At 59.0% G+C, this 43811-nt stretch carries 39 protein-coding genes; 19 read left to right on the top strand and 20 right to left on the bottom strand.

The features are described 5' to 3' along the window. From WCA10_RS13235 to WCA10_RS13205, 7 genes are all read left to right on the top strand, one after another. The coding region (locus tag WCA10_RS13235) for a TIGR03435 family protein (protein ID WP_472823000.1) at window positions 1-1085 on the top strand (1085 nt) is incomplete at its 5' end. Window positions 1086-1163: 78 nt separating this feature from the next. Beyond that, window positions 1164-1547: a BlaI/MecI/CopY family transcriptional regulator gene (locus WCA10_RS13230; protein WP_472822999.1), complete on the top strand. Its 384-nt coding sequence runs from the start codon at window positions 1164-1166 to the stop codon at window positions 1545-1547. Next, entirely contained in the window at window positions 1544-3442 is a 1899-nt protein-coding gene (locus tag WCA10_RS13225; protein ID WP_472822998.1) for a M56 and DUF3738 domain-containing protein, read from the top strand. The genes WCA10_RS13230 and WCA10_RS13225 overlap by 4 nt, the downstream gene beginning before the upstream one ends. 21 nt (window positions 3443-3463) lie before the next feature. Next, a complete protein-coding gene (locus WCA10_RS13220) occupies window positions 3464-6469 on the top strand; it encodes an outer membrane beta-barrel protein (RefSeq protein ID WP_472822997.1) in 3006 nt (1001 codons plus the stop codon). Window positions 6470-6471: 2 nt separating this feature from the next. Then, on the top strand, window positions 6472-8631 hold the full coding sequence (locus tag WCA10_RS13215) for a VWA domain-containing protein (protein ID WP_472822996.1): 2160 nt from the start codon (window positions 6472-6474) through the stop codon (window positions 8629-8631). Window positions 8632-8720: 89 nt separating this feature from the next. Next, a complete protein-coding gene (locus tag WCA10_RS13210; RefSeq protein ID WP_472822995.1) occupies window positions 8721-9815 on the top strand; it encodes a 4Fe-4S binding protein in 1095 nt (364 codons plus the stop codon). Between the two features lie 62 nt (window positions 9816-9877). Continuing rightward, window positions 9878-10537 (top strand): HNH endonuclease, encoded by a 660-nt coding sequence (locus WCA10_RS13205; protein ID WP_472822994.1) that lies wholly within the window; start codon window positions 9878-9880, stop codon window positions 10535-10537. Between the two features lie 18 nt (window positions 10538-10555). Here the strand turns inward: WCA10_RS13205 and WCA10_RS13200 are convergent, their stop codons facing one another. From WCA10_RS13200 to WCA10_RS13175, 6 genes are all read right to left on the bottom strand, one after another. Then, complete coding sequence (locus WCA10_RS13200; RefSeq protein WP_472822993.1) at window positions 10556-10999, bottom strand: acyl-CoA thioesterase; 444 nt, start codon at window positions 10997-10999, stop codon at window positions 10556-10558. 83 nt (window positions 11000-11082) lie between these two features. Beyond that, on the bottom strand, window positions 11083-12522 hold the full coding sequence (gene rseP, locus WCA10_RS13195; protein WP_472822992.1) for an RIP metalloprotease RseP: 1440 nt from the start codon (window positions 12520-12522) through the stop codon (window positions 11083-11085). Between the two features lie 57 nt (window positions 12523-12579). After that, the gene (dxr, locus tag WCA10_RS13190) at window positions 12580-13734 is read right to left on the bottom strand and encodes a 1-deoxy-D-xylulose-5-phosphate reductoisomerase (protein WP_472822991.1); all 1155 of its coding nucleotides are present in this window, start codon (window positions 13732-13734) and stop codon (window positions 12580-12582) included. 50 nt (window positions 13735-13784) lie between these two features. Then, window positions 13785-14633, bottom strand: a complete 849-nt coding sequence (locus tag WCA10_RS13185) for a phosphatidate cytidylyltransferase (RefSeq protein WP_472822990.1) — start codon at window positions 14631-14633, stop codon at window positions 13785-13787. Between the two features lie 53 nt (window positions 14634-14686). Next, the gene (locus WCA10_RS13180) at window positions 14687-15862 is read right to left on the bottom strand and encodes an AAA family ATPase (protein WP_472822989.1); all 1176 of its coding nucleotides are present in this window, start codon (window positions 15860-15862) and stop codon (window positions 14687-14689) included. A 92-nt stretch (window positions 15863-15954) separates the two neighbouring features. After that, complete coding sequence (locus WCA10_RS13175) at window positions 15955-16131, bottom strand: hypothetical protein (protein ID WP_472822988.1); 177 nt, start codon at window positions 16129-16131, stop codon at window positions 15955-15957. A gap of 320 nt (window positions 16132-16451) precedes the next feature. Here WCA10_RS13175 and WCA10_RS13170 point away from each other — a divergent pair, with 320 nt between their 5' ends. After that, window positions 16452-16877 (top strand): type II toxin-antitoxin system VapC family toxin, encoded by a 426-nt coding sequence (locus WCA10_RS13170; RefSeq protein ID WP_472822987.1) that lies wholly within the window; start codon window positions 16452-16454, stop codon window positions 16875-16877. A 10-nt stretch (window positions 16878-16887) separates the two neighbouring features. Here WCA10_RS13170 and WCA10_RS13165 read toward each other — a convergent pair whose 3' ends face one another. Both WCA10_RS13165 and WCA10_RS13160 read right to left on the bottom strand, forming a co-directional pair. Further along, window positions 16888-17706: an isoprenyl transferase gene (locus tag WCA10_RS13165; RefSeq protein ID WP_472823001.1), complete on the bottom strand. Its 819-nt coding sequence runs from the start codon at window positions 17704-17706 to the stop codon at window positions 16888-16890. Window positions 17707-18052: 346 nt separating this feature from the next. Next, the gene (locus WCA10_RS13160; protein WP_472822986.1) at window positions 18053-18433 is read right to left on the bottom strand and encodes a helix-turn-helix domain-containing protein; all 381 of its coding nucleotides are present in this window, start codon (window positions 18431-18433) and stop codon (window positions 18053-18055) included. A gap of 343 nt (window positions 18434-18776) precedes the next feature. On the opposite strand from WCA10_RS13160, the gene WCA10_RS13155 reads away from it, so the two are divergent. Beyond that, window positions 18777-19391 (top strand): HAD family hydrolase, encoded by a 615-nt coding sequence (locus WCA10_RS13155; RefSeq protein WP_472822985.1) that lies wholly within the window; start codon window positions 18777-18779, stop codon window positions 19389-19391. 82 nt (window positions 19392-19473) lie between these two features. Here WCA10_RS13155 and WCA10_RS13150 read toward each other — a convergent pair whose 3' ends face one another. Then, a complete protein-coding gene (locus WCA10_RS13150) occupies window positions 19474-20712 on the bottom strand; it encodes a hypothetical protein (RefSeq protein WP_472822984.1) in 1239 nt (412 codons plus the stop codon). A gap of 134 nt (window positions 20713-20846) precedes the next feature. Further along, on the bottom strand, window positions 20847-21836 hold the full coding sequence (locus WCA10_RS13145) for a DHH family phosphoesterase (RefSeq protein WP_472822983.1): 990 nt from the start codon (window positions 21834-21836) through the stop codon (window positions 20847-20849). Between the two features lie 209 nt (window positions 21837-22045). On the opposite strand from WCA10_RS13145, the gene WCA10_RS13140 reads away from it, so the two are divergent. From WCA10_RS13140 to WCA10_RS13110, 7 genes are all read left to right on the top strand, one after another. Next, window positions 22046-23179, top strand: coding sequence for a lysostaphin resistance A-like protein (locus WCA10_RS13140; protein WP_472822982.1), 1134 nt, complete (start codon window positions 22046-22048; stop codon window positions 23177-23179). Between the two features lie 10 nt (window positions 23180-23189). Then, complete coding sequence (locus WCA10_RS13135) at window positions 23190-24116, top strand: GntR family transcriptional regulator (RefSeq protein WP_472822981.1); 927 nt, start codon at window positions 23190-23192, stop codon at window positions 24114-24116. A 130-nt stretch (window positions 24117-24246) separates the two neighbouring features. Next, window positions 24247-25026: a hypothetical protein gene (locus WCA10_RS13130; RefSeq protein WP_472822980.1), complete on the top strand. Its 780-nt coding sequence runs from the start codon at window positions 24247-24249 to the stop codon at window positions 25024-25026. Between the two features lie 48 nt (window positions 25027-25074). Continuing rightward, the gene (locus WCA10_RS13125) at window positions 25075-27627 is read left to right on the top strand and encodes a penicillin acylase family protein (protein WP_472822979.1); all 2553 of its coding nucleotides are present in this window, start codon (window positions 25075-25077) and stop codon (window positions 27625-27627) included. 65 nt (window positions 27628-27692) lie between these two features. After that, window positions 27693-29513, top strand: coding sequence for a hypothetical protein (locus WCA10_RS13120; RefSeq protein WP_472822978.1), 1821 nt, complete (start codon window positions 27693-27695; stop codon window positions 29511-29513). 2 nt (window positions 29514-29515) lie between these two features. Then, on the top strand, window positions 29516-30406 hold the full coding sequence (locus WCA10_RS13115) for a polyprenyl synthetase family protein (RefSeq protein ID WP_472822977.1): 891 nt from the start codon (window positions 29516-29518) through the stop codon (window positions 30404-30406). A gap of 93 nt (window positions 30407-30499) precedes the next feature. Next, the gene (locus WCA10_RS13110; protein ID WP_472822976.1) at window positions 30500-30826 is read left to right on the top strand and encodes a metal-sulfur cluster assembly factor; all 327 of its coding nucleotides are present in this window, start codon (window positions 30500-30502) and stop codon (window positions 30824-30826) included. A gap of 4 nt (window positions 30827-30830) precedes the next feature. Here the strand turns inward: WCA10_RS13110 and WCA10_RS13105 are convergent, their stop codons facing one another. Then, window positions 30831-31187, bottom strand: coding sequence for a hypothetical protein (locus tag WCA10_RS13105; protein ID WP_472822975.1), 357 nt, complete (start codon window positions 31185-31187; stop codon window positions 30831-30833). 105 nt (window positions 31188-31292) lie between these two features. Further along, window positions 31293-31604: a hypothetical protein gene (locus tag WCA10_RS13100; protein WP_472822974.1), complete on the bottom strand. Its 312-nt coding sequence runs from the start codon at window positions 31602-31604 to the stop codon at window positions 31293-31295. Window positions 31605-31794: 190 nt separating this feature from the next. Here WCA10_RS13100 and WCA10_RS13095 point away from each other — a divergent pair, with 190 nt between their 5' ends. Then, window positions 31795-32859, top strand: a complete 1065-nt coding sequence (locus tag WCA10_RS13095) for a hypothetical protein (protein WP_472822973.1) — start codon at window positions 31795-31797, stop codon at window positions 32857-32859. A gap of 48 nt (window positions 32860-32907) precedes the next feature. On the opposite strand, the gene WCA10_RS13090 is transcribed toward WCA10_RS13095, so the two are convergent. Further along, a complete protein-coding gene (locus WCA10_RS13090) occupies window positions 32908-34434 on the bottom strand; it encodes a DUF1593 domain-containing protein (protein ID WP_472822972.1) in 1527 nt (508 codons plus the stop codon). Between the two features lie 177 nt (window positions 34435-34611). On the opposite strand from WCA10_RS13090, the gene WCA10_RS13085 reads away from it, so the two are divergent. After that, a complete protein-coding gene (locus WCA10_RS13085; protein ID WP_472822971.1) occupies window positions 34612-35613 on the top strand; it encodes a hypothetical protein in 1002 nt (333 codons plus the stop codon). A 111-nt stretch (window positions 35614-35724) separates the two neighbouring features. Then, window positions 35725-36255 carry a hypothetical protein gene (locus tag WCA10_RS13080; protein WP_472822970.1) on the top strand — a complete coding sequence of 177 codons (531 nt, stop codon included), beginning with the start codon at window positions 35725-35727 and terminating at the stop codon, window positions 36253-36255. A gap of 154 nt (window positions 36256-36409) precedes the next feature. Here the strand turns inward: WCA10_RS13080 and atpC are convergent, their stop codons facing one another. From atpC to WCA10_RS13045, 7 genes are all read right to left on the bottom strand, one after another. After that, the gene (gene atpC, locus WCA10_RS13075) at window positions 36410-36847 is read right to left on the bottom strand and encodes an ATP synthase F1 subunit epsilon (RefSeq protein ID WP_472822969.1); all 438 of its coding nucleotides are present in this window, start codon (window positions 36845-36847) and stop codon (window positions 36410-36412) included. Window positions 36848-36952: 105 nt separating this feature from the next. Continuing rightward, a complete protein-coding gene (atpD, locus tag WCA10_RS13070) occupies window positions 36953-38395 on the bottom strand; it encodes a F0F1 ATP synthase subunit beta (RefSeq protein WP_472822968.1) in 1443 nt (480 codons plus the stop codon). Between the two features lie 74 nt (window positions 38396-38469). Further along, a complete protein-coding gene (locus WCA10_RS13065; RefSeq protein WP_472822967.1) occupies window positions 38470-39543 on the bottom strand; it encodes a F0F1 ATP synthase subunit gamma in 1074 nt (357 codons plus the stop codon). A gap of 109 nt (window positions 39544-39652) precedes the next feature. Further along, the gene (atpA, locus tag WCA10_RS13060) at window positions 39653-41185 is read right to left on the bottom strand and encodes a F0F1 ATP synthase subunit alpha (RefSeq protein WP_472822966.1); all 1533 of its coding nucleotides are present in this window, start codon (window positions 41183-41185) and stop codon (window positions 39653-39655) included. A gap of 189 nt (window positions 41186-41374) precedes the next feature. Further along, window positions 41375-41917, bottom strand: a complete 543-nt coding sequence (gene atpH, locus WCA10_RS13055) for an ATP synthase F1 subunit delta (RefSeq protein WP_472822965.1) — start codon at window positions 41915-41917, stop codon at window positions 41375-41377. Further along, window positions 41917-42669 carry a F0F1 ATP synthase subunit B family protein gene (locus WCA10_RS13050; protein WP_472822964.1) on the bottom strand — a complete coding sequence of 251 codons (753 nt, stop codon included), beginning with the start codon at window positions 42667-42669 and terminating at the stop codon, window positions 41917-41919. The genes atpH and WCA10_RS13050 overlap by 1 nt, the downstream gene beginning before the upstream one ends. 8 nt (window positions 42670-42677) lie before the next feature. After that, window positions 42678-43136, bottom strand: coding sequence for a F0F1 ATP synthase subunit B family protein (locus tag WCA10_RS13045; RefSeq protein ID WP_472822963.1), 459 nt, complete (start codon window positions 43134-43136; stop codon window positions 42678-42680). Between the last annotated feature and the right edge of the window lie 675 nt (window positions 43137-43811).

The raw sequence follows: 43811 nt of genomic DNA, 5'->3' as shown, positions 1-43811 counted from the left end.
ACACATGGCAAGGCACACTGCACGCCGGTCAGGATTTGCGCACCATCGTCAAAATCACAAAGGATAACAAAGGCGATTACAAAGGAACTTTCTATAGCATTGATCAGGGTGCTCAAGGGTTCAATCTCGATTCCGTGGTGCTCAACGGTCAGGACGTGAAATTCAGCCTCAAGCTTTTCAATCTGACCTATACAGGCAAGCTGAGCGCAGACGGAAAGACGATCGATGGCGCCTCTAGCCAGGGAGGTAGCTCCCTTCCCCTCGTGCTCACGCGCGCCACGCCGGAAACCGCATGGGAAATCCCCAAGCCGCAACCTCCGCCCAAGCCCATGGCCGCCGATGCCGATCCAAACTTTGAAGTCGCCACCATCAAGCCCAATAACACCGGCGCAACAAGCATGCAGGGTCTGGTCATACGCGGCCGGAAATTCATCACGCGTGCTTCATCTCTGGGCGACTTAATCTCATTTGCCTATGAGGTACAAGCGAAGCAGATCGTAAACGCGCCCGACTGGCTCGATAGAGACCGCTACGACATTGAGGCCGTGCCAGAGCAGGAAGGCGTTCCAAATCCTGAACAGATCAGGGTCATGATTCGCAAGCTGCTGGCCGACCGCTTCGCTCTCAAGTTCCATCACGATCAGCGCGAAATGTCGGCATACGTTCTAACCGTGGGCAAGGATGGTCAGAAGCTCAAACCCACCCAGATCCACGGCAACTTGCCGGGTATCGGAATTAGACCAAGCACAGGTGGAATCACGCTGAACATGGTCAATGCCACAATCTCTGATTTCACCGGCTTCCTGCAGATCCTCGTTCTCGACCGGCCGGTGGTCGACAAGACGGGAATCCAGGGGCGCTTCGACTATCAGTGCACATTTACGCCCGACGATTCGCAGTTTGGCGGACACCCGCCGCCGATGCCCAACCAGGGCAACAACAACGGCTCGACCGACACGGCCACCGCTGCGGCCCCCAGCCTCTATGACGCAGTGCAGCAAGAGCTTGGTCTGAAGCTTTCGGCGGAGAAGACAGCCGTCGATGTCATTGCCATCGATCACGTGGACAAGCCCACAGCGAATTAAGTGAGCGGCGCACAGATCGCTCCCACTTGACCAATACAAACACTCGTGGTATTTGTTACTACACGTGTAGGAGATCAAGTGCCACAACCGAAATTGTCGAAGCTCGAATTCAAAATTATGGAGACGCTCTGGGCAGGAAACGAGTGCTCCATACGCGACATTCAGGAGTCTTTCCCGGAAAAGAAACGACCTGCGTACACAACCATCCAGACGACTGTCTACCGGATGGAGGCAAAAGGTATAGTGCACAGGTTGAAAAAGGTCGGAAACTTTCATGTATTTAGGCCGGCAATCTCCCGAGATGCCGCGCAGCGGCGTCTCATGGACGACCTTCTGGCTCTGTTCGGCGGACATGCACAACCTGTAATGACGCATCTGGTTGAATCGGGCAAGCTATCTCTGGAGGATGTCAAAGAGGCAGAGCGGCTGTTGCGGAGTCTCAACAAGGAGCGGGAATCATGACCACACTTGGATTCTTTACCCCTGCATGGTGCCCAGTCTGGACGGCTGCTTTGATCAACCATCTGTGGCAGTCGACCGCCGTGGTTCTGATCGCCTGGCTGCTCACGCTGCTTTTACGAGCCAATCCGGCTCGCGTGCGTTACGCGATCTGGATGATTGCTTCGATCAAGTTTCTGGTTCCGTTTGCATTCTTAAGCGGCCTCGGCGCGCATTGGGCCACGCGGAATCCGTCACCCCAAGCTGGTCCTTCGGTCTATGTCATCGTCGAGGAGTTTGGCCAGCCATTCCACGAGGCGCGGACTCCCGACCCAGTTGCTGCTGTGGCTAATTTGCCGGGGCACTCGATTCAGCTCACGTCCATCCTGTTTGCCGCAGTGTGGCTCTCCGGATTTCTCGTCATGCTGATTATGTGGATTGCGCGGTGGCGCCGGGCCGCGGGAATGACGCGAAACGCTACGCCCGTCACAGGTGGCCGCGAATGCGACGCACTTCGCCTCGTCGAGAGAAACGTTGGGATGAGCAAGCCGATCCTTCTGGCTCACACGCCAAGTGAAACCGAGCCGGGAGTCTTTGGAGTGATCAAGCCAGTACTTCTCTGGCCGGTCGGCCTCTCTAAACGGCTCAACGATGCTCAGATCGAAGCGATCATGTGTCATGAGGTTGAGCACGTGCGCCGCCGCGATAACCTGAGCGCAGCATTCCATGCGCTGATAGAGGCGATCTTCTGGTTCCACCCCCTGGTGCGATGGATGAGCACGAAGCTGAACGAGGAGCGCGAGCGAGCCTGCGATGAAAGCGTAATTGAGCGAAATGCCCGACCGGAAACATATGCCGAGAGCATTCTTAAGGTGTGTGCGTTCTGCGTTGAACCAGCCACGCCATGCATCTCCGGAGTTTCAGGCGGCAACCTGAAAGTGCGCATATTGCATATCATGGCGAGACGCCCCGGAACCGCACTGAGTTTCGGGCGAAAGGCGTTGCTCGTCTCTGCGGCTCTATTAGTTTTGGCAGCGCCCGTTGGAATCGGGATGCTGCATGGACAAAGCACTTCGAGCGCGGCGGCGGAGTCCGAGCAAAGTTCTGCTAGTCCCGCGGACCTGCCCAAATACGACGTGTCCAGTATCAAGCCATACAAGGCCGACGACGGGCGAGTCAGGATGATGATCACGCCAGATGGAGTGTCCTTTCACGGCGCGCCAATGCGATTGCTGCTGCCGCAGGCATTTGGCGTTGAGGAGGACCGCATTCTGGGCGAACCTGCCTGGGTCAAGTCAAACCGTTATGACATTGAAGCCAAGGTTGAGCCGGAAAATGCATCTAAGCTCAAAGATCTTAAAGTCGACCAGCGCAACGCGATGATGCTGCAACTTCTCGTAGACCGCTTCCACTTGAAGTATCACCGCGAAAAGCGGGAACTGCCAATGTACGCCCTGGTGGTAGCCAAAGATGGATTAAAGATGAAGCCTACCAAAACAGATCAGGATCCACCAGAGACAGGAGCGCCGCAGCAAGGGGATACGCCAAGGTCAGGCAATGCCGGGCCGCCACGGATGCGCAAAGGCATGATGATGATGAACCCGGGCCACCTCGAATCCACCGGTACATCGATCGACATTTTGGCGCATATTCTTTCGCGCCAGTTGGGCCGCACGGTAGTCGATAAGACAGGACTAACCGGCGAATACGATTTCACTCTGGATTACACGCCGGATAACATGCCGATGCCTCCGCCTGGCGCGTCGGAAGGTGGGCCAAAGCCACAAATGCAAGTCGATCAGACCGGGCCATCACTCTTTACCGCCGTAGAAGAGCAGCTTGGGTTGAAGCTTCAGGCCACAAAAGGCATGGTGGATGTAATCGTGATCGATCACATCGATCTGCCGACGGAGAATTAAGGTCGAGTTGGGAGCATGCTCTTGAGGCAATGGCTCACGAAAACCACGCTGTGGTGCGTACTATTGCTCGGATGCGCTTGCGAGGCCGCAGGCGCATCCGAGTACTACGGCCAGATCACCTTCGGCGGTCTCCCCGTTCCCGGCGCAACCATCACTGCAACCCAGGATGGAAAAACACTCAGCGTCACCTCCGACGAAGGCGGAGTCTTTCACTTCGACGATCTTGCCGACGGTCAGTGGAAAATCGAAGTCACGATGCCATGCTTCGAGACTGTCGCCGCCGACGTGACGATCGCGCCAAAACTGCCCGCCGCAAAATATGAACTAAAACTTTTGCCCACCGATCAATTGCAGGCGCTCGCCAAGGCCCCTCCTCCTCAGCCCGCGACTCCGAAGCCCGCCCTGCAAGCCGCGAATCAGAAGAAGCCGGAAAACGGTGCCGCTCAACAGACACCTGCGGAGATGCCCAAACCTCCCGACGACACAAACCAGCAAAGCTCAGACGGCTTCCTTGTCAACGGCAGCGTCAACAATGCCGCGACTTCGCAGTTCTCGCTGAACCAGGCGTTTGGCAATCGACGATTCAACACCAGGAGTCTCTACAACGGAGGCTTCGGTCTTATCCTCGATAATTCGGCGCTCGATGCGCGGCAATACTCGCTCAGCGGATTTTCAACACCGAAGCCTGTCTACGATCGCATCACCGCCGGATTCACGATTGGCGGTCCAATTAGAATTCCCCGTCTTCTGCCGCGCGGTCCAAACTTCTTTGTCGGTTACCAGTGGACCCGCAACCACACTGCGCAAACCGATTCCGCGCTCGTTCCCACGCTCGACAAACGTCTGGGCATCGTGGATGGCGCCACTTTTCCAGTGAGTCCCCAGGCGGCGGCACTTTTGCAGCTTTATCCTCTGCCCAACATCTCAGGCAATCCGTCATACAACTTCCAGATTCCCGTACTCAACAGCAGCCACGAAGACAGCCTGCAAACGCGACTCGATAAGACGCTGGGTCGAAGAGATAGCATTTGGGGCAACTTCAACTTCCAGAGCACGCGCGCCGATGGTGTCAACCTCTTCAGCTTTGTCGACACCACCGACACGCTCGGCCTCAACACCAACACGAATTGGTCGCACCGGCTTAACCAACATCTCTTCCTCAACCTCGGGTACCATTTCAGCCGCCTGCGCATGCTTGTACGGCCTGAATTTGAAAACAAGCAAAACATTTCAGCAGCAGCTGGCATCACGGGCAATGATCAGGCCCCCGCGAATTGGGGTCCGCCCGCACTTAGCTTCTCCAGCGGAATCGCCGCTCTTTCTGATGCGCAAAGCGCATTCAATCGCAATCGAACCGACGGCTACTCGGCGTCCATCAATTTCTTCCGCGGCCACCACAACATCACCGTCGGCGGCGATCTGCGCAAGCAGGAATTCAACGACTACTTCCAGCAGGATCCACGCGGCAGTTTCACGTTCACGGGTGCGTCAACTGGATCCGATTTTGGCGACTTTCTTACTGGCGTTCCGGATGCCAGCTCGATCGCGTTTGGCAACGCCGACAAATATTTCCGCCAGACCGTCTACGACGCATACGCTACCGATGACTGGCGCGTGATGCCAATCCTCACGATCAACGCCGGCATGCGCTGGGAGTACGGGGCGCCGATGACGGAGTTGAAAGACCGCCTCGTGAATCTCGACGTGGCCCCGGGCTTTGCGCAGGCCGCGCCGGTAGTCGCCTCAAATCCAGTCGGAACCGTGACTGGCGCAAAATATCCGAATTCGCTGTTGCGACCCGACCGGCTCGGCATTGAACCGCGTGTCGGTATTTCGTGGCGGCCTATCCCCGCTTCCACCATCGTCATTCGCGCCGGTTACGGCATCTATGACGACACGTCGGTCTATCTCTCGCCCATGCTGCAGCTCGCACAACAAGCGCCGCTCTCGAAAAGCGTGAAAGAGCAGAATTCCCCGGCTTGCCCGCTCACTCTTGCCAACGGTTTCACACAGTGTGCCACCACCACATCCAATACCTTCGCCATCGACCCCAACTTCCGCGTAGGCTACGCACAAACCTGGCAGGTCTCGATACAGCGCGACATGCCATGGGCTCTGCAAATGACGGCAACCTACCTCGGCGTAAAAGGCACGCACGGAGTGCAGGAATTCCTGCCCAATAGCTATCCACTGGGGGCAGCAAATCCTTGCCCGGATTGCCCGTTAGGATTCGTCTACGAAACCTCCGGTGGAAATTCCACGCGGCAATCGGGACAGATCCAACTGCGTCGCAGGCTTCGCGCCGGGTTTGCAGCATCGCTGCTCTATACCTATTCAAAATCGATTGACGACGACGCCATGCTCGGCGGGCAGGGGCATCAGTCCAGTGCTTCGCAGACTGACTTCTCATCCGGCTCAGCTGCGTCATCCTCTGCACGCGCCCAGATCGCGCAGGACTGGCTCGACCTGAAAGCCGAGCGAGCCTTGTCCTCTTTCGATCAGCGTCATCTCCTCAGCCTGCAGGCGCAATACACTACCGGTCAAGGTCTCGAAGGCGGAACATTGTTTGGTGGCTGGCGCGGCCGGGCTCTGAAGGAGTGGACCTTACTAACGCAATTGAATGTCGGTACGGGCATGCCTGAAACGCCCGTGATTCCCGTGGCAGTTCCTGGTACCGGCTGGATCGGTCCGCTGCGGCCGAGTCTTACCGGCGCCCCGATTTATGGCGGGCAGAACGGAGCGCACATCAACCCAGCAGCCTTCGCTGCGCCTGCCGCCGGCGCCTGGGGCTCGGCGGGCAGAAATTCCATCACCGGACCGGGCCAGTTCAGCCTCGACGGCGCCATGCAGCGCACATTTCGCCCCAGCAAGCACTTTTACCTTGATGCCCGCATCGATGCAACAAACCTGATGAATCATGCTGTTTTCGGCAGCTGGATAACCACGCTTGAAAGCGCACAGTTTGGCCTGCCGCAAGCGGTCAATCCGATGCGCAGCCTGCAAGCCACCATGCGAGTGAGGTTCTGACGATGCGCAAACTCGCCACGTTGCTTCTGGCTTCTATCTTTGCCGCCTCGTCCACCGCGCAGCAGATCGGCCAGAATCGTTCTGCGGACGGACAAGACAACTACACCATGTCAGTGAAGGTGCAGCTTGTAGTTGAGGCCGTCGTCGTCAAAGACAAGCAGGGAAATCCCGTTCGCGGCCTGACGGCGAAAGATTTCTCTGTGACCGAAGACAACGTCCCCCAGACCATCAAGTTCTGCGAGCACCAGGACCTGGCTGAGACTGCAAAACCTCTGCCCCCTTCGAAGCGCAGCGAAGAGGATCTTAAGATATACAAGCGCCTGGCGCGCGAGAGAATTGCCCCCGAGTTCACCAATAACGAACGCTACAAAAATCGCCGCCTGTTGGCCCTCTACTTCGATATGTCCGCGATGCGGCCTGCCGACCAGTTGCGCGCCCTTCAGGCTGCCGAACAGTTCATCCGCACGCAGATGACCTCCGTCGACTTCGTCGCGATCATGCGATACAACACCGGTTCCGTCGACATTCTGCAGGACTTTACCCAGGATCGCGATCGGCTGCTCAGCATTCTCGAGACCATGATCGTCGGCGAGGGCCAGGATTCAGCTGAAGATGTGGATGATGCAAGCGCCTCCGATACGGGCGCCGCTTTTGGCCAGGACGATAGCGAGTTCAACATCTTCAACACCGACCGCCAGCTCTCCGCGCTGCAGACGGCTGCTCACATGCTGGGCCAGCTCAATGAGAAAAAGTCGCTCATCTATTTTGCAGGCGGCCTCCGCCTCAACGGGGTCGATAACCAGGCCCAGATGCACGCCACGGTCGATGCCGCCATCAAGGCCGGCGTCACCTTTTGGCCCATCGATGCACGCGGTCTCGTCGCACAGGCTCCGTTAGGCGACGCGACCCAGGGATCGCAGGGAAATTCCAGCATTTATACCGGCGCCGCCGCCAACGCCGTGACCGCCAGCTTCCAGTATTCGCAGGACACGCTCTATTCCCTCGCCGCCGACACCGGTGGAAAAGCGCTGCTCGATACCAACGACCTCGACAGTGGAATTGTTCACGCGCAGGATGCCATCTCCGACTACTACATCATCGGCTACTACACCACCAACCCCGCAAAGAACGGCCGATTCCGTCGCGTAAAGATCAGCCTCAACCAGAACCTCGAAGCGAAGCTCGATTACCGCCAGGGCTACTACGCCGACAAGGAATTCAGTAAATTCACCGCCGTCGACAAGGAGCGCCAATTGGAAGACGCGCTCATGCTTGAAGATCCCGTCACCGAACTTTCAATCGCCATGGAGATCGACCACTTCCAGCTCAATCGCGCCGAATACTTTGTGCCCATCATCGTCAAAATTCCCGGTCGCGAACTGGCTTTGGCGAAGCGCGGAGGCGCCGAGCACACGCTGATCGACTTCGTCGGCGAAATCAAGGACATGGTCGGCGGAACCACGGTGTCGAACGTGCGCGACTTCGTGAACGTCAAGCTCTCCGATGCAACGGCCGCCGAACTCGCGCATCGGCCCATCGAATACGACACCGGATTCACGCTTCTGCCCGGCAAATACATGATCAAGTTTCTTGCGCGCGACGACGAGACGGGCCGCATCGGAACCTTTCAGACCACCTTCGTGATTCCGAACCTGAACAAGGAAGACAAGCGTGTGCCGATCAGCTCAGTAGTCTTGAGCAGCCAGCGCGTTGTGTTGAAAGATGCGATCTACGACGCCGCAAAAGCCAAGGATCGCGCCAAGGACGACGCCGTGAATCCGCTGGTGCAGGATGGCAAAAAGCTTGTGCCCAGCGTAACCCGAGTCTTCAGCCAGAGTCGCGACATCTTCGTATACCTGCAGGCATACAAACCGTCTGCGTTCGCATCAGCTTCTTCCAATGCGCCGGCCCCTACATCGAAAGGCCCACCACAACCCTTGATGGCCTTCGTGACGCTTTACAACAATGGCGCCGAAGCTCTGAAGACACAACCTATCGCCGTCGCTCCGAACTCAGCAACCAGGCTGGGTGTCGCGCCACTGAATTTCGACGTGAGCGCTGCCAATCTCAAGCCAGGCCAATACGAGTGCCAGGTCACAGTGCTCGACCCTTCAACCGGAAAAGCCGCATTCTGGCGTGCGCCGGTCGTCATTGCGCAATGATCTGCGCAAACTGCGCTCCAGCTTCCTGTGACCTAAGTCGCTGCCCGTCTCGCAATTTGCAGGTAAGGTGTGCTTAAGAGAGCCACCTTATGGCCACGCAACCCGCCCAACCGCTGCAATTTCAGAAGCCTAAGAAATCCTTTATCCGCCGCTTTGCGCCGGATCATTCCCAGCGTGCGCGTCACATCGTTCAGGGACTGTTCCTGCTCCTGAATGGTTGGCTCGGCCTCCAGTTCTACCTCTGGACTCGCTACTTTGAACGCGGCGGCACCGGCTTCCTCGTTTCGCGTCCGGCAGGCGTGGAAGGCTGGCTTCCCATCGCAGGCCTGATGAATACGAAGTACCTTCTGCTTACCGGCCATGTACTGCAGATCCATCCAGCCGCCATGTTTCTCTTCATCGGCTTCATGCTGATGAGCCTGCTGATGAAGAAGGCATTCTGCTCCTGGCTCTGCCCTGTTGGCACATTCTCTGAGTTTCTGTGGAAGTTTGGCCGCCGGATTTTCGGTCGTAATCTGCGCCTCCCGCGTTGGTTCGACATTCCATTGCGCGGTTTGAAATACGTGCTGCTCGGCCTCTTCGTCGCCGTCATCGGTGTCATGTCCGCGGCGGCGCTCGAGGACTTCATGGCGACGCCGTACGGTCTCGTCGCCGATGTCAAGATGCTGAACTTTTTCCGCGACATTGGGCTCACAGCCGCCATCGTCATCGGTTTGCTGATGTTGCTCTCCGCGCTTGTACAGAACTTCTGGTGCCGCTATCTCTGCCCTTACGGCGCGCTCATGGGGATCGCGTCGTTGTTGAGTCCCGTGAAGATCCGACGCGACAAAGACGCCTGCATCGACTGCGGCAAGTGCGCCAAGGCATGTCCCGCCGGAATCCAGGTCGACAAGCTGGTTCAGATTCGCACCGTTGAATGCACCGGCTGCATGGAATGCGTAGCAGCCTGCTCCACGCAGGATGCGCTGCAATTCGCGCTTCCGCCGCGTCGCGCGGATACTTTAACCGAACGCTGGCGGCGGCGTGTGATCACGCCGCTCGCCTTCTGCGCAGTTCTGGCGTATATCTTCTTTGGCGTAGTTCTCTTCGCCCGCGCCACCAATCACTGGCAGACCAACCTGCCTCAGTCGATCTACATGCAGCTTGTTCCTCGCGCTAACCAACTGACGCACCCTGGGATGTAGCGCCCATCGCCATTCCGAATGGCCAAGCGCCGTCGCGGACTCGCGGCGTAGAATGCTTTCCAGTGAATCCGCGCATCGAAAAGATACGCCAGCTTCTGGCTGAGCTGGAAATGGAGGACGCATCCTCACCCCAAGGCGATGCGGGCTTCTCTGCCCTCGAATTGCCGGACATCATCGGCGAAATCGTCGACGACCTGCAGCCCATTCTCACCGCTTACGACGCGGCATTCTATTGGTTTCTCTTCCGCCATTCCATCGCGAAGGACGGCAACCCGCAGATTCGCGTCAGCCGCAGTAGCCTGCGCCGTGCGGTGGTCAAATCGTCCTACACCAACGCCGCGGAGAACAACATCTCCATCGGCAAAGTGCAGGACACGCTGCACGCGCTCGAAGAGATCGGCGCAATCCAGAAGATGGGCGAACCGAATCGCCAGGGAACTCTCTATCGCGTCCTCATCCCCGATGAGATTGAGGCATGCCGCAAATTCCGCGCTGAGCGAATGGCCGAGGAACCGGCATTGTTTCCCCTGTCCAACAAGGGTGCTCACGAAAAACGCATGCAGGTTTTCGAGCGCGACGGCTACAAGTGCCGCCGATGCCAAAAGCAACTCACCCGGTTCACTGCAACGACGGATTATGTACGATCTCCCGCAGATGGCGGCGACGAAAGCGCTGATAACCTTGTTACGACTTGCGCTGAATGCAACTCACGCGCCGATTGACTAGGCATCGCAAGCGGACTATTTCGTTTGGCCGTGACGTTCGGGCATCAGTTCGCGCAACGCCGCCGCGTAGTGTTCCGGCAGAGCTTTCCGCTTTAACTGATCGTCGCACACCACGTGCACCGTCTCGCCTTCCGCCAACAGAGCAGGCTCTGCGCCGTCAGCGCCCTTGCGCAGAATGCGATAGGCAAACTTCAGCACCGATCCCCGCAGCATGGCAGGCCGCGTCTCAATCAAAATCTCATCATCGTATTTCGCAGGAGATCGATACCTGCACGTAGCTTCCACCACCGGCAGAATGCACTCGTGCTCTTTCTCCAATTGGCTGTACGCGAGTCCCAGCGAGCGCAGCAACTCTACACGCCCCAGTTCAAACCAGACGAGGTAGTTGGCATAGTAGACAATGCCCATCTGATCCGTCTCTGCATAACGCACGCGCACCTGGTGGGTAATCACTGGCATCGATCAAGCCTCAGGGGTCAGGGGTCAGGATTCAGGGTTCATAAGAGACTGAAAAACTGATCACTGAACCCCGATCCCTGTTCTTACGGTTTCAGGTGCGAGAACATCTGCAGCTTGCTGAAGTCGTTGAACATGATGAACGCGGTGAAGGCAATCAGCACCACAAATGCGGCCTGGTAGATGCGCTCCTTCACCATCATGCTGATGTCTCGCCGCATGATGCTCTCGATCATCAGCAGCAGGATCATGCCCCCATCCAGAATCGGGAACGGCAGCAAGTTAAGGATTCCAAGGTTCAGGCTGATGCTCGCGGCCAGGCCGAATTTTGCCGACCAATAAGGCTCCTTCACAGCCTGCCCCGCGGCAACTGCGATTCCGACCGGGCCGGAGAGTTGCTTGACCGAGACCTGGTGTGTCAGCAGTTTCTCGAGCACGTTAACGATCAGCAGCGAGTTCTCCGCGCAGAAGTCGCGCGATTCGGCGATTGCGCTCGAAAAATCCATCGGTTCGGCGCGCACCGGAATGTTTTCCGGCCCGGCGGGAAGGAATCCAAGCCTCCATCCACCGTCCTGCGTGTAGGGGTGGATCATGATCGGGGGTAGCGTCACGTCTTTGCGCTCGATGGTCACGGTCACCGGCTTGCCCTTGCCCGTCTGCATGTAATCCACCAGCGGAAGCACCGTGTGGAACCGATGACCATCGACGGAGACAATCTTGTCGCCCGACTTCAATCCCGCGTGCTCCGCCGGTGAACCTGGACTTACCTGGTCGATCTGAATCGGACTCTGCGTGTATTGCACGAAGAGTCCCGCCTTGCTCAAATCGTCGTGCAGCGCATCGATTCTTCCCGGCAGATGGATCGAAGTCTGGAAAGTGACGCCATCGCGATCGACCGTAACGGGGACCGTCTTGTTTGCGTCATCTCCGACAAGGTCGTGGAATTTCTGGTAATCGGGATGCGCCACGTTGCCGAACGCGGAAATAATGTCGCCGGGCTTCAACCCGGCCTGGTCCGCGGCGGAACCGGGAGTCACCCACTCCATCTTTGTGGTCCGGATATCCGGCACTTCATTGATGAAGTTGAAGTAAATAACCATCAGCACGAAGGCCAGCAGAAAATTGAAGGCCGGACCTGCCACGCCAATCAGCATCCGCTGCCAGCGTGGATGGGCCATGAATGAGCCTGGATCCTCCACCAACGTCCCATCGGCAGGCATCTCCGGTGCGTCCTGACCGTGGAGCCTCTCCAATGCCTGAACTACCACCGGCGTTCCGGGAACCATGGCGACTTCACCCGGATTCTCGCCTGTCATCTTTACGAATCCGCCCAGGGGCAGCAGGCATACCTTGTAGTCGGTGTCACCGTATTTCACGCCGAAAAGCCGCGGACCAAACCCGACCGAAAAGGCTTCCACCCGCACTCCGCAGAGCTTGGCTACCAGGAAGTGGCCTAATTCGTGAACCACCACCATCACGCCGACAAGAACGATGAAGGCTACTGCAGAAACAAAAAAATCATGCATAAACGAGATGATTCAGACCTCTCACGGCACGTCGCGGCACACGCGAATCGGGCAGACTCAGGCAACCAGCGCGTGGGCTTTTAGACGCGCTTCCCGGTCCGATGCAAGCACCTCCGCGATGGTTGCGGGGTGCGACTCCGGCGTGGACGCAAGTACCTTTTCAATTGTACCCGGAATGCCGGTAAACGGGATCTTGCGCCCCAGAAATGCTTCTACTGCAACCTCATCCGCCGCATTGAGGGCGATGCAGTGGGCTCCTCCCTTTGCCGCTGCCTCATAGGCAAGACGTAAACAGGGGAAGCGCTCAAAATCCGGCTCCTCAAACTCCAGATGCCGCAGCGCTGCCAGGTCAAAAGTTAAGGTCGACGTCGGCCTCTCAGGGAACGCCAGCGCATACAGGATCGGCAGCCTCATATCCGTCACCGAAATCTGCGCCAGGATCGACCCGTCAACATACTCTACCAATGAATGCACCGTCGACTGGGGATGCACCGTTACCCGCACCTTGTCTGGCGGTACATCGAACAGCCGGCATGCCTCGATAATCTCCAGACCTTTGTTGAGCATGGTGGCCGAATCAATCGTGATCCGACGCCCCATCACCCAGGTTGGGTGCTTCAACGCCTGTTCCTGCGTGATCCCGGCAAAGTCGGCCAGTGGGGTCTTCCGGAACGGCCCACCCGAGGCGGTCAGCCAGATCGTCTTCACCTCAGCATGCGAACCCACGCGCATGCACTGATGCACCGCGTTATGTTCGCTGTCGATAGGAAGAATCGGCACATTGCGTTCGCGTGCCGCAGCAGTCAAAATCTCGCCGGCCGCAACCATGCATTCTTTGTTTGCTAGTCCCACAGGCTTACCGGCAAGAATCGCCGCATGCGTTGCCTCAAGGCCCGCCACGCCCACGATGGCCGAGACTACAAAGTCCGCCTCGGGATGCGTGGAGCACGCCACCGTACCCTGCATTCCGTGCACCACGTCGATTCCGGTCACTCCTGCCCGTTTCAGGCGAGCACTCAGCTTATCCGCAAGATCTTCCGTTGCCAGCGAAACCGCCTTCGGTCGCCACCGCACAGCCTGCGCGAACGCCTCGTCGACATTGCGCCCAGCCGCCAGCGTCGCCACCTGGTAGCGATCGGGAAACTGCCCAACAATGGATAGGGTGCTCTGCCCGATTGAGCCGGTAGAACCGAGAATGGCGAGCCGTTTCAAAATTCGCTAAGTCCATGTGCAGCAATAACAAACGAGTGTATGTCGCGTGCCTAAAATCGCAGGCGGATGATCTGAGCGTACCACAGCACGGGCGCAGCCAGCAGGAGCGCATCGATGCGATCGAGCATGCCTCCATGTCCCGGCAAAAGCGTTCCGGAGTCCTTCACGCCGGCCGAGCGCTTCAATGCGGATTCGGCCAGATCGCCGACCTGCGCCGCCACGTTCACCCCCACCGCCAGAACCAGCCAATACCACACGGGCGCGTCGGCAAACGACAGCTTTACCGAGTTCCATTGCGCGAGGTAAGAACTCAGTCCGAGCAGGCTTCCCGCCACCGCAACCGCTCCCACAACCGATCCAATCGCTCCGGCCCAGGTCTTATTGGGGCTGAGATTTGGCGCCATCTTCCGTTTTCCAAACATCCGTCCCGCAAACATCGCCACCGTATCGCCGGCCCACACCGTGAGGAACAGAAACGCCAGCAACGACGGGCCGTTGGTGGCTTCCCGCAGCATCGGCAGCGGAATCAAGGTAAGACCGAGATAAAACAGCGCAAAAATGGACGCGGTAGCATCCGCCAATGCACGATCAACCGGCGATGCAAACGTGCAGTAAACGAGAAGGCCGATTGAAAGCACTCCAAAGAGCGTCAGAGTGCCGTCAGGCCACTGAAAACTGCCCACATATATCGCATAATTCCCCGCAAAAAGGGCAGCAATTGCCACCAATACTGCGATCCGCGGAGGCTTGGCGCCGCGATGCTCCGTCAGCGCCAGGAATTCCCACGCGGCCACCATAGCCACAGCGGCAACCACTAGTGTAATCAGCCACATGGGACCGAGAAACACAAGGGCCAGCACCAGGGGCGCCAGAATCAGGGCGGTCAGGACTCGTTTCATTCCAGGGTTGAGGATACACCGCCGGGGCGCAACGTAGAGACCTGACGCTCGCGTTAGCGGACCGGCCACTCCCACTTCGGAGTGTTGAACAGGGTCCTGCCCTCAAGAACTGTCTCGCCAAACGACTTTTCAAGGTGCAATCGGCTACATTTTGGATTCAATCCGAGAGCTTGAATGAGAAGCTGCGAATGCGAGACCACCACAAGTTGCGTAGTCTCAGCCGCGTGGACGATCAAGCGCGCCAGCGCAGGAAGCAGATCGGGATGCAGGCTGGTTTCCGGCTCATTCAGGACCATCAACTCCGGGGCTCGTGGCGTCAACAGAGCTGCAGTCCACAGCAGATAGCGGAGCGTTCCGTCAGAAAGCTCCGCCGCCGAAAGCGGTCGTAAAAGCCCATGCTGGCGCAAGCGCACTTCAAAGCGTCCGCCCTGCTCATCTACATCAACATGGCTTCCGGGGAAAGCATCCTCCACTGTGCGGTCGAGTGCCGCGCGATCGCCAAACAGGCGGATGGTCTTGAGAGCGGCCGGCAGGTCCGTGCCGTCGTTGTTCAAAACCGGCGTGAAGGTGCCCACCTGCGGAGTTCGGACCGGCGAGGCAGAATCGGTCCGAAATCCCTCGTAGAAGCGCCATCCTCGAATCGACTCGCGCACCGCCAGCATCTCCGGCGCGCGCTGCGGATCGCCAATCGTCGCAAGCATGCTGTCAGTCGAACTAAGGTCTTTGGTCAGGACCACAGGCTCTTCGTGCTTTGCGGTGGTGCCTGGCGCCAGTTGAACGAGACGGTTATTGCGATCGACCAGAACTGAGGCCCTGCGGTAGATGCCGCCGTGCCAGATGCACTCGCGCTTGATCGCGGGATCGAGCGGAAATGCCGTCTGCGCCGGCGGAGGATAGCCAAGGTCGATGCAGTAGCTGTAGGGATCGCCCGCAAACCCAAGCTTCAGGCTCACCGTCTTTTGCCGCGGCGTGCCTTCAACGGGGAACTCGCCCTTGCGGACGCTGCGCGCAATCGTCTCGGGGCCGGCCCACAGAGTCGAAGGCAATCCGCCCTCGCGCGCGAGCGAAGCCACCACGGTATTCAAAGCCGCGTCCCCCAGCAACCGGAGAGCGCGATACAAGCTCGACTTGCCTGTGCCGTTCGCGCCCGTAACCAGGTTGAGCCGCCCAAGCGGCAACACCAGGTTGCGCAGAGACCGGTAACCCGACACCGCGAGCGTGTGAATCATTGCGAAAAGAATAGCGGAAAAGTCTCTGTGTCATCTTCAAGTTCTATGCGAATAGATAAAGAATGTTCTATTGACGGATATAGACATTTCTTTTATTCTTCTTTATCAGATGGAGAGAGATCATGAACATTGGTTTGAGCGAAAGAATCAGGACCCTGGCCAAAGCAAAATACGTTCAACCAGCGGTCTTGAGAGGTCAGGATGTTTTCTCGATTCGAGTCAAGGATCTGCTGAACGATCTGCAGGCGGAAGGTTTCCCAGGCGGCCATACTCCCCAAGTATGCAGCGCACTAAAGACAGGGAAATTCCTTCGAGAGAATGGCCTCGAAATCGAGGGCATAGATGGTCCACCGTCCAAGATGAGTCCGACCGTTGTCGTTCGATACAGGGTTACAAAGCACATGCAGCAATCGAGAGCCACGGAACTTTCATCCGAAGAACGACCTGTTGAGGCACGAGAGACTCCGGAGGCCCGAGCACATAGATTGGGCGGCAAACTGCGCGGCCTGTTGAAAGATGAATTGGCAGAATATGGCGGCGGCGAGGCGTTCATTCGATGGGTGCGAGGCTACGACGAAGAGGATGCGGCATGAGCCGCATCTTCTGGGATAGCATGCTCTCGATTTATCTCCTGGAAGACCATCCCGTATTCGCACCGCGGGTACTGGAGCTACTTGAACGTTCTTTTAAGCGCGGAGATACGCTCTTTACCAGCTATTTGGCTTTGGGTGAGGTGATGGCTGGCGCCGAGAAGTCGCCTGACCCGCGAAAGACGCGAGAGGTACAAGAAACTCTAAGAGAAATCGGATTCTCCTACTTGCCCTTTGATCAGGGCGCAGTCGTGCCGTTCAGCCTTCTCCGCGCGAAGGAAAAGCTCAAGGTCGCCGACTGCATTCACCTGGCCTGTGCGGCCTCGGCCGGTATCGACCTTTTCCTTACGAGTGACAAACAGCTTGTCAAACTCGACGTTCAAGGAATCCAATTCATCGCCGATTTCAATACCCCGATTTTGTGAGTGCTGCTCATCAGCCCGCGGCGATTTTCATCTGTTCGGGGTCTTCTTCCACTTCGCCCACGTTCTCGCTCAGTCCGCCGTAGCGGCGCTCGCGCTGCTGGAAAGCAGCAATCGCCTCAAGCAGGTGGATCCCGCGGAAATCCGGCCACAACCGCTCGGTCACGAAAATCTCGGTATACGCGATCTGCCACAGCAGGAAGTTCGAAATCCGCATCTCGCCCGAAGTCCGGATCAGCAGGTCGGGATCGGGCATATGCGCGGTATAGAGATGACGATGCAGATCCTCTTCGCTGATGCGTTCGGGAGCGAAATGTTTCTCCTGCATCTCACGGGCTAACGCGCGGCAGGCATCCACAAGCTCAGACCGCGCTCCGTAGTTCAGCGCCAGAGTGAGAGTCGTACCGGAGTTGCGCGCCGTCGTCTCCTGGGCCCACTGCATCTTGTCCTGCACTTCGTGGGGCAATTCGTGTACACGCCCGATATAGCGGATGCGCACGTTGTTATCCATCATGCGCTGCACGTTGCTCTCGAGATAACTCTTCAGCAGCCGCATCAGGAAATTGACTTCGGCACGCGGGCGACGCAGATTATTCTCGAGCGAAAAGGCATAGAGCGTCAGCCACGGCAGACCGATGCGCGACGCCGTTTCCGTCACCAGTTGCACGCTCTTCGCGCCCTGCTGGTGCCCCAGAAACCGCTTCAGCGATCGGTGACCTGCCCAGCGGCCATTTCCATCCATGATGATGGCAACGTGCTCGGGCAGACGCTCAGGCTTGAGCGTGTTATAGATCGCGCGCTCCTCTGAGGTAAGCTCACCGATCCGCAGCATGCCAGTTGGATGCAAGGAAAATGCCTCGACGATATCTATTACGCTTCTCGGTCGATGCCCGTTCCGCATTTGCAGGATTCAGCCGGAGCCAGCTCGCAAGCCCAACGCGCCTAAAGGACACCGCATCATCGTCAACCAATGAAAAATCCCCGGCGGCCGGGGAATTCTGGCGACACCTTCGAGCCTAGCACAATCGGATGCGCAGCAAGCCCCGCGACTATGGCGCAGATGAACCGATTGTCATCTTCGAAACAAAGCGGCCGGACAACCGGCGTGAAGCACCGGTCGTCCGCCCAAGAAGGACGAAGAGATTGAGCAAACGAAAGGGGATCGCTGGGCTACCGGCCTAAGCCGTGCGACGCCGTCCCGCAGCCATATCGCGCACTGAACCATAGAGCAGCGTCCGGTGCAGCGAGTCCAGATGCGGCAGCATCGACGCAATCTCGGCCAGGAACGGGTCCGACAGAATCGAAGCTACCTCTTCCTCACGACGGCTGCGCGAATCACGCACCAACTGGCGCATGTCCACTTCGAGAGCATGAGCGAGCCGTTCCAGCGAACCCAGCGTCGGAATCGCCTTGCCATTTTCGATCTTCGAGATGTAGGTGCGGGGCACCTGCATCCGGCTGGCGAGCTGACGCTGGCTCAAGTGGCGCGCCCTGCGAATTTCGCGTACCTGCGTTGCAACCTGCAAGCCCGCTTCGGCAGAGGCAGCCACTGTCGGCATCGATACCAGTTGTGGGGTTAAAGGTGCCGGCTCCTCAATATCAAGGGGCCTGCGACATTTTCTGCACAGTGAGTTGGTGGTTCTGTATTGCACCAAACTGCAGAAATCGCACCGCACGACTTCGCGTGTCTCCACGCCAATAAGAGTGGTGGCCATCGTTTGAGTTGCGGAGTGCCAGAGCAAGGAACTCCCGCGATCAGTTGCACCGCGATAAGTGCTACTTTCGATCGAGTGAACCATAATTGTCAAGTAGAAACTTAGGGTCAACCCGGAGATTCCCATATTAAGCCCGAAGCAACCCGAAGAAACGCGAACCAAGCTGTGCAACACGTAAAATTCTGAGATGACTTTGACGGAGAACAGCGACAAAAAATTCGGCCGCGAACAGGCGTGGCAATTACTCACCGAGTGGACTCAGAGTGAAAGTCTCCGCAAGCACGCGTTGGCCGTGGAGATCTGTGTGACTGCTTGCGGAGAAGCAGAAGCCGACCGGCTCGGCCTCTCCGGAGACGAGCGCGCCCGTTTTGTCGAGCTCTACACAACCACCGGCCTGCTCCACGACTTTGACTACGAGCGCCATCCCACTCCTGAAGAGCATCCCTTCGTCGGAGTGCGCGAACTCGAGCGCCAGGGATGGCCGGCTGAACTTCGCACCGCCATCCTCGGCCACGCGCAATACTCCGGCGTACCCCGCGTGACGCATCTCGACAAAGCGCTCTTCGCCTGCGACGAACTGGCTGGCTTTCTCACCGCCTGTGCCCTTGTAAAGCCCACCAAGGCCATCGCCGATGTGGAAGTCCCCGGCGTTCGAAAGAAGATGAAGGACAAAGCATTCGCGCGTGGCGTCAACCGCGAAGATGTAATTCAGGGCGCCGCCGAACTAGGCGTCGACCTCGACGCGCACATCGCATTCTGCCTGGAAGCGATGAAGCGGCGAGCGAGAGAACTTGGGCTGTGAATCGCACTGGATATCCTGATGGTTATGGCCCGGAGGAGATAGAAGGACCTTCTTCTCGCGGCGTAAGAGCCGTCGCCGTCTCTTACTTGAGCTGGGGAGGGACATTCACTGTGACTACTTTCGCTCCCCTGTCATCTGCTGCGCCATCCCGGTACGGTATCACCGTCAGCGCAAAAGGAACTGCGTTCGAATCGTGATTCAGCAGCAGGATCTTCCCTGAGCCGCTCGGTGGATAATTTGCGTCAGTCACCGGCCCGCACGGCACCACGCCGCTCAGCAATCCCCCCATTCCGTTGGTATCGAAGCCTCGGATGCAGGGGTACCGCAGTTGAACGTAATCCGTTCCTTCCGTTGCCCAGGAGACCTCTATTTCCATGCCTACGGCAGAATTCAACGGAGATGCCAACAAAGAAGTCACTTTGGGTCGCAGTCTAGGGGACATTCGCGAGATCACAGGCGGCGTTTCGGGCACAGCAAACGACACTTGGGAGACCAGCGATCTCAGAAGCTTCTGCTCATTCTCGCCGGTGAGCCACTGAACCGTGCAAGCCAGATCCATCCCTGTTCCATTTTGCTCGTCAAATTCGAGGTCAAATTCGTAGCAATATCCATTTTGAAATGTGTGAAGGGAGTACGTGGTGTGACCGGTGCCCATCCCCACCCAACTTGTTCCTGCCTCTGAATAAGTAATGCCGCTTACTCGCAGGGAGGTCACCGGGCCCTCTGCCTTTCCGAATTTCCGACAGCTCCCCGCGTTCGCGATTGCCGAGCTCACAATCAATGCGAACTGCCCCCCGACAAAATTCGAATCGGGATAAACGTCCCTGGGCAAGTCTCCCGCGTGCAGAAACTCAATCCCTTTGTCATTCACAACATTCGCCGATATGTCGAGCTGTCCCTCTGCGGGCGCAGTCCATTTTGCTGGATTTCGCATGCCAACGCCGAACTTTGCGCTCCTGAAACTGGACCACGTGCCTGAATCGCCGGTTCGAGGTTGTACCCCGCCGGGTTGCCGCTTCAAGATCGTCGTGAAACTCGACACATCCAACGCCTCACGTGCTTCGTCCCCGCTCGATGCGGCGTGAATCAACCCGGTGACACTGAGTTCGTCGCCAACGTGAGAAGACAATCCGACCGTATTCCCAACCAAAATCGTGCTCCCTTGGCCAAAGCCGTTGTCAAGCACGAAGACTCCAGAATTTTCAGACAGACAGCCCTCAATCGTCGTCATTTCCGCTGTCTTGCTCTGGCAGAAGGCGAACGCACCCATACCGAACGAAAAGATCGAAATCAATGCACGGTTCCGCATGCGATTGAACATTCCATTCTCCCGTTAAGCCAGCAGAGCGTGGGCCCACTCTACCAAAACGTGGGTCCCCGTCCTGGCTTTGCTAGAACGGGATTACAGAAACGTCACCGTTATCGCCACCAGCTGACCGTTGAGGACTGAAGAAGCTACTTCACGGGATCCTTCGCCCTCAGCTCCGCCACAATCTCCGCCGCGGCTTGTCGCGCCTTATCCGCCTGATCCGGCGGGAAGCTGATCGCTCCCACGCGCGCATGACCGCCGCCGCCGTAGCGCTCGCACACCTGCGCCAGGTTCACCATCTTTGCGGGGTCCGCCTTGGTCCACGGGTTCGATCCCACCGACACCTTCGTGCGGAAGCTCGATTTCGAAAGGCCGATCGAATACGTCGCCTGCGGATGCAGATAATACGGGATGAACTTGTTGTATCCCTCTATCGGTCGATCCGTGATGTCGAAGAAAATTGTCCCATCGACGTCTTCGCTGCGGCTGCGGATCAGCTCGATGCCCTCCCGGTGCCGCTCCAGCAGCGGCGGCAGCAGCGACGCCACAAACGGCTGCGCCAACACCTCGCTCAGCGGCATCTCCGTCAGCAGCGGAATCAGCCTGGGAATAAACTCCGGGTCTTGCGTGGATTCAATAATCAGCGTCAGCTTCATCGCCGGCGCGGCCATCTCCACCGCGGCCTCGGGGCTCTCGTAGAGAGCGCCATCCACGATGTTGGCCCAATGAATCATGTCCGCGACAGGTTCCGTGTTGAATCCGAACCTTGTCGACCCAATGTGTGCCAGGAAGCTCGTACACGATGTGTAGTTGGGATCGAAGAACTTCCGCGAGCCGCAAACTGGGTCCGTCTGGCAAGCGAGAAAATGCTCGTGATCGGCCGGCGTCAAGAACGCCGAAAGATGATGATCGAACCACCATGTGATCCGCGGCGACGCAGAATACTTGAAGTCGACAATTGCATTCTCATCGCCCGTAAACTCGCTCTCATCAAAGAGCGCGCCTGCCCGATGCACCAGCCCGTGGTAGTCGTACGTGGCGTCTTTTGCGATGCATTCGCGATGAAATCGCGTGAACAGCGATGCGGAGCAGGCTCCGTCGAAGCACTTGTCGTGATAGAAGACTTTAACCCGCAACCGCCACAACTCCTTGAGCCAGAATCCGGTAAGGCCGGAAGATTAAGCATCATGCGAGAGGCCGATTGTGTCAAGGCGGACGCACCTGCCAGCCCCGCGCAAATCGCTGTCGCGGTAGAAAGCAGCCCTCGATTCCGCCCAACTGGATAGAATCTGAGCTGGAGTAACTTCGTGAAGAGGGCCTGATGGAGCCGGAAATACAACGAGACATGCGAGACGCCCGGCAGACAGAGACGGGGCCACATTCCAGCACTCCAGCCTCAAACACACCTCGGTATCCGGGCCGGTTCGGTCTCTCCTGGGCCATCGTCGGTCCAGAAGGTGTACGCGCGGGCTGGCTGATTTTCCTGTTCTACTGCCTGTACCGGTTATTTGTTGCCATTCTCGGCTCTATCGTCTATGCGACGGTTCCGGACCTGATCGCAACGCAAGCGTCGATATCGACTGCTTTCTTCTCAGAGCTCGTCCTGTTTTTAGCGATGATCGGGGCGGGCGCCATCATGCTTCTCGTTGCCCGGCGCCGTCCCGCGGACTACAACCTGAGAGACGCACGGGCGCTACGCCATTTCGTCAGCGGAACGGCCATTGGCGCAGTGTCCCTCTCGGCGCTGATCGGTTCGCTCAGCATGGGAGGCTGGGCCCACATTGGGCGCGCGTCTTTGGGCCCGTCCAAACTTGCTCTATATGCCGGTGGATGGGCGCTCACGTTTCTTCTGGTCGGATGCGTCGAAGAAGGCCTATTTCGCTGCTATGCACAATTCACACTGACCCGCGCTATCAATTTCTGGTGGGCGCTGGCTTTGGTTTCAGGCCTCTGCATTTACGCTCGATTGTTCGTTTCGGGCGATTGCATCTGGGGAGTCTATGCTTTCGCGGGCCTCGGTGTCATTCCATGTTTTTTGCTGCAGCTGAAACGAGCTGAAAACTCCGGGTTCTGGCAGGCGGCCTGGGCCTCGTCTACCGGCTTCGGATTTATTCACACGCTGAACCACGGTGAAAACTGGATCGGCATTTTCGCCGCGGCCTTTATCGGTTTCGTCTTCTGCGTCAGCATCTGGGTTACCGGATCGGCGTGGTGGGCCATCGGGTGCCATGCGGCGTGGGACTGGGCCGAGACGTATTTCTACGGCACGGCCGACAGCGGTTTTGTCGCGCCGGGTCACTTGCTAAGCACAACCCCCACAGGCAATCCGCTGTGGAGCGGAGGCACGGATGGCCCCGAGGGCAGCCTGCTCATCATTCCCATCGTGCTGCTCTTGCTGGCATGGCTGCTGGTGATCTACCGCCGCCCCAAGCCAGCGGAGTTTTCCTCGTCCGCAGCAACGGAGCAGTTGGCAAGCTGAAAGAAAGCGCATGCGGCTCTGGCTCAATCGTACCGGCGAAGTTTCTCTGCGCGAGCAGTTGATCACCCAGGTGGTGCTCGGCATCCTCAGCCGCGAGCTTGCGCCGGGGCAGCGCCTGCCCAGCACACGCGATCTCTCGCGCCGCTTCGGCATCCATGCGAACACCGCCAGCGCCGCTTATCGCCAGCTCGAAAATGAAGGCTGGGTTGAAATGCGCCACGGCAGCGGAGTCTTCGTGCGCACCACGCGCCCCGAGTCGTCGCTCAGCCCTGAAATGGCCCTCGACCAGATGATCGGCGACCTTGCCGCCAAAGCCCGCAAGCTCGGCGCGTCCGACGCCTTGCTCAAAGCACGCCTCCGACGCTGGCTGGCGCTCGAGCCCCCCGCGCGCTGGCTCGTCATCGAACCCGATCCTGAATTGCGCGGCATCGTCATCACGGAAATGGAGCAAGCCCTGTCTCTTCCCGTCATTGGCTGTGGTCCAGAAGATTGCGGAAAACCGACCCTGCTTGAGGGATCCATGCCCGCCGTCCTGCCCAGCAAGGCCGCCGCCGTTCGCAAGCTGCTCCCGGCCGGCAATGAGCTCGCCACCCTCCAGGTTCATCCCGTAACTGCGGAGCTCGAGTCGTACCTCAAGCGCTACATGCCCGCCCACTCCACCGATCTGGTAGGCATCGTCTCCCGCTGGGCCGACTTCCAGCGCATCGGCCAAACCATGCTTGTCGCCGCCGGCCTCGCCCCCGAGTGCCTGCTCGTCCGCGACGCCACCAGGCCAGGGTGGAAACGCGGCCTCGAAGCTACCGCAGCCGTTGTCTGCGACGCCGCCATCGCCCAGGAGTTGCCCGCCGCCTGTCACGCCATCATCTTCCGCCTCCTCGGCGAGCCATCACTCGCCGATCTCCGCACCCGCGAAGAAGCGATCCTTTCCGCCCCGTAACTAGCGTCAGGCCTAATTCCGATGCGCACCCTCAGGTTGTGACAGCAAAGAAACTGTCCCAACCACACTCATATCGTCTCGCATGCGCTCCTAGCATTGCGTCCAGTTGGAATAGAAGGAGCAAGCAATCATGCGACACATCTTGATCGCCGCCGAACCCACAGCGAAACACCACTGTCGTGCCTCCATGATCCGCACAACCCTGCAATCCGCTCTCTGCCTCGTCCTCTCGCCGCTCCTCGTCGCACAGCAAGCCACCAGTGGAGGGCAGAACCAAGTCGCACAAGCTAAAGCCGCGACAATCGCTCTTCGCAAGGGGACGTACGTACCTTTGGTGTTTTTGGAGACCGTTTCCTCCTCGACGGCGCAGAAGGGCCAGAGTGTGCGGCTCGTTGTCAAAGACAATGTAATCGTTAGCGGAACCGTTGCAATACCACGGGGCACGCCGGTAACCGGCGTCGTCACCTGCGTGCGTAAGGCGATCCCAGGACAGCGCAATGGAAGTCTCTGGGTTCAACCGGTCAGCCTCACCCTGCCAGACGGTTCTCCTCTATCGCTGCGCGAAGCCCCCGATGGCGATGGGATGGCGAACGGCCTGACGGGCGTAATGTTTACCGTGGCTGCTCTGCCATTCTGGATCGCCGACATGGTCAAGGCGCCGTTTGAGCGCCACAAACCCGTTGAGCCGGGAAACGACGAGGTATTCCCGGCTTGCTCCGATTCGTGGTCCGCGTCGACGACAAAGACTGTAATCAAGTCTGTCGTTTCGAACCAAGGGAGAGCCTCGCAGCCCCCGGTTGACATTGACGCCATTTGCCCAGCGCGAACAAGACCGAAACCTTCGAGTGATCCCGCGATCCCGCAAGAGCAGACGAGCCCGCATGCGGACACAGCGCCAGATCTGCACTAAGCGGTCTCCCGCGGAGCGAACTCCACGGCGTTATCCTGTAGTTGACCCATGTCGGAAACCCACCCAGCCAATCCATCGTCCGCAGCCCATCCGGTTGCAGAACCAAGCCGCCGCAAACGCCGCTGGCCGCGGTTCCTCTTCATCACGGCCGCATGGATGGTGGCGATTATCGTGGTGCTCAGCGGCATCGGCACGCTCTGGCTTCGTTCCGCTGCGAAAGCCGCGCTTCCGCAGATCGACGGCGACATCCATCTCGCCGCGCTCTCCGCGCCCGTAACCGTCCGCCGCGATGCACACGGCGTTCCTCACATCGATGCCGCCACGCAGGAGGATATGTTCGTCGCGCAAGGCTACGTAACCGCGCAGGACCGCCTCTGGCAGATGGATGTCTATCGCCGCAACGCCAACGGCGAACTTGCCGAAGTCATGGGCCCGTCTCTGCTCCGCCACGACAAGGCGCAGCGGATGTTCGAGTTTCGCAACACCGCGCACCGCATCTACGCCAACCTTCCCGCCGAAGAGCGCGCCCGTTACGAAGCCTATGCGCGCGGCGTAAATCTCTACATCGCGCAGCGCCAGGATTCCCTCCCACCCGAATTCCGCTTTCTCCACTACAAGCCGCAGCCCTGGACGGGCGCCGACTCCATCAGCATTGGCATGATGATGGTGGACATGCTCGACACGCATTGGCACACGAAGCTCTCGCGCGAGCGCATTGCCGCAAAGCTCCACAATCCGAAACTCGAGTCGGATCTGTATCCGGTCGGTTCCTGGCGCGATCATCCGCCCACCGGCGAGCTGCTAGACCTGAGCAAGCCGCATCCCCAACCGCCAGGCACCCCTGACGACGAGGACAATGAACGCAGCGAAACCCGCGCACTGCCCCCCGCCCGCACTGTGACACCGCTGGGCGCCCCATCCAAGCCGCGCTTCTTGCGGTTTGGGTGGAATCCGACCATCTTCGACGTACTCGCGACTTTCTCTACCCAAATCGACCGCTCTTGCCGCGATTGCACGCCCGGCTCCAACAACTGGGTGATCGCCGGCACGCACACCGCGAGCGGAAACCCACTGCTCTCAAATGACATGCACCTCAGCCTCACCGAGCCGAACATCTGGTACATGGCCGACCTGCACGCTCCGGGCTTTCACGCCGCCGGCGTCACGCTGCCGGGAATGCCCTTCGTGATCGCCGGACACAACGAGCATGTCGCCTGGGGATTCACCGCCCTTTACGCCGATGTGCAGGACCTCTACATCGAAACGCTCGACGGTAAAGGCAACTTCAAGGTTGCAGATGGAAGCTGGAAACCTCTCGGTGTAGATCGCGAGACGATTCACGTGCGCGGCCACGGGGACGTTGCCTACGATGTGCGCTTCAGCGATCACGGCCCGTTGCTCGATCCCCTCTTCACAAAGGATTCCCGCGCCATTGCGGTCAAATGGACACTCTACGATCCAACCCAGAATTCAATTCCTCTCTACGCCATCAATACGGCAGCTAACTGGTCGGATTTTCAGACGGTCCTGTCGCACTGGTGCTGGCCCACGCAAAACGTCGTCTACTCTGACGATCAGGGCCATATCGGCTATCACACCGTGGGTCTCATTCCGCTCAGGCCCGCAGGAATCGCGAACACTCCCATCGCGGATACCGCGCACGAGTGGCAAGGCTACATCCCCTTCGACGACCTGCCCAACGCCTTCGATCCGCCCTCGGGCTTTCTGGCCACCGCCAACTCGCGTGTAACCTCCGACAAATCAAAATATCCGCTGACCAACGATTGGGCCGACCCCTATCGCGCCGAGCGAATCTACAAACTGCTGCAAGGCCGCGATCAGCTGAAACCCGCTGACATGCTCGCCGTTCAGACCGATATCTATAGCGAGATGGACCAGGAGATGGGCCATCGCCTGGCCACCGCTATCGATCACGCGCCCAACGCCGACGACGAGCTTCGCAAGGCGTCCGACCTGTTGCGCAACTGGGATGGCCGGCTCACCGTAGACTCCGCTGCAGCTTCGCTGGTGACCCAGACCCGCTACACCCTCCGCAGGATGATACTGGAACCCAAACTCGGCAAAGAGGACGCCGAGAATTACCAGTGGTCCGAGTCCAACTTCGCCATCGAAGAAATCGTAATGAATGCGAAGCCCGATTGGCTTCCGCCGAATTACAAGGACTGGGACGCATTCCTCGCCGACGCCGTTGATCGCGCCATGAAAGAGGGGAAGGCCCCAGCCGATGTCAGCACCTGGAACTACGGCTCATGGCACGTTGTCGACATCGAACATCCCTTGTCCAGCTTCCTGCCTTACATCAGCCGCATCGCCGGTACCGGAGAGCAACCTCTAAGCGGCGACACAATCACGGTAAAGCAGGTAGGCCGCTCCTTCGGTCCATCGCAGCGATTCACCATGGACTGGAGTAACATCGACGGGTCAACCGAAGACATTGTCCTCGGCGAAAGCGGCAACCCTTACAGCCCCTACTTCCGCGACCAGTGGAATGACTACTACAACGGCCGCACTTTCGCGCTGCCCTTCACGCCCGCCGCCGTTTCCGCCAACACTCAGCACACCCTGCGCCTGCTGCCATGAAAGAACAGGGAACAGGGAATAGGGAACAGGGATTAGAAATCGGTCCGGGTAGCGAAAGCTCGCGGTTGAGACCTGGGAATTTTTATCGATGGCGGCGCTTTCTCGGCCCGGCTATCATCTGCCTCGCCGCGTTCATCGCTACATCTCCCGACCTCATCCGCGAAACCTCATGCGGCCACGACTACGACTTCCATCTCGCCTCGTGGCTCGATGCGGCGGCCAGTTGGCGTCACGGCGTGTTCTATCCGCAATGGGCGCCGAGTCCCAACTACGGCGCCGGCGAGCCGCGCTTCGTTTTCTATCCGCCGCTCACCTGGATGCTGGGCGCCGCATTCGGTTTCATCCTTCCCTGGAAGGGCGTCGAGCTTGCAATCACCTTCTCGTTCCTAGTAGCCACGGGCCTTGCAACGCGCATGCTCGCGCGGCAGGCACTTGATGACGGAGCGGCAACTCTCGCCGGATGCGGCGTGCTGTTCTCGGGCTACTCGATGTTCACCGCCTACGAGCGATCAGCATTCGGCGAGTTGGCCGGCGGCTTCTGGATTCCGTTACTTCTCCTGCTCGTCTTCCGCGATCGCAATCCGCAGGGCTCCGTGTGGCGTCGCGCCTTCGACGGCTCGGCCACATTGCTCGCCCTGGTCGTCGCCGGTGCATGGCTCTCGAACGCGCCGCTCGGCGTGATGGCCTGCTATCTGCTCGCCGCCGTAGCCCTAACCGTCGCATTGCTGCAGCGTTCGTGGGCTCCTGTCGTTCGCTCCACAATCGCTGTCGCTCTGGGCCTCGGTCTCTCCGCAATCTATCTTGTCCCCGCTGCGGTCGAGCAGCGCTGGGTGCAGATCCGCCAGGCCACCGACGACCCCGGCCTCGCAATCGAGAATAGTTTCCTCTTTGGCCGGCACGCCGACCCCAATCTCGAACTGCACGATGTTGAGCTTTGGCGCGTCTCCGCGATCGGCGTCATCATGATTGGCCTCGCGCTGCTGTGTCTCTTGATCGCGTGGCGTCGCGGACTGCTACGCCAACGCACATTGTGGATTCCCCTCGCTCTCATCCCTGTCGCCGTGCTGCTGCTGCAATTCCCCTTTTCGCTTCCGCTTTGGAACATCGTGCCCAAGCTGCGCTTTCTCCAATTTCCATGGCGTTGGCTCGTCGTGGTCGAAGCGCCGCTCGGCATCTTCTTTGCCGCGGCCATCTGGCACGCAAAGCGCTGGCGGCGCGTCATCGCCATCGGTGCGTCCACCGCGATTTTCCTTTCCATCACAGCTGTCACACTGCTCGTCTTTCATCAGGATTGCGACAGCGAAGATTCCGTCAAGGGAATGCTTACCGCCTATCGTGGCGGCCAGGGTTTCGAGGGAACCGATGAGTACGCACCGCCTGGCGCGGACGACAGCCTGATGGCCATCGGCCTGCCCGATGCATGCCTGAGCAGCAACGCAAACGTCGTGCTCGCGAAGTCTGACGACGGCGACATTCCGGAATGGGATCCGGCGAACAGGCATTGCGACGCAACCTACTCCTGGCTTCGACATTTTGGCCGGCTTTCGCCGGAGCACCTCCGCCTCGACGCCGAAACTCCGCACGCCGGCTACCTCATTCTTCACCTGCGCAACTACGCCGCATGGAAGGTGAATGTCAATGGCCGCGATGTAGCCTTCGGCGCGATTTCGGCATATCCTCATCTTCCCCATCGCGACGACGGCTTGATGGCTGTCCCGGTTCCGCAAGGTGCGGTGCAACTGGATGTGGATTGGGTTACAACGGGCGACGTGGTGATGGGCCGTTTGCTAAGCATCATGGCGTTGGGCTACATCGCAGTCCTAGGTTTAGTCGAGCGAAAGCTTGCCCGCGCGCCGAGCAACCCGAACCTCGGGTATCATAAGTAGGAATGCCGGCTGACGTGAAATCGCTGATCCAGGAAGGCGCAGAGCTTACCGACCGCGCGCTCGAAGCGCTGATCCCCACGGTCGACACTGTTCCTTCGTCGATCCACGGCGCCATGCGCCACTCGGTCTTTGCCGGGGGCAAGCGTCTGCGCCCCGTCCTCGCTATGCAGGCCGCCGTCACCATCGCCGGCTCCCTTCCTCCCGGTATCGAGCGCCTCGGTGCAGCCATCGAAATGCTGCATACTTATTCGCTCATTCACGACGATCTGCCTGCACTCGATAACGACGATCTGCGCCGCGGCAAGCCTACCTGCCACGTGGCCTTCGGCGAAGCCATCGCCATTCTCGCGGGAGACGCGCTGCAAACTCGCGCCTTCGAAATTCTCGCCGGCCTGGATGCGCCGCCCGCCGCAACCGTGCAGATTATCGGACTCATCGCCAACGCGGTGGGCACCGTCGACGGCATGATCGGCGGACAGGTGCTGGATATCGAGAGCGAGCACCAGAAACCCACGCCGGAACTCGTCGAGGCAATTCACCGCGCCAAGACCGGCGCACTTATCCGGGTCAGCGTTGTCGCGGGCGGCGTTTACGCGGGCGCCACTGCGGATGACGTAGCCCGCCTCGACACTTTCGGCCGCAAAGCCGGTCTGGCTTTCCAGATCGTGGACGATGTTCTCGACATGACCGTGGACTCGGCGCACCTGGGCAAGACGGCGGGCAAAGACCTCGCCACCGAGAAAGCAACCTGGCCCGCTGTGTATGGCATCGAGCAGAGCCGGCGCGACGCCGCGATGCTGATCGACGAAGCTTTCGCGGCGCTGGAGCCTTACGGTTCAAGGGCTGAAGGGCTGAAGTCCGTGGCGCGCTATCTGGTCGAACGCAAGAACTAGAGAATTCCCACGCTTAACACCGGTGCCCTTCCACCACACAGTTTCATCGCGGCATGGGCGGAAATCCTCCAAAGCTCAACCGACAACAAAAGCATGCTCACCGAATCCGACATTCTCGCCGCTCTCCGCGACTGCTTCGATCCCGAGGTGAAGCTGAACCTCGTCGACCTCGGCCTCATCTACGCGATCGAAACCGGCCCTGATCCGGAGTCCACGCCGACGTGGCCGCGCCAATGGGTGAAGGTCACCATGACGCTCACAACGCAGTTTTGCCCGGCATCGGGCCTGATCTTCGAGCAGGTGCACAACCGGCTCGCCACCATTCCCGACATCAGCAAAGTGGATGTCAATCTAGTTTGGGAGCCCAAGTGGACCCCGCACCGCATCAGTGAAGAGGGTCGGCGCCAGTTGGGAATTTAGGGAGTTACGCGGGAATCGTCGTTGAACGCCCCGACAAAACCCGCCGTATAGACTCACCTTTTTCCGTGATGTCCTCGACCACGTCCTGCACCTGTTCAAGCATGTATTGCGCGCGATCCACATACTCCGGCATGGCGTTCCACCAGTTACGCAGGGTTTCTTCGTGATCCAGCAGGGCCAGCGCAGTGCCCGAGGCAGCCATCACCAATCCCGCGCGCTTCTGCCCGGTCAACAATAGCAAGCCACCGGTAATCAGGGTCCCGCAAGCGGCGATCTTTACCCAATCGAACGCGTCTGTTTTCTGCATCTCGGTGATCCTCGGGGACCGGTTCTCCCGGTCCGGAAAAGTTGCAACGCTCATGAGATCGATCTCCCTTGTTCGTTCAGATGCATTCCCGTGCATTGCGGCAGCCGGAGAATTCAACCACCGCCTGCATGTCTCCGGCTCGCTTTCCCGACGCACATCTCAATCCAGGTCGAAATCGCGAAGCGGCTTGCCTGCCGGAGCATCCTTCGCCTTGCGCAGCGCCTCGGCGAACTTTTTGTCGAAGAGGTCTTCCTTGTTTTTCTCCGCGTCAACCGACTGACGGAAGATCGATTCCTTCCGCTCATCCTGCTCGCGCATGGCCTTGGCCGCGGTTTCGAGATCCTCAAACATGCGCTTGCGCGGCGCCGAGGTGTGGCTGATCACCAGCCCCGTTGCCGCATCCACAACGATCATCGCCCCGCAATCGGGACATGCAACCTGAAATATTTCTGAAGCCTTCGTTTTGCCCATAACAGGGCAATTGTAGGCGCTTCTGCCGGATCAGGAAAGCCGGCTACGGGAAGCACGAGCCGAGCCCCATTTCACCAACGATTCTTGAACTTTCAGGCCCGTTTCGGCGTAACCTTCTCAGCATGCAGTCCCCTCGCGTCAACGTTTATCACGCACCACGCGGAGCCTTCACTCCGCGGTAAGGAGTTTCATGAAAGGCACCCTTCTTTTTAGGCTCGCAATTCTCGCCGTGGCCGGTCTGGCTATCAGTCCCTTCGGCTCCGCGCAGGCCAACCTTGGCGGAGAGTGGACAGGCACTCTCGAAGCGAACGGCACAACCTTCCACATCGCGTGGCATGCAACCGCCGCTCCGGATGGGAAGATTACCTGCACCTTCGACAACATTGACCAAAACATCTATGGCATCAAGGTGAAGTCGACTGTTCTGAAGGAGTCCGACATCACAATGTCCGTCGACGACGTCGTCAGCATCAATGGACAGGACACTCCCGTCAAAGGCGACTTTGCGGGCGTGGTGAGCGCCGATGGCAATGAGGTGAGCGGAACCTGGACGCAAACTGAGCCAGCACAACCGCCTGCACAGATCCACTTTAAACGAGCCGCGTCTCAAAGTTCAGCCGCGGCGACAGCACCGCCGATCGCCGGGGACTGGTCCGGCACCCTCAACGTCGGCGCCGCACAACTCCGCCTAGTCCTCCACCTCGCCGCTGCCAAGGACGGCAGCCTGACCGCCACTCTCGACAGTGTTGACCAGGGCGCCAATGGCATTCCCGTCAACTCGGCCATCCTCACCGGCTCCAAGCTCAGTCTGACCGTCGACGCCGTACACGGCACCTATGAGGGTACCGTTAACAAGGACACGTCGGAGATCACCGGCACCTGGACGCAAGGCCAGCCGCTCGAACTCAACTTCAAGCGTGCCCAACCCGAAACCGCAAGCGCAGCCCCCAAACCCGCTGCGCCGTCCGATATCGACGGTACCTGGCAGGGCTCTCTCGATACCCCGAAAGGGACTCTGCGCATCCTATTCAAAATCGTCAACATGGACACCGGTTTGACCGCAACCATGCAGAGCCCCGACCAAAGCCCGAACTGGATGCCGACTACCTCAGTCACCCGCGAGGGATCGAAGCTCACCATTGACATGAAAGCCTTCGGCGCCTCTTTTGAGGGCCAGATCAATGCCGCCAAAGACACCATCGACGGCAGCTTCACACAGGGCATGTCGATTCCCCTGGTGCTCAAAAAGAGCTGAACCCGTGCACGCAAGCCGGGCGTGGGATGCGCCTTGTGCCCGGCTTGCCTACTGAATCGAACTCGCAGACTGATTCGGCGCAGCAGCACGCACGTGCAGAATGACACGCCGATACGACGTGAGTTGCGGAGATCCATCATCCGTTACCGCCAGAATCACGTGCGCCACGCCATCGCCCTTGCATGGAATCAACGGCAGCCATAGCGGCCGGCACGCCGCATCGGCCCTTACCCTCACAGTTGAGCTATCGGCTCCCTCCAGTGTCAGAGCCGCCAGATTTCCGTCCGCTAGCCCAGCCTCGCCATAGTGGAACCAGTGAAAGCGCAGCTTCTGCTTATCCGGATCCGTGCTCGCCCCGGCATCGAGCTTAATCGTCTGACCCACGTGCACATCCATCTCCAGCGGAGCCGTCCCGCCCTGTCCGTTCACTACGGCAACCGGATTGTGATTCGCATGCGCAAAATCAGCCACCGTCCACGTCATACGCGCGGCAAAATCATTCTGAAAAGCCTCGCGCCAGCGCCAGATTGTCGCCTGGTCGCTTACGTGTTCCTTCCCGTCCACACCTGTCACCGTATCCCGCGAATCCACCCGCGCAAACTCATCGCCGCCCTGCGTCCAGATGGCGTACGTTTCTCCATACGGCTGTCGAAAAACATAGCGTCCACCCCATCCGCCCCAGTCCGGCCTCCGGTACGCATTCAACCCGTTATCAATCAGGCTCAGAAAAGACGGTGTATCCCCCTCCATGATGAACATGAACTTCGGATACTTCTGCCCCAGCGGTCCCTTGCTGCGGATGTTCGCGTCGAGCCATTCGTTGGTCACCGTTGTTGAATCCGCCCCATCGCCGTTGCGGTAATACCGGTCGCCACTGATGCCTGTCCACGTCGCCGACGCATACTCCCCGCTCGTCGGCGTCGAAGGCGAAACAATATAGAACAGCTCCGGATACGTCCGCCGAATCACGGGCCCCGCATCGTCCTGGTCGCTGATCGAGTACACCCGCAACCGCGCAATCAACTTCGCGGTCGCATCGGCGGTATGCGCGGCCGAGAGGTCAAGAAGCGCCTGCGCCAGCGTACCCGCACCACCCCAGATGCACACCCAAAGCGGCCGTGGATCATCGCGTTCCAGGGCGCGCACGATCGCCCGCGACCCTTCCGACGATTTGCCCGCACCGACCGCGGCCATTCCGTAGGCAACCTGCCCGGTGAAAACCCGCGCATCCAGTTTGCTCGCATCCGGCCACCCTTTCGCGTGCAGCAGCAGGTTCGGCCGCACCTGCGAATAGGCCTCGATCAACCGGTGCATCGTCTCCGCATGGGTCTTTGTCTTCTGCCACGTCGAAGTGGTCGCGATCATGGCCTCAATGTCGAACTCGTTCGAGTACAGCAGGAATCGCACGAACGACATCTGGTCATCCGGCTCATTGCCGATATCGCTGATGACCACAACGCGCGGCTTGCCGCGGAAATCATCCGCATGGGTTGGCGGCAGACCCTGTGCCGACACCATGTTTGGCATGGCAAGAAGCGCTCCCGCCCAAAGCGCCGCGATCAATCGATTCACCATTGGGAACCCCCTTTCCGCGCCCGGGCCGAGCTTCGCCAAGCCCATGCTCATCCCGCACAATAATATCGGTGTAGTATCAAAACCTTTCCGGAATTCCCGTGTCTCTGCTTACATTGGGTCCGCAGCAAACGAAACGACGACCAAATCCCAATCAAATTTCCGGAGGTGATGCCCGCAATGATCTGCCTTCGAACTCGGCTGATTCCAGCCATTTTGCTCTCCACCTGCATCTGTTCAGCTCAAACCAAGACCGCCGCAGCCCAGCACCTCCCCTCTGCCGAATCGGTCATGAACCGCGTTGCGATCAATCAGGATACCGCCGAAGCCGAACGCGCTCATTACGTTTACGTGCAACACGCGAAGATGACCTCCCGCCGCGGCAACACCGTGATGTGCGAAGAGATCACCGACTATCGATTCACGCCGTCAACCGAGGGGACGGATGAGCAGTTGCTCAAGGTCGATGGCCGCTTCGTGAAGAATCACAAGTTCATCAGCTACAGCAAACTGCTCCCGCGCGACGAAGACAAACCCAAAGAGGCAAGCAAGGATGCCGACAAGAACCAATCTGAGAAAAAGCAAGACAACGCGAAAGGCAAAGACAAGAAGAAGGACAAGGAAAAAGATAAGGATCCCGTCTTCGATCCCAACAGCAACGAAACCTTAGATCGCGACCTTGTCGAAAATATGCGCTGGAACCTGATCCACGACAAATCAAAGGATGGCATCGACTCCCACCTCTTCCCGCTCACGTCCAAGGATCAGCTCAACTACGCTTTCCGCATGATTGGGCGAGAACGCCTCAACGACCGCGAGGTCTACCACATTGCGTTTCGCCCGAAGAAGAAAGACGACTTCGGCTGGAGCGGCGACGCCTATATCGACACCACCGCGTATCAACCGGTCCTCGTGACTACCGGCATGGCGCGCAAGATTCCGTTCGCCGTCCGCACGCTGCTCGGAACCGACGTGCCCGGCCTCGGCTTCACCATCACCTATGCGCCGCAGACCGACGGCGTCTGGTTCCCTGTCACCTTCTCGACGGAATTCAAAATCCACGTACTCTACTTCTTCCACCGCCAGATCATCCTCGACGCGCAAAATCGTGACTTCGAACAGACCCACGTCACAAGCCGCATCGTAGGCGACGCCACGCCCATAGATCCGAACCAGCCTTGAACTGCAGCACCTCTATAAACAACGCACGCGAGTTATCCTGACACAACCAAAGCGTACGACCGGTTTCATAAGATACAACTCGTCGGTGCGAATTTGACGGATACCCCAAACATGTCGGACTCTGCGTCTCCCCAGCGTCCGACAATCGTCGAGGCTTATACGGAATACATACCCCCGTTTGACGTTCGTTCTGTCGTCGAGCGCATGCTGGTTTCAGTTCCTCAACAGTATCTGATCGGCCTGAGTGAGATCGTTCTCACCAGCTCGTCTGCTCTCCCGCGAAGGCGCCGCAGAGGCGTGACAAAATCGAGGACGCGGAAAGTGAGAATCGTCGAGGCACGGGGGCTCTATCACCCCGCATGGAATGGATCCCAACCATGGATTGAGATCTTCGTTGATAACGCCCTCAGGGGCTGGGAAAAGGGATGGTGGCTAAAGCTGTGCTTCATACGACAAGGGCGAATAGGGAACGTGCTCTTTCACGAAATAGGACACTACATCCATTACACCGTGCGTCCCGAATACCGCGAGAAGGAGGACGTTGCAGACGTCTGGAAGGTAAAGCTCGATAGGAACTATCGTCGTATGCAGCATCCGCTGTTTGGCATCGTCATGCGCACACTGAAGCGACCGCTCGATTAAATTCTGAACAAGTCACTCAACTTCGAACTTCGAAAGCGCTGGATATCTCAAGCCGAATTCGACGAGCGCATGAGACATTTTCGTTCATAACGCACGAAGGCCCCACTCCTTGGAGAAGGGCCTTCGTCATTACCGTTCTACCGGCGCGGGTTCTTTAATGCTTCTCCTGCGCCGTAGCCAGCTTCGCCTCGGCCTCGGCAATCACGTGGAGCGCCTCGGTGTACTTCTCTTCACTGTCGCCCGCCTCGTTCCACTGCTTATGCCCACGATCAAGTTGCTGCTCGGCGCGCGGCACATCGATCTCCTCCGGCTTCAATGCGTCGTTCGCCAGAATCGTCACGCGGTCCGGCAGCACTTCCACGAATCCCCACGACACGTTGTAAACCTGTTTGCTCCCGGCCGAACCAGAGTCCTGTGCGCCATGCAGCCGCACGTCGCCTGCGCCCAGTTCGGCCAATAGCGGAGCGTGCCCATAAAGCACCTCCATGTAGCCGTTTTTTGCGGGCAGCTCCACGGCGTCCGCCGTCGTGTCAAACAGAACGCGCTCCGGCGACACCAGCCGGACCCGCAGCGAATTGGATTGGTCAGCCATAAGTAAGTTCTCAGTTCTTAGTTCTGAGTTCAAAGTTCTAGATTCGAGTTCTCAGTTGCGGCACCGCCAACTTCGAACTACGAACTTCGAACTCTGAACTGTCCTTTACGCCGTTGCCTTCAGCTTCTCGGCTGTCTCCAGCACTTCTTCGATCGCGCCCTTCATGTAGAAGGCCTGCTCCGGGATGTCGTCGTACTTGCCTTCGATGATTTCCTTGAAACTGCGCACCGTGTCCGCGATCTTCACATACGCGCCCGGGATGCCCGTAAACTGCTCAGCCACGTGGAACGGCTGCGACAGGAACTTCTGCACTTTGCGCGCACGCGCCACGGTGAGCTTGTCTTCTTCCGAAAGCTCGTCGATTCCCAGAATCGCGATGATGTCCTGCAGGTCCTTGTAGCGTTGCAGAATCTTCTTCACGCCCTGCGCCACGTTGTAGTGCTCGTCGCCCACAATGCGCGCCGACAAGATACGCGATGTAGAGGCAAGAGGATCTACGGCAGGGTAGATGCCAAGCTCCGACAAAGGCCGGCTCAACACCGTAGTCGCATCGAGGTGGGCAAAGGTCGTCGCCGGCGCCGGATCGGTCAAGTCATCGGCCGGCACATACACCGCCTGCACCGACGTTACCGAACCCTTGCTCGTCGACGTAATGCGCTCCTGCAGCTCGCCCATTTCCGTAGCCAGGTTCGGTTGGTATCCCACGGCCGAAGGCATGCGTCCCAGCAGCGTCGACACCTCGGAACCCGCCTGCGTGAACCGGAAAATGTTGTCGATAAACAGCAGCGTGTCGGACCCTTCGACGTCGCGGAAATACTCGGCGACAGTCAGCGCGCTCAAGGCCACGCGCAGGCGCGCTCCGGGCGGCTCCGTCATCTGGCCATAGACCAGAGCGCATTTTGAGTTGGCCCAATCGCCCGGCTTGATGACGCCCGACTCCGTCATTTCGGTCCAGAGATCGTTGCCCTCGCGGGTACGCTCGCCCACGCCGGCAAACACCGAGAAGCCCCCGTGGTTCTTGGCCACGTTGTTGATGAGCTCCATGATGACGACGGTCTTGCCCACACCCGCGCCGCCGAAGAGGCCGATCTTGCCGCCCTTCAAAAACGGCTGGATCAAATCGATGACCTTGATTCCAGTCTCGAACATCTCCTCGTGCGTCGACTGCTCGTCAAACAACGGTGCCGGGCGGTGAATGGGCATCCGCGTTTTTGCGCCGATGGGGCCCAGCTCGTCAACCGGCTCGCCGATGACGTTGAGAACGCGTCCCAGCGTCTCCTTACCCACCGGCATGCTGATGGGACCGCCAAGGTCGATGGCCTTCATGCCGCGAACCATGCCCTCGGTGCCTTCCATGGCCACCGTCCGCACGCGTCCCTCGCCCAGATGCTGCTGGACTTCGAGGATGACGGTGATCGGTGTGGGCACGTCAAAGCCGTCGCTGGTCACGCGCAGCGCCTGGTAGATCGGCGGCATCGTCGCCTCTTCAAACTGCACGTCCACCGCGGGACCGGAGATCTGAATTACCTTGCCAATGTTTTCTGCCATTTTTTGCCTTTTCAAATCAAATCTTGGGTGCCCCATTCATGCGCGGCATTTTCGCGCATGAGTGGGATCTCAACCTAAACAGCCGCCGCTCCCGACACAATCTCAATAATTTCCTTGGTGATCGCCGCTTGCCGCGCGCGGTTCATCTGCAGCGTGTAGGCGTCGATCATGTCCGATGCATTGTTGGTCGCGGAATCCATCGCCGTCATGCGCGCCGCATGTTCCGCCGCCACCGACTCCGACATCGCGTGATACAGTGTCGCCGAAATGTACTGTGGCAGCAGGCCGTTGAATAGCTCTTCGGGCGACTGCTCGTAGATGTAGTCCACGTTGGCCGTGCCGAACTTCTTCGCTTCCTCATCGGCCTCTTCGGTGTCCGCTTCTTCGAGCGTGATGCCCGCGCTCAAGGCAGCATGTGCCGCACGCTCGCGCTCTTCCTCCGTCTGCTCCACGGCGCCTTCAATCTGAGGCTTGCCAATTTGGAGGATCGGCAACAGCCGCTCCACTACAAGGCGCTGCGCAATCACCGACTTGAATTCGTTGTAGACGATATAGACTGCGTCGATTTCCTCGTGTATGTAACGCGAGATGATGTTCTGCGCCAGCTCAAAAACGCGGCTGGCTTCGAGCTTCAGCAGCATCCCGGGATGGTCGCCCGTAATCTCGACCTTCCCCCGGCGCTCGTTGCGCGCCTGGCGCTTCACGCCGTTCTCGTCGGTCTCTTCGTGGTACTCCGCAATCGGAAATCTCCGCCGCATCAGGTCGCGCCCCTTGCGGCCGATCGCCTCGACGTCAATTTCCCTGTCCGGGTTCCCGTGAATGAACTGGAACGCCGTCTTGGTGATATTCGCGTTGAACGCACCTGCAAAACCCTTGTCGCCGCTGATCACAACAATCAGCACGCGCTTCTCGGGTCGCGTGGCAAACAGCGGATGCCGCAGGTTGCCGGTCGCTTCGTCAAAAATATCCACGCGCCGGGTCAGCGATTCCAGCACGCTCGTGATCATCTTCGCGTAAGGCCGCGCCGCCAGCGCACGCTCCTGCGCACGGCGCAGCTTCGCCGCCGAAACCATCTTCATGGCCTTGGTGATCTGCCGCGTGTTTTTCACGCTGCGGATGCGCCGCCGTAGATCCAGTACGTTTGCCATTTTCGAGTTCTCAGTTCAAAGTTCTAAGTTCATAGTTGTTCCCGCAAATTTTCCGCAGTTCTTGTTCTTGTTCTTGACTCCGAACTAAGAACTACGAACTATGAACTGCCTACGCCTTGGCGGAGGCCAGATCTGCAACGAAGTTCGCCTTGTACTCCTTGATCGCCGCGTGCAGCCGGTTGCGCATGTCGTCGTCGATCGCTTTCTTCTTGGTCAGGTCTTCCATCAGCGCCGTCTGTGCGCTGTCGAAGTACTTGTAAATCCCATCCTCAAACGCGCGGATGTCGGAAACATTCAGATCGTCCAGGTATCCCTGCGTGCCCGAGAAGAGGATCACAACCTGCTGCTGCCAGGTCAGCGGATGGAACTGCGGCTGCTTCAACAACTCCGTCAGGCGCTGACCGCGATTCAATTGCTTCTGCGTGAGCGGATCGAGATCCGAACCGAACTGCGCGAATGCCGCCAATTCGCGATACTGCGCCAGGTCCAGCTTCAGCGTCGAACCAACCTGCTTCACCGCTTTAATGGCCGCCGAGAATCCCACGCGCGATACTGAAAGTCCCACGTTCACGGCGGGACGCACACCGGAGTTGAACAGGTCGGTTTCGAGGAAGATCTGCCCGTCGGTAATCGAAATCACATTGGTCGGAATGTACGCCGAAACGTCGCCGGCCTGCGTCTCAATCACGGGCAGCGCGGTCAGCGATCCGCCGCCCTTCTCCTTGCTCAGCTTCGACGAGCGCTCGAGCAAACGCGAGTGGAGATAGAACACATCGCCCGGATACGCCTCGCGTCCCGGCGGACGTCGCAGCAGCAGCGAGATTTCGCGATACGCCATCGCATGCTTCGAAAGATCGTCGTACATCACCAACGCATGCCTGCCGTTATCGCGGAAGTATTCGCCTATGGCGGTCGCTGCGTAAGGCGCAAGATACAGCATCGGTGCCGGCTCTGATGCGGAGGCGGCCACGATGATCGTGTGCCCCATGGCGCCGGCTTCGGTCAGCGTCTGCACGACCTGTGCAATCGAAGAGCGTTTCTGCCCAATCGCGCAATAAATGCAGATCAGGTCGTTCTTCGCATTGTTGATGATCGTATCGAGCAACACAGCCGTTTTGCCCGTCTGGCGGTCGCCGATGATCAGTTCGCGCTGGCCGCGGCCGATGGGAATCATGGCGTCGATGGCCTTGAGCCCGGTGGCCATGGGCTCGCGCACTCCCTGTCGGTCGATGATGCCCGGCGCCAGGCGTTCCACCGGATTGGTCTGCGTCGTCGCGATCGGCCCCTTGTCGTCAATAGGGACACCCAACGCATTCACCACGCGCCCGATCATCGCGTCACCCACCGGCACGCTCAGAATCTTGCCGGTGCGTTTGACCTCATCACCTTCGCGGAGTTCCGTGTAGTCGCCCAGAATCACGGCGCCCACTGAATCCTCTTCCAGGCTCAGCGCCAACCCGGCAATGCTGTGCGGGAAAGCGAGCAGTTCGCCCGCCATGACTTTGTCGAGCCCGTGGAGGCGCGCAATGCCGTCACCCAGCGAGGTGATGGTGCCTACTTCGTCGACCTGCACCTTCGAATCGTAGTTCGCGATCTGCTCGCGAAGTATTTGCGTAATCTCGTCTGCCTTGATCTGAGCCATTTCGTTCCTTAGGGATCAGGGGTCAGGGTTCAGGGTTCAGTTCTTCAAGATGCCGACCTGCAACCGCTGTACTCCGTGACCGCCCAACTCCTTTTTCCAATCCTTACTTGTTTCGCACTTCCAAAAGTCTCAATTGGGGCCAGTATCTTCTGATACCTGATCTCTGAACCCTGACCCTGTTGCGGGCTTTCAGCCCGCAATCAATGCTTCCTTCAATCTGTCCAGCCGCCCACGCACCGATCCGTCGTACACGGTCGATCCGATGCGCACCACGGTCCCGCCGATGATCGACGCATCCAGCTTGAACGTCGGTTCAATGCGCGTCCCGGCCAGTTTGCCAACCCCCGCTACCAATTCCGCGCGCTCCTGCGGGTTTAGCTCGCGCGCTGTCACAATCTCCGCCTGGCGGATGCCGAGCCGCTCCTGCATCTCCGCACGCCATGCTGTGGCCACTTCATGCACGTCGCCGATGCGATCGTTATGGATCAGCACCGCCAGCAGGTTACGCATCTCCTTCTGCAGGCCCATCCGGGCATTCAACTTGTCTAGAATCGCAATCTTCTGCGTCGTCGAAATCGCCGGATTCAGGAAAACCTCGCGCAAATCCGAGCTGCCATCCCAGGTGCCAAGAAAATCGTTGAACTGCCGATCCAGCGCAGTTGCGTCCAGCTTCGCCGACGACGCCACATCGGCAAACGCGCGTGCATATCGTGATGCGAATGCAGCGGCCATCAGTTTTTCCCTCCGCCCTGCACTCCGTCGCGCCCGGTCTCATTCACAAACTCGGCGATCAGCGCCCGGTCGGTTTCCGGTGTCAGCACCAGCTTCTTCACTGCCTGATCAATGGCCAGGTCCGCGGCAAAATGTCGCAATGAACGCTTGGCCTGCGCCGCCGCCACGCCGATCTCCTGCTCCGCAGACGCAACGATCCGCGCGCTCTCTTCTTCGAGGGCGGCCTTGCCGCGCTGTTCGTCCAACGCGATCTGCTGTTCCACCTCGGCGCGGAATTTCGCAATCTCGTGGTCCAGGCTCGCGAGCTTCGCCTCAACGGCGGCCAGACGCGTATTGGCGTCTTCGGTCGTCTTTCGCGCGGTTTCCAGATCTCCGCGGATCTTCTCTGACCGCTTGCGCAGCAGCTTCGGCAAAAACCTCCCCAGCGGAATCCCGATGCCCAGCACCACGACAAGCAGATTGAAGAATTCAAACAACCGCGCCGTCGTCTCCACATCCAGATGGATTATCCGCGCAAGGGACTGGACCACTCCGGAATGCCTGTAAAGGTCGTTTTCCTTTTCCTCGGTCTTCGCCGCCTGCGTTTGGGGCGGATTCTGCGCCTCTTCTTTGGGAGATTGAACCTCGGGCTGCGCCGGAACCTCCGAAACCTGCGCCGCAAAGGCACGAACCGGCATGAGCGCAGGCGCGAATGCAATCAACCCCAGCAGCACAAGCCCATAAGGCCGGATGAATGAACGTGAATTCGTCAAAACTTGTCTCAACGGGAACTCCCGGCAGCCAGCGGCAGGACCGCTCGAACCACCTGATTTGCAAGTTCCCCCGCCGATCCCTGGATCGCCTGCCGGGCACTCTCCGCTTCGGAATCTATCTCAGCCCGGGTCTGCCCCACCCTGGCCCCGGCGGCCTTTCGTGCCGCATCGAGCGCGGCTTCACGCTCAGCGGCACGCTGCTTGTCTCTCGCTTCCCGCATCTTGAAGATCTCCGCGCGCGCCTGGCGAAGCTTCTCGGCATACTCCGCTGCCCGCGCTTCTGCCCGGCCGATGGCCTGGTGGGCATTCTCGATGGCGCCCTCGGTGCGGGCGCGGCGCTCTCGAAGTGCGCGGCTCAAGGGGCCTTGCACCAGGATCTGGTAAGCCAGAACCAATGCCACAAAGAGCAGAATTGTAGGTGTGGCGCCGAGCAGCAGCGCACCGATTTGTTGAAAGATCTCTTCCATGCTTGTATTCGGTTAACTCGTGCAGACAGGGTTTTCCGTCGCGGGTTTCGCCTTTTCCGATGATGTCTCGCAACCGTCTACGGCTGAGTTGGCGCGACCACCAGGGAGCGACAACCTTCCAGAATTCTAGTTACACAACACCATCGGGAAAAAGCCCTGGAACACCTTTTTGTATCAGGGGCAAACCCCCAAGTCAACGCTGCGGAGCGCGATGCGGGAGGCTTGTGTGACTGCTGTCACGAATAGGGTAATTGGACCAAAAAAGAACTTGCTTTCCGCTACAACAGGCCTAAACTAAACATACCACCTAGACCCGCTTCAGGGTCCAGCGGGCAGCCGGTTTCGGGAAGTCCTTCCACTCCCGGGATCGGTTAGCCCGCCTCAAAGTTTCTGGGTGCTTTTTGCCTTTCACCCATCAATTTCCGCTCCGCCGGCCTCATCCAAGGTCGACATTCCCCGTCTATCCTCCTGAACGGCATCCCGGGCGCAAGTCTCGGGCCCTGGAACAGTCGAGAAGCCCTGTGAGTGGCACAGCCATCTGCGGTCGGTTTCCCGGCAAAGAATCGGAGGATTCTCAACCAATGCAAAGCAGGCTTCTTTCTCTCACACTCGGCGGCATGCTCGCCCTCGGCATCACCGGCGCAGCCCTCGCCCAGGACACCCCTCCCCCTGTTC

The organism is Occallatibacter sp. (genome assembly GCF_049582745.1).
Lineage (GTDB): Bacteria > Acidobacteriota > Terriglobia > Terriglobales > Acidobacteriaceae > Telmatobacter.
The sequence above is the reverse complement of the archived record's forward strand: the minus strand, read 5'-3'. Positions and strand labels throughout refer to the sequence as shown.

Coding starts and splice junctions, on each gene's coding strand:
- WCA10_RS13225 (WP_472822998.1), top strand. CDS start 1,544: ATGACCACACTTGGATTCTTTACCCCTGCATGGTGCCCAGTCTGGACG.
- WCA10_RS13215 (WP_472822996.1), top strand. CDS start 6,472: ATGCGCAAACTCGCCACGTTGCTTCTGGCTTCTATCTTTGCCGCCTCG.
- WCA10_RS13210 (WP_472822995.1), top strand. CDS start 8,721: ATGGCCACGCAACCCGCCCAACCGCTGCAATTTCAGAAGCCTAAGAAA.
- WCA10_RS13200 (WP_472822993.1), bottom strand. CDS start 10,999: ATGCCAGTGATTACCCACCAGGTGCGCGTGCGTTATGCAGAGACGGAT.
- rseP (WP_472822992.1), bottom strand. CDS start 12,522: ATGCATGATTTTTTTGTTTCTGCAGTAGCCTTCATCGTTCTTGTCGGC.
- WCA10_RS13185 (WP_472822990.1), bottom strand. CDS start 14,633: ATGAAACGAGTCCTGACCGCCCTGATTCTGGCGCCCCTGGTGCTGGCC.
- WCA10_RS13180 (WP_472822989.1), bottom strand. CDS start 15,862: ATGATTCACACGCTCGCGGTGTCGGGTTACCGGTCTCTGCGCAACCTG.
- WCA10_RS13175 (WP_472822988.1), bottom strand. CDS start 16,131: ATGGCCGCCTGGGAAACCTTCCGCCTGCAGATCGTTCAGCAGATCCTT.
- WCA10_RS13170 (WP_472822987.1), top strand. CDS start 16,452: ATGAGCCGCATCTTCTGGGATAGCATGCTCTCGATTTATCTCCTGGAA.
- WCA10_RS13165 (WP_472823001.1), bottom strand. CDS start 17,706: ATGCTGCGGATCGGTGAGCTTACCTCAGAGGAGCGCGCGATCTATAAC.
- WCA10_RS13160 (WP_472822986.1), bottom strand. CDS start 18,433: ATGCCGACAGTGGCTGCCTCTGCCGAAGCGGGCTTGCAGGTTGCAACG.
- WCA10_RS13155 (WP_472822985.1), top strand. CDS start 18,777: ATGACTTTGACGGAGAACAGCGACAAAAAATTCGGCCGCGAACAGGCG.
- WCA10_RS13150 (WP_472822984.1), bottom strand. CDS start 20,712: ATGTTCAATCGCATGCGGAACCGTGCATTGATTTCGATCTTTTCGTTC.
- WCA10_RS13140 (WP_472822982.1), top strand. CDS start 22,046: ATGCGAGACGCCCGGCAGACAGAGACGGGGCCACATTCCAGCACTCCA.
- WCA10_RS13135 (WP_472822981.1), top strand. CDS start 23,190: ATGCGGCTCTGGCTCAATCGTACCGGCGAAGTTTCTCTGCGCGAGCAG.
- WCA10_RS13130 (WP_472822980.1), top strand. CDS start 24,247: ATGCGACACATCTTGATCGCCGCCGAACCCACAGCGAAACACCACTGT.
- WCA10_RS13125 (WP_472822979.1), top strand. CDS start 25,075: ATGTCGGAAACCCACCCAGCCAATCCATCGTCCGCAGCCCATCCGGTT.
- WCA10_RS13115 (WP_472822977.1), top strand. CDS start 29,516: ATGCCGGCTGACGTGAAATCGCTGATCCAGGAAGGCGCAGAGCTTACC.
- WCA10_RS13110 (WP_472822976.1), top strand. CDS start 30,500: ATGCTCACCGAATCCGACATTCTCGCCGCTCTCCGCGACTGCTTCGAT.
- WCA10_RS13105 (WP_472822975.1), bottom strand. CDS start 31,187: ATGAGCGTTGCAACTTTTCCGGACCGGGAGAACCGGTCCCCGAGGATC.
- WCA10_RS13100 (WP_472822974.1), bottom strand. CDS start 31,604: ATGGGCAAAACGAAGGCTTCAGAAATATTTCAGGTTGCATGTCCCGAT.
- WCA10_RS13095 (WP_472822973.1), top strand. CDS start 31,795: ATGAAAGGCACCCTTCTTTTTAGGCTCGCAATTCTCGCCGTGGCCGGT.
- WCA10_RS13090 (WP_472822972.1), bottom strand. CDS start 34,434: ATGGTGAATCGATTGATCGCGGCGCTTTGGGCGGGAGCGCTTCTTGCC.
- WCA10_RS13085 (WP_472822971.1), top strand. CDS start 34,612: ATGATCTGCCTTCGAACTCGGCTGATTCCAGCCATTTTGCTCTCCACC.
- WCA10_RS13080 (WP_472822970.1), top strand. CDS start 35,725: ATGTCGGACTCTGCGTCTCCCCAGCGTCCGACAATCGTCGAGGCTTAT.
- atpC (WP_472822969.1), bottom strand. CDS start 36,847: ATGGCTGACCAATCCAATTCGCTGCGGGTCCGGCTGGTGTCGCCGGAG.
- atpD (WP_472822968.1), bottom strand. CDS start 38,395: ATGGCAGAAAACATTGGCAAGGTAATTCAGATCTCCGGTCCCGCGGTG.
- WCA10_RS13065 (WP_472822967.1), bottom strand. CDS start 39,543: ATGGCAAACGTACTGGATCTACGGCGGCGCATCCGCAGCGTGAAAAAC.
- atpA (WP_472822966.1), bottom strand. CDS start 41,185: ATGGCTCAGATCAAGGCAGACGAGATTACGCAAATACTTCGCGAGCAG.
- atpH (WP_472822965.1), bottom strand. CDS start 41,917: ATGGCCGCTGCATTCGCATCACGATATGCACGCGCGTTTGCCGATGTG.
- WCA10_RS13045 (WP_472822963.1), bottom strand. CDS start 43,136: ATGGAAGAGATCTTTCAACAAATCGGTGCGCTGCTGCTCGGCGCCACA.